The organism is Bordetella genomosp. 7, assembly GCF_002261415.1.
GTDB lineage: Bacteria > Pseudomonadota > Gammaproteobacteria > Burkholderiales > Burkholderiaceae_B > Bordetella_A.
The window spans coordinates 226,452-281,364 of sequence record NZ_NEVI01000023.1; the positions used below are offsets into that span (position 1 = coordinate 226,452).

Annotated in this window: 62 protein-coding genes and 4 tRNA genes (2 of these 66 only partly in view); 11 read left to right on the forward strand and 55 right to left on the reverse strand. The window is 63.0% G+C overall.

Annotated elements, in window-relative coordinates:
• Window positions 1-380 carry the 3' end of a penicillin-binding protein 1A gene (locus CAL18_RS17955; protein ID WP_094797603.1) on the forward strand. 2,077 nt of this gene lie to the left of the window's left edge, so 380 of the gene's 2,457 nt are visible here — the last part of the coding sequence; its start codon lies beyond the left edge, outside the window; its stop codon occupies window positions 378-380.
• Window positions 381-404: 24 nt separating this feature from the next.
• On the opposite strand, the gene cyaY is transcribed toward CAL18_RS17955, so the two are convergent.
• Window positions 405-734 (reverse strand): iron donor protein CyaY, encoded by a 330-nt coding sequence (gene cyaY, locus CAL18_RS17960; protein ID WP_026639660.1) that lies wholly within the window; start codon window positions 732-734, stop codon window positions 405-407.
• Between the two features lie 55 nt (window positions 735-789).
• On the opposite strand from cyaY, the gene lptM reads away from it, so the two are divergent.
• Complete coding sequence (gene lptM, locus CAL18_RS17965) at window positions 790-942, forward strand: LPS translocon maturation chaperone LptM (protein WP_231494570.1); 153 nt, start codon at window positions 790-792, stop codon at window positions 940-942.
• Window positions 939-2,231, forward strand: coding sequence for a diaminopimelate decarboxylase (lysA, locus tag CAL18_RS17970; protein WP_026639661.1), 1,293 nt, complete (start codon window positions 939-941; stop codon window positions 2,229-2,231). Before lptM ends, lysA begins: the two co-directional genes overlap by 4 nt.
• Before the next feature lie 383 nt (window positions 2,232-2,614).
• On the opposite strand, the gene ccsB is transcribed toward lysA, so the two are convergent.
• From ccsB to CAL18_RS17985, 3 genes are all read right to left on the reverse strand, one after another.
• The gene (gene ccsB / locus CAL18_RS17975; protein WP_038852331.1) at window positions 2,615-3,955 is read right to left on the reverse strand and encodes a c-type cytochrome biogenesis protein CcsB; all 1,341 of its coding nucleotides are present in this window, start codon (window positions 3,953-3,955) and stop codon (window positions 2,615-2,617) included.
• An 8-nt stretch (window positions 3,956-3,963) separates the two neighbouring features.
• Window positions 3,964-6,048 carry a cytochrome c biogenesis protein ResB gene (locus tag CAL18_RS17980; protein WP_026639663.1) on the reverse strand — a complete coding sequence of 695 codons (2,085 nt, stop codon included), beginning with the start codon at window positions 6,046-6,048 and terminating at the stop codon, window positions 3,964-3,966.
• Between the two features lie 114 nt (window positions 6,049-6,162).
• Window positions 6,163-6,864, reverse strand: a complete 702-nt coding sequence (locus tag CAL18_RS17985; protein WP_026639664.1) for a c-type cytochrome — start codon at window positions 6,862-6,864, stop codon at window positions 6,163-6,165.
• Window positions 6,865-7,079: 215 nt separating this feature from the next.
• Between CAL18_RS17985 and yihA the strand changes: the two genes are divergently transcribed.
• Window positions 7,080-7,703, forward strand: coding sequence for a ribosome biogenesis GTP-binding protein YihA/YsxC (gene yihA / locus CAL18_RS17990; RefSeq protein WP_026639665.1), 624 nt, complete (start codon window positions 7,080-7,082; stop codon window positions 7,701-7,703).
• A complete protein-coding gene (gene hemB / locus CAL18_RS17995) occupies window positions 7,700-8,713 on the forward strand; it encodes a porphobilinogen synthase (RefSeq protein ID WP_026639666.1) in 1,014 nt (337 codons plus the stop codon). The genes yihA and hemB overlap by 4 nt, the downstream gene beginning before the upstream one ends.
• Window positions 8,714-8,833: 120 nt before the next feature.
• Here hemB and dsbD read toward each other — a convergent pair whose 3' ends face one another.
• Complete coding sequence (gene dsbD / locus CAL18_RS18000) at window positions 8,834-10,723, reverse strand: protein-disulfide reductase DsbD (RefSeq protein ID WP_094818463.1); 1,890 nt, start codon at window positions 10,721-10,723, stop codon at window positions 8,834-8,836.
• Window positions 10,724-10,791: 68 nt separating this feature from the next.
• Complete coding sequence (gene cutA / locus CAL18_RS18005) at window positions 10,792-11,133, reverse strand: divalent-cation tolerance protein CutA (protein ID WP_094797605.1); 342 nt, start codon at window positions 11,131-11,133, stop codon at window positions 10,792-10,794.
• 87 nt (window positions 11,134-11,220) lie between these two features.
• On the opposite strand from cutA, the gene CAL18_RS18010 reads away from it, so the two are divergent.
• Entirely contained in the window at window positions 11,221-11,658 is a 438-nt protein-coding gene (locus CAL18_RS18010; RefSeq protein WP_094818464.1) for an HIT family protein, read from the forward strand.
• Window positions 11,659-11,769: 111 nt separating this feature from the next.
• Here CAL18_RS18010 and rplQ read toward each other — a convergent pair whose 3' ends face one another.
• The 18 genes from rplQ to rplN form a co-directional block, all read right to left on the reverse strand.
• The gene (gene rplQ / locus CAL18_RS18015) at window positions 11,770-12,165 is read right to left on the reverse strand and encodes a 50S ribosomal protein L17 (protein ID WP_026639670.1); all 396 of its coding nucleotides are present in this window, start codon (window positions 12,163-12,165) and stop codon (window positions 11,770-11,772) included.
• Between the two features lie 192 nt (window positions 12,166-12,357).
• Entirely contained in the window at window positions 12,358-13,344 is a 987-nt protein-coding gene (locus CAL18_RS18020; protein WP_026639671.1) for a DNA-directed RNA polymerase subunit alpha, read from the reverse strand.
• A 195-nt stretch (window positions 13,345-13,539) separates the two neighbouring features.
• A complete protein-coding gene (gene rpsD / locus CAL18_RS18025) occupies window positions 13,540-14,163 on the reverse strand; it encodes a 30S ribosomal protein S4 (protein WP_026639672.1) in 624 nt (207 codons plus the stop codon).
• 11 nt (window positions 14,164-14,174) lie between these two features.
• Window positions 14,175-14,576 (reverse strand): 30S ribosomal protein S11, encoded by a 402-nt coding sequence (gene rpsK / locus CAL18_RS18030; RefSeq protein ID WP_006216516.1) that lies wholly within the window; start codon window positions 14,574-14,576, stop codon window positions 14,175-14,177.
• Between the two features lie 15 nt (window positions 14,577-14,591).
• Complete coding sequence (gene rpsM / locus CAL18_RS18035; protein WP_012251748.1) at window positions 14,592-14,957, reverse strand: 30S ribosomal protein S13; 366 nt, start codon at window positions 14,955-14,957, stop codon at window positions 14,592-14,594.
• A gap of 42 nt (window positions 14,958-14,999) precedes the next feature.
• Window positions 15,000-15,113: a 50S ribosomal protein L36 gene (gene rpmJ, locus CAL18_RS18040; protein WP_003806928.1), complete on the reverse strand. Its 114-nt coding sequence runs from the start codon at window positions 15,111-15,113 to the stop codon at window positions 15,000-15,002.
• A 33-nt stretch (window positions 15,114-15,146) separates the two neighbouring features.
• Window positions 15,147-15,365, reverse strand: a complete 219-nt coding sequence (gene infA / locus CAL18_RS18045) for a translation initiation factor IF-1 (protein ID WP_003806927.1) — start codon at window positions 15,363-15,365, stop codon at window positions 15,147-15,149.
• Window positions 15,366-15,374: 9 nt separating this feature from the next.
• Window positions 15,375-16,703, reverse strand: a complete 1,329-nt coding sequence (secY, locus tag CAL18_RS18050; RefSeq protein ID WP_026639673.1) for a preprotein translocase subunit SecY — start codon at window positions 16,701-16,703, stop codon at window positions 15,375-15,377.
• A gap of 14 nt (window positions 16,704-16,717) precedes the next feature.
• Entirely contained in the window at window positions 16,718-17,158 is a 441-nt protein-coding gene (gene rplO / locus CAL18_RS18055) for a 50S ribosomal protein L15 (protein ID WP_026639674.1), read from the reverse strand.
• A 9-nt stretch (window positions 17,159-17,167) separates the two neighbouring features.
• Window positions 17,168-17,353 (reverse strand): 50S ribosomal protein L30, encoded by a 186-nt coding sequence (rpmD, locus tag CAL18_RS18060; RefSeq protein ID WP_026639675.1) that lies wholly within the window; start codon window positions 17,351-17,353, stop codon window positions 17,168-17,170.
• Between the two features lie 3 nt (window positions 17,354-17,356).
• Entirely contained in the window at window positions 17,357-17,878 is a 522-nt protein-coding gene (gene rpsE / locus CAL18_RS18065) for a 30S ribosomal protein S5 (RefSeq protein WP_026639676.1), read from the reverse strand.
• 15 nt (window positions 17,879-17,893) lie between these two features.
• A complete protein-coding gene (rplR, locus tag CAL18_RS18070) occupies window positions 17,894-18,259 on the reverse strand; it encodes a 50S ribosomal protein L18 (protein ID WP_026639677.1) in 366 nt (121 codons plus the stop codon).
• A 21-nt stretch (window positions 18,260-18,280) separates the two neighbouring features.
• Window positions 18,281-18,814 (reverse strand): 50S ribosomal protein L6, encoded by a 534-nt coding sequence (rplF, locus tag CAL18_RS18075; RefSeq protein ID WP_026639678.1) that lies wholly within the window; start codon window positions 18,812-18,814, stop codon window positions 18,281-18,283.
• Between the two features lie 11 nt (window positions 18,815-18,825).
• Entirely contained in the window at window positions 18,826-19,221 is a 396-nt protein-coding gene (rpsH, locus tag CAL18_RS18080; protein WP_026639679.1) for a 30S ribosomal protein S8, read from the reverse strand.
• An 11-nt stretch (window positions 19,222-19,232) separates the two neighbouring features.
• Window positions 19,233-19,538, reverse strand: a complete 306-nt coding sequence (rpsN, locus tag CAL18_RS18085; RefSeq protein WP_094797606.1) for a 30S ribosomal protein S14 — start codon at window positions 19,536-19,538, stop codon at window positions 19,233-19,235.
• Window positions 19,539-19,550: 12 nt separating this feature from the next.
• Window positions 19,551-20,090 carry a 50S ribosomal protein L5 gene (rplE, locus tag CAL18_RS18090; RefSeq protein WP_026639681.1) on the reverse strand — a complete coding sequence of 180 codons (540 nt, stop codon included), beginning with the start codon at window positions 20,088-20,090 and terminating at the stop codon, window positions 19,551-19,553.
• A gap of 12 nt (window positions 20,091-20,102) precedes the next feature.
• Window positions 20,103-20,423: a 50S ribosomal protein L24 gene (gene rplX, locus CAL18_RS18095; protein ID WP_026639682.1), complete on the reverse strand. Its 321-nt coding sequence runs from the start codon at window positions 20,421-20,423 to the stop codon at window positions 20,103-20,105.
• Between the two features lie 10 nt (window positions 20,424-20,433).
• Entirely contained in the window at window positions 20,434-20,802 is a 369-nt protein-coding gene (gene rplN, locus CAL18_RS18100) for a 50S ribosomal protein L14 (RefSeq protein ID WP_005017313.1), read from the reverse strand.
• A 536-nt stretch (window positions 20,803-21,338) separates the two neighbouring features.
• On the opposite strand from rplN, the gene CAL18_RS18105 reads away from it, so the two are divergent.
• Window positions 21,339-22,766 (forward strand): NAD-dependent succinate-semialdehyde dehydrogenase, encoded by a 1,428-nt coding sequence (locus CAL18_RS18105; protein WP_026639683.1) that lies wholly within the window; start codon window positions 21,339-21,341, stop codon window positions 22,764-22,766.
• Between the two features lie 139 nt (window positions 22,767-22,905).
• Here CAL18_RS18105 and rpsQ read toward each other — a convergent pair whose 3' ends face one another.
• From rpsQ to CAL18_RS18185, 16 genes are all read right to left on the reverse strand, one after another.
• Window positions 22,906-23,184, reverse strand: coding sequence for a 30S ribosomal protein S17 (rpsQ, locus tag CAL18_RS18110; RefSeq protein WP_026639684.1), 279 nt, complete (start codon window positions 23,182-23,184; stop codon window positions 22,906-22,908).
• Between the two features lie 2 nt (window positions 23,185-23,186).
• Window positions 23,187-23,378 carry a 50S ribosomal protein L29 gene (rpmC, locus tag CAL18_RS18115; protein ID WP_003806912.1) on the reverse strand — a complete coding sequence of 64 codons (192 nt, stop codon included), beginning with the start codon at window positions 23,376-23,378 and terminating at the stop codon, window positions 23,187-23,189.
• 10 nt (window positions 23,379-23,388) lie between these two features.
• Window positions 23,389-23,805 carry a 50S ribosomal protein L16 gene (gene rplP, locus CAL18_RS18120; protein WP_026639685.1) on the reverse strand — a complete coding sequence of 139 codons (417 nt, stop codon included), beginning with the start codon at window positions 23,803-23,805 and terminating at the stop codon, window positions 23,389-23,391.
• Window positions 23,806-23,807: 2 nt separating this feature from the next.
• Window positions 23,808-24,599, reverse strand: coding sequence for a 30S ribosomal protein S3 (rpsC, locus tag CAL18_RS18125; protein WP_026639686.1), 792 nt, complete (start codon window positions 24,597-24,599; stop codon window positions 23,808-23,810).
• Window positions 24,600-24,608: 9 nt separating this feature from the next.
• On the reverse strand, window positions 24,609-24,938 hold the full coding sequence (gene rplV / locus CAL18_RS18130) for a 50S ribosomal protein L22 (RefSeq protein ID WP_026639687.1): 330 nt from the start codon (window positions 24,936-24,938) through the stop codon (window positions 24,609-24,611).
• 3 nt (window positions 24,939-24,941) lie between these two features.
• The gene (gene rpsS / locus CAL18_RS18135; RefSeq protein ID WP_026639688.1) at window positions 24,942-25,217 is read right to left on the reverse strand and encodes a 30S ribosomal protein S19; all 276 of its coding nucleotides are present in this window, start codon (window positions 25,215-25,217) and stop codon (window positions 24,942-24,944) included.
• A gap of 12 nt (window positions 25,218-25,229) precedes the next feature.
• Window positions 25,230-26,057: a 50S ribosomal protein L2 gene (gene rplB, locus CAL18_RS18140; protein ID WP_026639689.1), complete on the reverse strand. Its 828-nt coding sequence runs from the start codon at window positions 26,055-26,057 to the stop codon at window positions 25,230-25,232.
• Window positions 26,058-26,354 (reverse strand): 50S ribosomal protein L23, encoded by a 297-nt coding sequence (gene rplW, locus CAL18_RS18145; RefSeq protein WP_026639690.1) that lies wholly within the window; start codon window positions 26,352-26,354, stop codon window positions 26,058-26,060.
• Window positions 26,351-26,968, reverse strand: a complete 618-nt coding sequence (gene rplD, locus CAL18_RS18150; RefSeq protein ID WP_026639691.1) for a 50S ribosomal protein L4 — start codon at window positions 26,966-26,968, stop codon at window positions 26,351-26,353. The genes rplW and rplD overlap by 4 nt, the downstream gene beginning before the upstream one ends.
• 5 nt (window positions 26,969-26,973) lie before the next feature.
• Window positions 26,974-27,663 (reverse strand): 50S ribosomal protein L3, encoded by a 690-nt coding sequence (gene rplC / locus CAL18_RS18155; RefSeq protein WP_026639692.1) that lies wholly within the window; start codon window positions 27,661-27,663, stop codon window positions 26,974-26,976.
• Between the two features lie 354 nt (window positions 27,664-28,017).
• Window positions 28,018-28,329 carry a 30S ribosomal protein S10 gene (rpsJ, locus tag CAL18_RS18160; RefSeq protein WP_012251770.1) on the reverse strand — a complete coding sequence of 104 codons (312 nt, stop codon included), beginning with the start codon at window positions 28,327-28,329 and terminating at the stop codon, window positions 28,018-28,020.
• A 71-nt stretch (window positions 28,330-28,400) separates the two neighbouring features.
• The gene (tuf, locus tag CAL18_RS18165; protein ID WP_094797607.1) at window positions 28,401-29,591 is read right to left on the reverse strand and encodes an elongation factor Tu; all 1,191 of its coding nucleotides are present in this window, start codon (window positions 29,589-29,591) and stop codon (window positions 28,401-28,403) included.
• A 77-nt stretch (window positions 29,592-29,668) separates the two neighbouring features.
• Window positions 29,669-31,771, reverse strand: coding sequence for an elongation factor G (gene fusA / locus CAL18_RS18170; RefSeq protein WP_026639790.1), 2,103 nt, complete (start codon window positions 31,769-31,771; stop codon window positions 29,669-29,671).
• Between the two features lie 24 nt (window positions 31,772-31,795).
• Window positions 31,796-32,266, reverse strand: coding sequence for a 30S ribosomal protein S7 (gene rpsG / locus CAL18_RS18175; protein WP_026639791.1), 471 nt, complete (start codon window positions 32,264-32,266; stop codon window positions 31,796-31,798).
• A gap of 171 nt (window positions 32,267-32,437) precedes the next feature.
• Window positions 32,438-32,815 carry a 30S ribosomal protein S12 gene (rpsL, locus tag CAL18_RS18180; RefSeq protein WP_005017264.1) on the reverse strand — a complete coding sequence of 126 codons (378 nt, stop codon included), beginning with the start codon at window positions 32,813-32,815 and terminating at the stop codon, window positions 32,438-32,440.
• Window positions 32,816-33,099: 284 nt separating this feature from the next.
• Complete coding sequence (locus tag CAL18_RS18185; protein WP_094818465.1) at window positions 33,100-33,813, reverse strand: response regulator transcription factor; 714 nt, start codon at window positions 33,811-33,813, stop codon at window positions 33,100-33,102.
• Between the two features lie 252 nt (window positions 33,814-34,065).
• Here CAL18_RS18185 and CAL18_RS18190 point away from each other — a divergent pair, with 252 nt between their 5' ends.
• From CAL18_RS18190 to CAL18_RS18200, 3 genes are all read left to right on the forward strand, one after another.
• On the forward strand, window positions 34,066-34,791 hold the full coding sequence (locus CAL18_RS18190) for a response regulator transcription factor (protein ID WP_170940389.1): 726 nt from the start codon (window positions 34,066-34,068) through the stop codon (window positions 34,789-34,791).
• Window positions 34,792-34,862: 71 nt separating this feature from the next.
• Window positions 34,863-35,924 carry a FecR family protein gene (locus CAL18_RS18195; protein WP_249278437.1) on the forward strand — a complete coding sequence of 354 codons (1,062 nt, stop codon included), beginning with the start codon at window positions 34,863-34,865 and terminating at the stop codon, window positions 35,922-35,924.
• Window positions 35,925-35,940: 16 nt separating this feature from the next.
• Window positions 35,941-38,271, forward strand: coding sequence for a CHASE2 domain-containing protein (locus tag CAL18_RS18200; RefSeq protein WP_094797610.1), 2,331 nt, complete (start codon window positions 35,941-35,943; stop codon window positions 38,269-38,271).
• Between the two features lie 22 nt (window positions 38,272-38,293).
• Here CAL18_RS18200 and CAL18_RS18205 read toward each other — a convergent pair whose 3' ends face one another.
• A complete protein-coding gene (locus tag CAL18_RS18205; protein ID WP_094797611.1) occupies window positions 38,294-39,535 on the reverse strand; it encodes a hypothetical protein in 1,242 nt (413 codons plus the stop codon).
• 256 nt (window positions 39,536-39,791) lie between these two features.
• Here CAL18_RS18205 and CAL18_RS18210 point away from each other — a divergent pair, with 256 nt between their 5' ends.
• Complete coding sequence (locus tag CAL18_RS18210; protein ID WP_026639795.1) at window positions 39,792-40,184, forward strand: TssQ family T6SS-associated lipoprotein; 393 nt, start codon at window positions 39,792-39,794, stop codon at window positions 40,182-40,184.
• 115 nt (window positions 40,185-40,299) lie between these two features.
• Here CAL18_RS18210 and rpoC read toward each other — a convergent pair whose 3' ends face one another.
• The 14 genes from rpoC to CAL18_RS18280 form a co-directional block, all read right to left on the reverse strand.
• The gene (gene rpoC / locus CAL18_RS18215) at window positions 40,300-44,538 is read right to left on the reverse strand and encodes a DNA-directed RNA polymerase subunit beta' (RefSeq protein WP_026639796.1); all 4,239 of its coding nucleotides are present in this window, start codon (window positions 44,536-44,538) and stop codon (window positions 40,300-40,302) included.
• Window positions 44,538-48,650 (reverse strand): DNA-directed RNA polymerase subunit beta, encoded by a 4,113-nt coding sequence (gene rpoB / locus CAL18_RS18220; protein ID WP_026639797.1) that lies wholly within the window; start codon window positions 48,648-48,650, stop codon window positions 44,538-44,540. Before rpoB ends, rpoC begins: the two co-directional genes overlap by 1 nt.
• Window positions 48,651-48,812: 162 nt before the next feature.
• Window positions 48,813-49,193 carry a 50S ribosomal protein L7/L12 gene (gene rplL / locus CAL18_RS18225; protein ID WP_026639798.1) on the reverse strand — a complete coding sequence of 127 codons (381 nt, stop codon included), beginning with the start codon at window positions 49,191-49,193 and terminating at the stop codon, window positions 48,813-48,815.
• Window positions 49,194-49,269: 76 nt separating this feature from the next.
• A complete protein-coding gene (rplJ, locus tag CAL18_RS18230) occupies window positions 49,270-49,794 on the reverse strand; it encodes a 50S ribosomal protein L10 (RefSeq protein ID WP_026639799.1) in 525 nt (174 codons plus the stop codon).
• Between the two features lie 252 nt (window positions 49,795-50,046).
• A complete protein-coding gene (rplA, locus tag CAL18_RS18235; RefSeq protein ID WP_026639800.1) occupies window positions 50,047-50,745 on the reverse strand; it encodes a 50S ribosomal protein L1 in 699 nt (232 codons plus the stop codon).
• 2 nt (window positions 50,746-50,747) lie between these two features.
• Window positions 50,748-51,179 (reverse strand): 50S ribosomal protein L11, encoded by a 432-nt coding sequence (rplK, locus tag CAL18_RS18240; protein ID WP_026639801.1) that lies wholly within the window; start codon window positions 51,177-51,179, stop codon window positions 50,748-50,750.
• Window positions 51,180-51,241: 62 nt separating this feature from the next.
• Window positions 51,242-51,775, reverse strand: coding sequence for a transcription termination/antitermination protein NusG (gene nusG, locus CAL18_RS18245; protein ID WP_026639802.1), 534 nt, complete (start codon window positions 51,773-51,775; stop codon window positions 51,242-51,244).
• A 9-nt stretch (window positions 51,776-51,784) separates the two neighbouring features.
• The gene (gene secE, locus CAL18_RS18250; RefSeq protein ID WP_026639803.1) at window positions 51,785-52,165 is read right to left on the reverse strand and encodes a preprotein translocase subunit SecE; all 381 of its coding nucleotides are present in this window, start codon (window positions 52,163-52,165) and stop codon (window positions 51,785-51,787) included.
• Window positions 52,166-52,279: 114 nt separating this feature from the next.
• A tRNA-Trp gene (locus CAL18_RS18255) sits at window positions 52,280-52,355 on the reverse strand.
• A 116-nt stretch (window positions 52,356-52,471) separates the two neighbouring features.
• Window positions 52,472-53,662, reverse strand: a complete 1,191-nt coding sequence (tuf, locus tag CAL18_RS18260; RefSeq protein WP_094797607.1) for an elongation factor Tu — start codon at window positions 53,660-53,662, stop codon at window positions 52,472-52,474.
• Window positions 53,663-53,716: 54 nt separating this feature from the next.
• Window positions 53,717-53,791 (reverse strand) — tRNA-Thr (locus CAL18_RS18265).
• Between the two features lie 6 nt (window positions 53,792-53,797).
• Window positions 53,798-53,871: transfer RNA gene (locus CAL18_RS18270), tRNA-Gly, on the reverse strand.
• A 123-nt stretch (window positions 53,872-53,994) separates the two neighbouring features.
• A tRNA-Tyr gene (locus tag CAL18_RS18275) sits at window positions 53,995-54,081 on the reverse strand.
• Between the two features lie 74 nt (window positions 54,082-54,155).
• Window positions 54,156-54,913 carry the 3' portion of an asparaginase gene (locus CAL18_RS18280; protein WP_094818468.1) on the reverse strand. 247 nt of this gene lie beyond the right edge of the window, so only the last 758 of its 1,005 coding nucleotides appear in the window; its start codon lies beyond the right edge, outside the window — the gene reads right to left on this strand; the stop codon is at window positions 54,156-54,158.

Genomic DNA, 54,913 nt, shown 5'->3' on the forward strand with positions numbered 1-54,913 from the left:
GTTACACGCCCACGCTGGTGGCCACGGCCTGGATGGGCTTTGACCAGCCCAGGTCGCTGGGTTCGCGTGAAACAGGCGGCGGCGTGGCCATGCCGATCTGGCTGGACTACATGGCCGAAATGCTCAAGGGCGTGCCCGAACAAAAGCAGCGGCCCCGTCCCGACGGCTTGCTGGTCGAGCGCGGCGAGTTTTATTTCTCGGAATTTCCCCCGGGCCAGGCGGTGGCGCGGCTGGGGCTGTCAGAACCCACGCCGGCCGAAACCGACCAGCTGGGCGAGTTCCTGAACGAACTGGTGGGCGGGGGCGACAGCAGCATACGCGTGTCGCCCAGCATGAACACTGAAAAGCAGACGCCCTGGTCGCAGAAGATCCCTTTCTAGGCCTCGCCGCGCCAGGCCCGGGCGTTACAGTTTCACGTTGACGGGCACGCCGGCCGCTGCGGAACAGATCTGCGACAACGCATCGGCCAGCTGCGGGCCGCCGCGGGTGTCGTTCCAGTGTTGTCCGTCGTAGCGATAATGAAACCCGCCGGTGCGGGCCGCGACCCAGATCTCTTGCATGGCAGTCTGGGCGTTCACCACAACGTGGGTGCCGTCTTCGAACACCAGCGTCAGCACATTGCCGCTGCGGCTGGCTTCGATATCGACGTCCTGCCCCGCCGCCCAATCGTCGGCCTGGCTTTCGATGCTGTCCAGAACTTGGTCGACCAACGCAAGGAATTCGGTTTCAGTCATAATCGAACCTGCAAGAATTACGGAGTTTCGAGTGTCCCACTTGGCACACGGCCGCATGGTCTTACGCATTGTAGCCACCCTTGCCGCGACCAGCCTGGTCGCGGCGTGCGGCTTCAAGGGCCCGCTGTACCTGCCGCCCGAATCCGGCCAGACCGGGCCCACCACGCCCCCGCCGCCCCAAATCCCCGCTCCCGCAACGCTTCCATGACACCCCACAGTTCCTCGCGGCCTATCCTGGCCGGCGATCCGCATTTTCATTACCAGAACGGCGTACTGCATGCCGAAGGCGTGGCGCTGGACACGCTGGCCGCGCAACTGGGCACGCCTCTTTATGTGTATTCGCGCGCCGCGCTGCGCCAGGCCTGGCAATCCTACAGCGACGCCATCGGCAGCCGTCCGGTGCTGGTCTGTTATGGCATGAAGGCCAATTCCAACCTGGCTGTGTTGAAAGAGTTCGCCCGGCTGGGGGCGGGCTTCGATATCGTCTCGGGCGGCGAACTCAAGCGCGTGCTGGCCGCCGGCGGCGATCCGTCCAAGGTCGTGTTCTCCGGGGTGGGCAAGCAGCCCTGGGAAATTCGCGATGCGCTGCTGGCCGGCGTGAAGTGCTTCAACGCCGAATCGCAGGCTGAACTGCACTGCCTGTCCGACGTAGCGCTGTCCATGGGCCGGCGCGCGCGGGTGTCCCTGCGCGTCAACCCCGACGTCGACGCCCACACCCATCCCTACATTTCCACCGGCCTGAAGGAAAACAAGTTCGGCATCGCGATCGAATCGGCGCTGGACGCCTATCGCCTGGCGGCTTCGTTGCCAGGGCTGGAAGTCGTAGGGGTCGACTGCCACATCGGCTCGCAGCTCACGGATATCAGCCCTTATTTCGACGCACTGGAAAAACTGCTCGACCTGATCGAACAGCTCGATGCCGCGGGCATCTCCATCCAGCACCTGGACCTGGGCGGCGGCCTGGGCATCCGCTATACCGACGAAATCCCGCCGTCGCCCAAGGCCCTGCTCGACCGCGTGTTCGATCGGCTGCAGGCGCGCGGCATGGCGCACCTGCACCTGATCCTCGAGCCGGGGCGTTCGCTAGTGGGCAACGCCGGCGTGCTGCTGACCACGGTGCAGTACCTGAAGCACGCCGAAGCGCGCAATTTCGCGATCGTGGATGCCGCCATGAACGACTTGCTGCGCCCGGCCCTGTACGACGCCTACCATGGCCTGCAACCGGTATCGCCGCGCGACGGCACGCCCACCGAATACGACGTGGTCGGCCCCATTTGCGAAAGCGCGGACTGGCTGGCCCGCCAGCGAAAACTCACCCTGCAGGCGGGCGATGTACTGGCCCTGGAATCAGCCGGCGCCTACGCCATGACCATGGCCAGCAACTACAACACGCGCACTCGAGCGGCCGAAGTCATGGTCGACGGCCAGCGGCATTACGTCGTGCGCGAGCGCGAAACGCTGGATGATCTGCTGCGGGGCGAATCGACACTGCCGTAATGGCCGGGCCATCCTGGCCAAAGCATTTTGGGGCGTCAGCAGGGCAGCTTGCGTGCGGTTTCCCGGCGTTGTCGAAGGCCGCCTTGGCTGGCTTGCTTCACGGTGCCGTCCGGGCGCCCCGCCGCGCGCCCGGGCCCGAACGGATCCGCGCCAAGCGCCTGACACCGAAAGCCGCCAAACAGGCGCCTGACTCCGGCCGCACAGGTGCCTGACACCGGCCGCACAGGTGTCTGACCCCGGCCGCACAGGCGCCTGACACCGGCCGCACAGGCGCCTGACACCGGCCGCACAGGCGCCTGACACCGGCCGCACAGGTGTCTGACCCCGGCCGCACAGGTGTCTGACTCCGAAGGTGTCAGACACCCTTCGTGTACACCAAGCCCTCAAAGCTCGCCATAAGAATGCAAGCCTGACAGGAACATGTTGACGCCCAAAAACGCGAATCCCGTCACCAGCAGCCCCACCAGCGCCCAGTAAGCCGCCAGTTGGCCCCGCAGGCCCTTCATCAGCCGCATGTGCAGCCAGGCCGCGTAGTTCAGCCACACGATCAGGGCCCAGGTTTCCTTCGGATCCCACTGCCAGTACGCGCCCCAGGCGTCGGCCGCCCACAGCGCCCCCAGGATGGTTGCCACCGTGAAGAACGCGAAGCCGATGGCGATGGCCCGGTACATGATGTCGTCGAGCACTTCCAGGGAAGGCAGCGCCCGTGCGATACGCGCGCGGCCCATCAAGATGCCGCCCACGATCAGTACGCCCACGCCAAAGTAGATGATCCAGGTGGCCGACACGCCCTCGGTACGGAACACGATGGGTTCCACGCACAGCAGGACGCCCAGCACGAACAACGGCGCCAGCTTGACCCACGAAGTCGTCGAGCCATGCTGCTTGACCAGGTACGCAAAGCCCACCATGGCGGCCAGCGAGAACGTGCCGTAGCCGATGAAATTGGCGGGCACGTGCAGCTTCATCCACCAGCTTTTGAGCGCCGGTACCAGCGGCTGGATCTGCGCCGCATCGCGCGTAAAGGCGTACCAGAGCAGGAAGATCGTCGCCGATGAAATCACCAGCAGCACAAAGCCGCCCAGCGCGCGCGTGGCGTACTTGCGCTCGTAGTACAGGTAGAACAATGCGGTGATCAGCGAAAACAGCACGAAAACTTCGTACAGGTTGCTGACCGGGATATGCCCCAGGTCCGGCCCCATCAGGTGCCCCTCGCGCCACCGCACCAGCATGCCGGTCACGCCCGAGAACACCGCGCCCCAGGTCAGGGCGGTGCCCAGCCACGCCGCCGTGGGGCTGAAGATGCCGATCCAGTAGCACAGCGTAGCCAGGATGAACAATGCGCTCATCCACAAAATGGCCGACTGCGACGAAAACAGGTACTTCAGGAAGAACACCTGCTCGGCGCGTCCCAGGTCGTTGCCGTACAGCAGCACGGCCAGGCCTGCGGCCAGTGCACACGCGATCATCAGCCGGCGCAGCGGGCGCCACAGCCAGCCCATCCAGGTCGCCAGCAACACCGTGCCGCACAGGATGATCTTCTCGTAGTAATCCATCGCGGTGCTGTAGCGCGTCAGCGCAAAACCCGCGCCCACCGCCAGCAATACGAAGAAAACCATATCGGTCCAGTCGGGGCGGCCGCGCACGGCGCGCGCGTCACCGGTGGCCGACAGCGGCGGCTGCCAGGCGGCATCGGACGATGATGAGGAAGTAATCACGGACATGGCAAACCTCAGGGCCTGTTGCGGCTCAGCAGCGCTTGCTTGAAGCGCTCGAATTCATGATTGAAGTCCAGTGTACGCTTCTGGGACGTCATGGCGGCCTGGACATCGCTGCCTGCGCCATCGGCGGCGGGCTTGACCCAGACCCACACGCGCCGGTCGCGAATGTAGAACATGGAAAACACCCCCAGCACCAGCAGCAGGCAACCGATATACACGGCGTTCTTGCCCGGCGTGCGGCTGACCTGGAATACGCTGGCCTGCTGGTGATTGAAGTCGCTCAGGGTCAGGAACACCGGCGCGGGATATACGTGCAGGTCAGAAAGCGCGGCGACCGCCAGGCGCGACCACTGTGCCGCGCGCTCGGCCTGCTCACCCTCGGTGGCCACCGGTGGCTGCCCGGCACGTTCCCGGGCCACGTCGCGCAGTTCGGCCATCGACACGCCAATAAGCCGGATGACGACATCGGCGGCACGCGCCAGGTCGTCGGGCGGCGTATTGGCCTGCAGGAAGTTCGCAATGGCCTGCAGCCCACCCTGGGAAAATGTCTGCAGCGCCCGTTCGGCGGCCGTCTGCAGCGCCGGGCGTTCCGCAGGCGACGGGCTGTTGCGCTCGGCAAAGCGCCGCGCGGCTTCGCGACGCGCGGCCGGATCGGCCAGCGCGGCCCGCAGGTTCATGAACTCGGCCAGCGAACTGTCGGCATCGGCCGGAATGCGCAGATACCGGTAGTTCTCGGAGGCATTGTTGCGCACCCCCGCCAGGAACACCGCGGCGCCATCGAGCTCCACGGGCAGCATATAGTTCATGAACTCATGCGCCTGCCCGGCCTGGTCCAGGAGCTTGTACTCGATGCTTGGCCCCACATTGCGCAGGTTCTCGTTCTTCTTGCCCGCCGCGCTGCCCGCCACCGATGCCACGTGTTCGCCCAGCGTCAGCGGGTTGCCGCTGGGCGTGCCGCCGGTCAGGTCCTCGACGTTGATGGGCCGCAGCGCCGTGATGTCGATGGCCATGCTGCGCGGGCTGCCATCGGCGCCATGCGCGGTAATCTCGGCAGGCTTGCCCACCGTGCCCGTCACATCGAAGGTGGCTCCGCTGGTGCCCACCAGCGGGTAGCCCTTGAGGGTGACGCTGCTTCCGCCATCGTCGAAGCTGGACTGATATACGGTGACGCCCTTGTAGCGCAGGGGCTCGTTCACCTCGATGGTGGATTCGAACGACTTGCCGGTTTCGGGGTCGACCACTTCCACCTCGCTGGCAAAGCGGCTGGGCATGCCGGTGGAGTAATAGTCGATCAGGAATTTCTTCAGCTTCAGGGTGAACGGCAGGGGTTGCACCAGCGCGCCGTCGCCCACCATGACCACCGCCGTGCTGGCCTGGCCGCCCTCGGGCACCAGCACGCTGGCCCGGAAACTGGGGTTCGCGGGCGACAGCCTGCCGCTGGGCGGCACCTCGGAAATCAGCATGTTCTCGACGATAGGCTGCTTGCCGGCCAGCAAGACCTGCAGGCGCACGGCCAGTTCGCTGTCGAGCAATCCGCCCAGGCAGATGATCACCAGCGCCGCGTGGGCGCAGATATAGCCCAGCCGGTTGGCGCTGCCCTTCTTGGCTGCCAGCATGATGCCGTCGCCGTCGCGGCGTTCGCGCACCGCATAACCCTGGCCGACGAGCACGCCCTTGATATCGCCGGCCGCCTGCTCGGCCGGCGCCGCATCGCGCATCTCGACCCGATGGGGAAACGCCCGCAGGCTGCTGGCGCGCACATGCTCGCGGAACGAGCGCGCATCGCGCAGCATCTTGGGCGTGTTGCGGATCAGGCACAGGGTGGTCGACACGACCAGAAAGCCCATGATCGCCAGGAACCACCAGCTGTTGTAAACGTGCCAGATCGAGAACTTGTCGAACACCTCGAACCAGAAGGGCCCGAACTGGTCGATATAGGTGCTGGACGACCGGTTCTGCACCAGCACGGTGCCCACGACGCTGGCCACGCAGATGAACATCAGCAGGCTTACCGCGAAACGCATCGAGCCCAGCAACTCGAACAGGTCAGTCGGCAGGCTGCGCAAGGGGCGGGAAGGAGGCAATGTCTTGCTCATAAAAAAAGGGGGGCCGCGCACCGGCTTCCCCCCTTATGACAGCGCGCCCGGAATCCGGTTCCGGGTGGCGCGAGTAATGCAGCGCGGGCCGGCCGCGCGTGACCAGACAGGCGCTTAGCGCAGGCCTGCGGCGTAGTCGGAAACGGCCTTGATATCGGCGTCCGACATGCGATCGGCGATTTCCTGCATCACGGCGTTATTGCCGCGATCGCCGCTGCGGAACAGCTTGAGCTGTTCTTCGATGTACGAGGGGAACTGGCCCGCCAGGCGCGGATACTGGGCGGGAATGCCGGCGCCATTGGCCCCGTGGCAGGCTGCGCAGGCCGGCACGTTGCGCTCGGGCAGGCCGCCGCGCCAGATCTTGCGGCCGAGTTCGACCAGATCTTCGTGGCCGGCCGTGGCGGGCTGCTGCAGCGACTGCTGAGTCAGGTAGAAAGCCACATTCTGCATGTCTTCGGGCGTCAGGTTCTGCGCCATGGGCGTCATGGGCGACGGATTGCCGTCGGGGCCATTGCGCAGGGGCTTGTCGGCGCCTTCCTTGGTCTGGAAGTCGGCCAACTGCTTGACCAGATATTCGTGCGGCTGGGCAGCCAGGTTGGGGTTGGCGGGAATGCTGCTATTGCCCGCCGGGCCATGACAGGAAGCACAGGCGACAATGCCGCGCGAGGCATCGCCTTGGTCGTACAGTTGGGCACCCTTGGCCGCATCCGGCTTGGCCGGGCCCGCGGCGCCGTCGGCGGCGAAACTGGGTGAAATTACGGACGCACCGAGCATCAGCCCGCTTGCTACCAACATCCGGGACAGCACACGCTTCATTGAAAACCTCGACGATCGGATCTCGATCAAGGCGCCAAGGCGCCCCATGCCTGCCCCATGCCATGCCGATGCGAACACATGTTCGCTCCGGGCCCTTGATACCGCCGGTTCGTTGCTTTCAACGGGCGGAATAAGCCTATGCAATGCAGGGGGACCACTGTTGCAAACGCACGATTATACAATAGGGTTCGCAACCAACCGTATCGGCCCAATCCGTGTCCCTCCTGCACCGCGCCACTTTCGTCATCTCGGCAGCCCGCCTGGACCAGCTGCCCGCCCCCGGCGCGCCCGAAGTCTGCTTCGTCGGCCGCTCCAACGCCGGCAAATCGTCGGCCATCAATGTGCTGTGCAACCAGCGCCGGCTGGCGTTTTCCAGCAAGACGCCCGGCCGCACCCGCCTGATCAACATGTTCGGGCTGCCTGACCCCCTGGCTCCCGACCAGCACCTGGGGTTTCTTGTCGACCTGCCTGGCTATGGCTATGCATCGGTCGCGCACAAAGAAAAGGAAAAGTGGGCCGACATCCTCGGCGGCTATCTGCGCGACCGCCAGTCGCTGGCCGGCGTCGTGCTCATCATCGACATTCGCCGCGGCGTCACCGAGCTCGACCGCCGGCTGGCCGATTTCATCGCCCCCACGGGCCGGCCGGTGCTGGCCCTGCTGTCCAAGGCCGACAAGCTGCCGTACGGGCAACGCCAACGCACCGTGTTCGCCGTGCGCAAAGACCTGGCCGACATCGGCGCGCTGCATACCGTACCGTTTTCCGCCACCGAGCGCATCGGTCTGCCCGAAGCCACCCAATACATCGAAAACTGGATTTCTCCGAAGGTCGTGCCATGAAGCCGCACATCATTACACCCGCTTTCCCGATTTCGCGGCCGCGCCGCCTGCGCCGCGATGATTTCACCCGTCGCCTGGTGCGCGAACACGCCCTGACGGTCAACGATCTCATCTACCCGGTATTCGTGGCAGACGGCACGGGCCTGCGCCAGCCGGTGCCTTCCTTGCCCGGCATCGTGCGCTACTCGCCCGACACCTTGCTGGAAGCCGCCGAAGAATGCGTCGCCCTGGGCATCCCCGTCATGGCGCTGTTTCCCGTCATCGACCCCGCGCTCAAGACCCCCGACGGCATCGAGGCCACCAACCCCGACGGCCTGGTCCCGCGCGTCGTGGCGGCGCTCAAGCAGCGCTTCCCGCAATTGGGAGTGCTGACCGACGTGGCGCTCGACCCTTACACCAGCCACGGGCAGGACGGCGTCATCGACGAAGAAGGCTACGTGCAGAACGAGCCCACGGTGCAGATCCTGATCCGGCAGGCGCTGGTGCAGGCGGCCGCCGGCGTCGACATCGTGGCGCCCAGCGACATGATGGACGGGCGCATCGGCGCCATCCGCCAGGCGCTCGAAGCCGAACAACACATCCACACCCGCATCATGGCTTACTCGGCCAAGTACGCCAGCGCTTTCTACGGCCCGTTCCGCGACGCCGTGGGTTCGGCCTCCAACCTGGGCAAGTCCAACAAAATGGCCTACCAGATGGACCCGGGCAACATCGACGAAGCGCTGCGCGAAGTCGCGGCCGACCTGCAGGAAGGCGCCGACATGGTCATGGTCAAGCCCGGCATGCCGTATCTGGATGTGGTGCGGCGAGTCAAGGACACCTTCCGCGCGCCGACCTTCGCGTACCAGGTCAGCGGCGAATACGCCATGATCAAGGCGGCCGCCGCCAACGGCTGGCTCGACCACGACAAGGTCATGATGGAAGCCCTGCTGGGCTTCAAGCGCGCTGGCGCCGACGGCATCCTGACCTACTTCGCCGTCGAGGCCGCCAGGCTGCTCAAGCAGCAGTAAGGCGTTCGCAGGTGTTGCCCTGTGTCGGGCTCCCGCAGGGTGCCTGACACCGCCGTGCACGAGACACATGATCAAGGCGGCCGGGGGGCCGCCTTCCGGGTATCGGGCTGCGGCCCGCTGCTAGCGCGCCAGCACGCGATCCAGCACCGCCGCAAAACGCGGGGCATCCTGAAAGCCGATCACGCGCGCATCGGCAATCGGGGCGCCGCCGGGCGCAAAGAACAGTATCCCCGGCGGGCCGAACAGACGGAACCGCTTCAACAGCGCACGGTCGTCGGCATTGTTCTCGGTAACATCGGCCTGCACCAGCAGCAGTTGCGACATACGGCTTGCCACGCCCGGATCCGAAAACGTAAAGCGCTCCATTTCGCGGCACGACACGCACCAGTCGGCGTAGAAATCAAGCATCACGGGCCGGCTGCTTTGCGCCAGCAGGGCGTCGAGTTCCGCATTGCTGCGAACCCGCACAAATTCCACCGGGCCCGTGGCGGCTGCGGCCACCTGCGTGCCTGCGGTGCGCTGGGCCAGATGAGACAGCGGCTGCAGCACATCGCGGCCGCCGCTGGCCGCGCCCGCCAGCCACACCACCGCCGCCAGCGCCAGCAACACCCCCAGGCCCTTGGCGAACATGCGCGGCGCTCCCGCGCCGGGGGGCAGGGCGTCGAACGCGCGCAGCATCACCGCGGCCACAACGGCCAGGAACGCCCATCCCACCATTTGCAACCACGTTGGCACCACGGGGATCAGCATCCACCACGCAGTGGCCAGCAGCAGCATCCCGAACGCGCGCTTGACGCCGTCCATCCAGGGGCCGGCCTTCGGCAACAACGCGCCGGACGACGCTCCTACAACCAGCAGGGGCACGCCCATCCCCCAGGCCATCGCAAACAGGGCCGCGCCGCCCAGAACCACGTCGCCGGTCTGCGAGATATAAAGCAGCGCACCGGCCAGCGGCGCGGCAACGCAAGGCCCCAGGATCAGCGCAGAAATCGCGCCCATGGCAAGCGCGCCGGCCGCCCGGCCGCCCGGAATCCGTGCCGCGCGCGCCGACAGCCAACCTTGCATCGCGCCCGGCACCTGGAAGTCGAACGCGCCGAACGTAGCCAATGCCAGCAAAACCAGTACAAGGGCGAACGCGGTCAGTATCCAGGGCGTCTGCAGCCATGCGGCCAGGCCGGCGCCGCTCAGGCCTGCGGCCACGCCCAGCAGCGTATAGACCACCGACATACCCAGCACATACGCTGCGGCCAGACCGAGCCCACGCGCGCGGCCCGGGCGTTCCTGCCCCTGGCCGCCCACCAGAATGGACGACAGAATGGGAATCATGGGCAACACACAGGGCGTAAATGCCAGCAGCAGCCCCAACACAAAGAATACGCCGGCCGTTTTCAGCCAGCCCAAGCCGCCGATCGCATCGGCCAGGCCCAGGTCGCCCGCCGTAAGCAACGCGCCCAGGCCTGTTGGCGACCCGGTCTGGCCTGACGGGGCGGCCGCCACGCCCCCCGCCGCGCCCGCCGTCTGCAACGAATAACCGCCGGCCACGGGGGCCAGCGTCACCTGGTGGTCGGCAGGCGGGTAACACAACCCTGCATCGGCGCACCCCTGGCTGGTGATCGTCACCGTAAACGGTTGCTCTGCGGAAACAGGCACGGCGACGCGGACTTGGTCGTAGTAAACCTCCATGTCTTTCTCGAAGGTGGGGTCATACTTGACCTTGCCGGATGGATACGTGGGTTCGCCCAGCGTTGCCGCGCCCGGGGGGCTTACTGAAAGCGCAAAACGCTCGCGATACATGTAGTAGCCCGGCGCAATGCGATAACGCAGCTCGAGCTGGTCGGGCGCGGCCATGGCGGCGCTGAAGACGAAGGCCTGTTCGGGAGGCAGGAAATCCGACTCGGTCAGCGCCGCGGCAGGGCGGCTTGCCAACCCGGCACACACCGCCAGCAGGGCCAGGCAGCCCAGCAACCAACCTCGCCACGCCGGGCGCGCACGAACCAGAAACTGATGCATCGGAATCTCTTTATTGCTTGCATGAGGCCGGCCATGCCGGCTCCACATTCCGGGCCACGGCCCGGGCGCTATTGCGGCTGCTGGCCGCCGGCCTGTTCGCGCACCCAGCCCAGGTAGGCTGGGCTGCCGCCGATAACAGGCACGACAATGATCTCGGGCACGTCATAGGGATGCAGCCGGGACAGCGCGTCGATCAGCGCCTGCTGCCGGCCCGCGGTGGTCTTGATCCACATGGGTATCTCGTCCGCCCCTTCGATTTCGCCTTTCCAGCTATAGATGGACAGCACAGGCGCGCCAAGGTTCACGCAGGCGGCCAGCCCGTCTTCGACCAGCACGTGGGCAATGCGCTTGGCCAGCAGAAGGTCCGGCGCATTGCTGATCACCATCACGATATCGTCGTCGCGCGACATGATAGCTCCTGGAAGTGGCCGGCCAAGCCGCCAATACGGTATTTTATCGGCACCGCGCATCGCGCCATCGCCGCCGAGGCCAGCCCCATGTCGGAAAACTGCCTGTTCTGCCGTATCGCCCGGCAGCAAATTCCCGCCCACGTTGTTCACCAGGATGACGACATCCTGGCGTTCCTGGATATCCAGCCGGTGCGGCGCGGCCACGTGCTGATCATACCCAGGCAGCATTATGCCTATTTCGAAGACATGCCCGACGCGCTGGCCGGCCGCATCATGGCCCTGGGTCAACAACTGGCGCGCGCCATGAAGCGGCTATACCAGGTCGAGCGCGTGGGTTTTGTCTATACCGGCATCCACGTCGCCCACGCCCATGCCCACTTGATTCCCATGCACCACCCGCAAGACATCACATCCACGCAGTACATCGCGCAGCAAGACCTGCAGTTCATCATGCCGGCCCAATGCCCGGCCGACCAACTGACTGATACGGCGGCGCAGCTGCGCCGGGAACTCGCGAGCGGCTGATCCGGCCGGCCAGGCGGCGGCCCCAGCGGTCAACGCCCGGCCGCCTTCGGGTCGCACAAAAAACAAGGGCGGGCCCGAAAGCCCGCCCTTGCGCTTATTCACCGGCCGGATTTACTCGGCAGCGTTGTCAGCCTCGGTTTCCGAAACTTCAGGGCGATCAACCAGTTCCATGTAGGCCATGGGAGCGTTGTCGCCTTGACGGAAGCCCATCTTCAGCACGCGGGTGTAGCCACCGTTACGGTTCGCGTAGCGCGGACCGATTTCGGCAAACAGCTTGACCACGGCAGCGCGATCACGCAGACGGGCAAATGCCAGACGCTTGTTCGCCAGGGTGGGTTCCTTGCCCAGGGTAATCAGAGGTTCAACGACGCGGCGCAGCTCTTTCGCCTTGGGCAGCGTGGTCTTGATCGCTTCGTGGGTGATCAACGAAACGGCCATGTTGCGAAACATGGCAAGACGGTGACTGCTGGTGCGGTTGAGCTTACGCAAGCCATTACCGTGACGCATGATAAGTTCCTTTTGAATCTAAAGACGGTGCATGCACCGTCGGGTTGCCCGGCTCTTCTATCGGCCTGTTGCCAGCCCGCGGTCCGGTGAAAAAAGCTTCTGTGACGATCTGAATTCAGCGTGTTTTGGTTTCGGCAGGCCCTCTCGGGCCTTAACTTCGCTACGCGAAGTCTGCCTTCACCGAAACTGGCCTCAGGGCCTTTCCAGGCCCAGCGGAGGCCAGTTTTCCAGCTTCATGCCCAGGGTCAGGCCGCGTGCGGCCAGGACTTCCTTGATCTCGTTGAGCGACTTGCGGCCCAGGTTCGGGGTCTTGAGCAGCTCGTTCTCGGTACGTTGGATCAGATCGCCAATGTAGTAGATGTTTTCGGCCTTCAGGCAGTTGGCCGAACGCACCGTCAGCTCCAGGTCGTCGACCGGGCGCAGCAGCACGGGGTCGATCTGCGGGGTGCCGCGCACCGGCGCTTCGTACGAATCGCCCGCGCCTTCCAGGGCGGCAAACACCGAAATCTGATCCATCAGAATGCGGGCCGACTGGCGCACTGCTTCTTCAGGCGAGATCACGCCGTTGGTTTCGATGTCCAGCACCAGCTTATCCAGGTCGGTACGCTGTTCGACACGAGCGCTTTCAACGGCATAGCTCACGCGGCGCACGGGGCTGTACGAAGCGTCCAGGACGATACGGCCAATGGTATGGGTGCGGTCTTCGGACAACGCACGCACGTTGCCCGGCACATAGCCGCGGCCCTTCTCGACCTTGATCTGCATTTCAACCTTGCCGGCTTCGGTCAGGTTGCAGATGACGTGGTCGGGGTTGATGATCTCGACGTCGTGGGGCAATTCGATATCGCTGGCCACCACGGTGCCGGCGCCATTCTTGCGCAGCACCAGGGTCACTTCGTCGCGGTTGTGCAGCTTGAAGACGACGCCCTTCAGGTTCAGCAGGATGTCCACGACATCTTCGCGCACGCCCGGGATGGTCGAGTATTCGTGCACCACGCCGGTCATTTGCACTTCGGTCGGGGCATACCCCGTCATCGAAGACAGCAGGATGCGGCGCAGGGCGTTGCCCAGCGTGTGGCCGTAGCCGCGTTCGAAGGGCTCCATCACGATCTTGGCATGATGGGTGCCGATCGGTTCGACTTCGATGGAACGCGGCTTCAGAAAACCTTGAGTGGACATTTACAGTATTCCTTTTCAATACCCTCGGCTCGTTACACCGATAAGGCTGATGGAAACAAGAAAAAGCGCGGCAGATTGCCGCCTGCTACTTACCGCAAAGCCCGCCCCGCAAAAATTGGCGGAAGCGGGCTCGCGAGACCTGCAATCGGATACGCGGCACACGTCGCACGGCCACCGGGGCCGCGCGTGTGTCGATTAACGCGAGTACAGTTCGACGACCATCGATTCGTTGATGTCGCGAGCGACGTCAGCGCGATCGGGCACCGACTTGAAGGTGCCGGCCATCTTGTTGGTGTCGACTTCCACCCATTGGGGGATGCCGATGCTGGAAGCCAGGTCAAGCGCTTCGCGGATACGGCCTTGCTTCTTGGCCTTCTCGCGCACCGTGATCACATCGCCGGCCTTGATCAGCATCGACGCGATGTCGGCGGTCTGGCCATTGACTTCGATGGCGCGGTGGCTGACCAGCTGGCGAGCTTCGGCGCGCGTCGAGCCAAAGCCCATGCGGTACACCACGTTGTCCAGACGCGATTCCAGCAGCTGGATCAGGGTTTCGCCGGTGTTGCCACGACGGCGCTCGGCTTCGGCAAAGTACTTGCGGAACTGCTTTTCCAGCACGCCGTACATGCGCTTGAGCTTCTGCTTTTCGCGCAGCTGCAGGCCGTAGTCGGAAGTGCGGGCGCCCGAAGTGCGGCCATGCTGGCCAGGCTTGGAATCCAGCTTGCACTTGGAATCCAGCGAGCGGCGGGCGCTCTTCAGGAACAGATCAGTACCCTCGCGGCGCGAGAGTTTGCATTTGGGTCCAGTATAACGAGCCATTTGGATTCCCTTTAGATACGACGACGCTTCGGCGGACGGCAGCCGTTGTGCGGCACAGGCGTGATATCGGCAATGCTCGAGATCTTGATGCCCAGGGCATTCAGAGCACGCACCGACGACTCACGGCCGGGGCCGGGGCCTTTGATACGGACTTCGAGCGTCTTGATGCCGTATTCCAGCGCAACCCGGCCGGCGGTCTCGGCGGCCACCTGCGCGGCGAACGGCGTCGATTTGCGCGAGCCCTTGAAGCCAGCGCCACCCGATGTCGCCCACGACAGGGCGTTGCCCTGCCGGTCGGTGATGGTGATGATGGTGTTGTTGAAGGACGCGTGAACGTGCGCGATGCCGTCCGAGACGTTCTTCTTGACCTTTTTGCGCACGCGCGAAGCGCCGCTGGTGGAAGCTTTCGCCATTATCCTGTTCCTCGATTATTTCTTCAGGGACGCAGCAGCACGACGCGGTCCCTTGCGGGTGCGGGCGTTGGTGCGAGTGCGCTGGCCGCGCACGGGCAAACCGCGCTTGTGACGCATGCCACGATAGGTGCCCAGATCGATCAAGCGCTTGATCGACAGTTGCACTTCGCGGCGCAGGTCACCTTCGACCGTGAACACGCCCACGTGTTCGCGGATGCGTTCCAGTTCAGCGTCGGTCAGGTCCTTGACCTTTTTGGAAAGGGGTACATTTGCTGCTTCGCAGATTTTGCGAGCGCGCGTACGACCGATGCCAAAAATGGCGGTCAGGCCGATCTCGGCGTGCTGTTGCGGCGGAATGTTAATGCCAGCAATACGGGCCATGACTGTTCCTTGAATATATCCGTTGCGTGTCGCTAACCAGGGTTAGCCTTGACGCTGCTTGTGACGCGGGTCGGTGCAGATGACGCGCACCACGCCGTGACGTTTGATAACTTTGCAGTTGCGGCAGATCCGCTTAACCGATGCCATTACTTTCATGGTTGACTCCTAATTTTCCGTAATCCGGTCCGTTTACTTCGAGCGGAACACAATTCTTGCCCGCGTCAGGTCATAGGGCGTGAGCTCCACAGTGACCTTGTCGCCCGGCAAGATCCGGATGTAATGCATACGCATCTTGCCGGAAATATGGCCTAGCACCACGTGGCCGTTTTCGAGCTTGACGCGAAAAGTCGCGTTGGGGAGGTTCTCGAGAACCTCACCTTGCATCTGGATGACGTCGTCCTTAGACATTCTCTTCTGCTATCGCATCGGCAAACCCGAGGAGCCCTTGAAGTTCGCCTTCTTCAGCAAGGAATCGTACTGGTGCGACATCATGTAGGCCTGAACCTGCGCCATGAAGTCCATCGTCACCACCACGATAATCAACAAGGACGTGCCACCAAAATAAAACGGTACGTTCCAGCGCATTACCAGGAACTCAGGCAGCAGGCACACCAACGTGATGTACAGCGCACCGACCAGCGTCAGGCGCATCAGGATCTTGTCGATGTAGCGCGCCGTCTGCTCACCCGGACGGATGCCAGGAACGAAAGCACCGCTCTTTTTCAGGTTGTCTGCAGTTTCGCGGCTGTTGAACACCAGGGCCGTGTAGAAAAAGCAGAAGAAAATGATCGCGGCGGAATACAGCGTGATGTACAGCGGCTGGCGCGGCTCGAGTGCCGCGGCCAGGTCGCGCAGCCACAGCATGCTGTCGCCCGTCGAGAACCAGCTCGTGATCGTAGCGGGAAACAGGATGATCGACGACGCGAAGATCGGCGGAATCACCCCGGCCATGTTCAGCTTCAACGGCAGGTGCGAACTCTGGCCGCCGTAGATCTTGTTGCCCACCTGCCGCTTGGCATAGTTGACAGTGATCTTGCGCTGCCCGCGTTCGACGAACACCACGAACGCAGTCACCAGAACCACCAGCGCCACGATGAACAGCGCCGAAGGCACGGCCATCGCGTTGGTGCGCACCAGGTCCAGCAGCCCGGCCAGAGCCGAAGGCAAACCGGCTACGATACCCGCGAAAATCAGGATCGAGATGCCGTTGCCCAGGCCGCGCTCGGTGATCTGCTCGCCCAGCCACATGATGAACATGGTGCCGGTCAGCAGCGTCACGACCGTCGTGAAGCGGAACAACATGCCCGGATCGATCACCAGGCCCGGCTGGGATTCCAGCGCCACCGAAATACCCACCGCCTGCACCAGCGCCAGCACGACCGTGCCATAGCGGGTGTACTGGGTGATCTTGCGGCGGCCGGCCTCGCCCTCTTTCTTGAGGGCTTCCAGCGAAGGAACCACGACGGCCATCAGCTGCATGATGATCGATGCAGAGATGTACGGCATGATCCCCAGGGCGAAGATCGAAAAGCGCGACAGCGCGCCGCCCGAGAACATGTTGAACAGGCCCAGGATTCCACCCTGGTTCTGGCGGAACAGATCCGCCAGCGCTTCCGGATTGATACCCGGAACAGGGATGTGCGTACCCAGACGGTAAACCATCAGGGCGAGCACCAGGAACGCGAGCCGGCGCTTCAAATCGCCGTACCGCGATCCGGTCTTGCCTAGTGCCTGTGCATTAGCCACGTGTTACCTCGCAATCAAGCAAGCGAGCCGCCCGCGCCTTCGATGGCGGCGCGCGCGCCGGCCGTCGCGGTGATGCCCTTGAGCGTCACCTTGCGCGAGAGTTCACCAGACTTGATGACCTTGGCGTAGCGCACAGCCTGGCCCACGACACCGGCGGCCTTCAGCACTTGCACGTCGACCTCGTCGGCGGACAAGGCCTGCAAGTCCGACAGGCGGACTTCGGCGTAAAGGTGCTGACCCAGGGGCTTGAAGCCACGCTTGGGCAGGCGGCGCTGCAGCGGCATCTGGCCGCCTTCGAAGCCGACCTTGTGGAAACCGCCCGAGCGCGACTTCTGGCCCTTGTGGCCACGGCCGGCGGTTTTGCCCAGACCCGAGCCGATGCCACGGCCGACGCGGCGCTTGGCGTGCTTGGCGCCCTCGGCGGGCTTCAGCGTATTGAGTTGGATTTCCGACATCGTAATTCCTTAGGCTTCCGAGACGGTCACGAGATAATCCACCTTGCGGATCATCCCGCGCACCTCGGGCGTGTCGACCAGGACGCGGCTGCTGTTGATGCGGCGCAGACCCAGGCCGCGCACGGTGTCGCGGTGGGATTGCTTGGTGCCGATCACCGAGCGCACGAGGGTAACTTTGATCTGCTTCTGAGCCATGATTTACCCCAGGATCTCTTCAACAGTCTTGCCGCGCTTGGCAGCGACTTCCGACGGAGTCAGGGAAGCGCGCAGGCCGTTGAGCGTGGCACGGACCATGTTGTAGGGGTTGCTGGAGCCGAGGCTCTTGGCAACCACGTTACGCACGCCCATCACTTCGAAGATGGCGCGCATCGGGCCGCCGGCAATCACGCCGGTACCTTCGGCAGCGGGCGAAATCAGCACGGTGGAAGCGCCATGCTTGCCAACCACCGAGTGATACAGCGTGCCGTTCTTCAGGGCAACCTTGAACATGCCGCGACGGGCCTGTTCCATTGCCTTCTGAACCGACACCGGCACTTCGCGAGCCTTGCCCTTGCCCATGCCGATACGGCCATCGCCGTCGCCCACCACGGTCAGCGCGGCGAAGCTCATGGTGCGACCACCCTTCACCACCTTGCTGACACGGTTGACTGCGATCATTTTCTCGCGCAGGCCGTCGTCGTTCTCTTTTTCCGCGGCGCCTTTGCCTTGTACTTTAGCCATTTGACAGATCCTCGCTTAGAACTTCAGGCCGGCTTCACGCGCGGCATCGGCCAGCGCCTTCACGCGGCCATGGTAACGAAAGCCCGAGCGATCGAAAGCCACCAGCTCGATGCCGGCCGCCTTGGCCTTTTCGGCAACGCGCTTGCCCACCAGCGTCGCAGCGGCAGTGTTGCCGCCCTGGCCGGTTTGACCGGCCAGCTGCGCACGCACTTCGGGTTCCAGCGTGGAAGCGCTGACCAGCACGCGATCGCCTTCCGGCGAAATAATGTTGGCGTAGATGTGCAGGTTCGAGCGGAAGATCGAGAGGCGATGAACGCGCAGCTCGGAAATCTTCCGACGGGTCGCAACCGCACGACGCAAACGGGAAACTTTTTTGTCCATGATTCGTCCTTGCGTGCGCCGTTATTTCTTCTTGGTTTCTTTGATGATGACGCGCTCGTCCGCATAACGCACGCCCTTGCCCTTGTAGGGTTCGGGTTCGCGATAGGCGCGGATTTCAGCGGCCACCTGACCGACGACTTGCTTGTTGGGGCCTTTGATGATGATTTCCGTCTGGCTCGGGCATTCAGCCTTCACGCCAGCGGGCAGCTTGTGCACGATGTCGTGCGAGAAGCCGAGCTGCAGCTTGACGGCATCACCCTGGGCCTGGGCGCGGAAACCCACGCCAACCAGGTTCAGCTTGCGTTCGAAGCCCTTGCTCACGCCGGTGACCATGTTGGCCACCAGGGCGCGCACGGTACCCGACATGGCGCCGGCATGGCGCGAGTCGTTGGCGGCAACAAACGTCAGCTTGCCGTCGTCCAGGGTGATGTTGACGTCACCGGTCAACGCCTGGGTCAACGTGCCCAGCGGGCCCTTGACGGTAATCTGATCCTGCTGGATGTTGGCTTCAACACCCTTGGGCAGCTCGACCGGATACTTAGCGATACGTGACATTCAAGATCTCCTTAGGCCACGTAGCACAGCACTTCGCCGCCGACGCCGTTTGCACGGGCCTTGCGGTCGGTCATGACGCCGCGCGAGGTCGAAACGATGGCCACGCCCAGGCCGTTCATGACCTGAGGAATGTTGCTGCGGCCCTTGTAGATACGCAGGCCGGGGCGCGAGACGCGTTCGATGCGCTCGATGACCGGACGGCCGGCGTAGTATTTCAGGGTGATTTCCAGCTCCGGCTTGGCCGGGGTGCCCTTGACTTCAAAGCCGTCGATGTAGCCTTCGTCCCGCAGCACGGCGGCGATAGCCGCCTTCAGCTTCGAGGAGGGCATGCTCACCGTAACTTTGTCAACTTGCTGCGCATTGCGAATGCGAGTCAGCATATCGGCGATGGGATCGCTCATGCTCATGTTTTATTCTCCTACCAGCTGGCCTTGGTGATGCCGGGAATTTCACCCTTCATCGCCATTTCACGCAGTTTGTGGCGGGTCAGGCCAAACTTGCGGAAGACGCCGCGCGGACGGCCGGTAACGGCGCAGCGGTTACGCTGGCGCGTCGGGTTGGCATTGCGCGGCAGTTGTTGCAGCTTCAGCCGAGCTTGGTAACGCTCTTCGTCGGTCTTCGACTGGTCGTCGATGATCGCCTTCAGTTCGGCGCGCTTGGCGGCGTACTTGTCGGCCAGCTTGGCGCGCTTGATGTCGCGATTGATGAGGGAAAGTTTAGCCACGTCATCAGCCTCTTAGTTACGGAACGGGAAGCTGAAGGCGGTCAACAGCGCCTTGGCTTCTTCGTCGGTCTTGGCGGTAGTGGTGATGCTGATGTTCAGCCCACGCAACGCGTCGATCTTGTCGTACTCGATCTCGGGGAAAATGATCTGCTCTTTCACACCGATGTTGTAGTTGCCACGACCATCGAAGGCACGGCCCGAGATGCCGCGGAAGTCGCGCACGCGAGGCAGCGCCACCGCCACCAGGCGATCCAGGAATTCGTACATGCGCTGGCCGCGCAGCGTGACCATGCAGCCGATCGGGTAGTTTTCGCGGATCTTGAAGCCGGCAATAGCCTTGCGGGTCTTCGTCACCACGGGCTTCTGGCCGGCGATCTTGGCCAGGTCGGCCACGGCATGCTCGATAACCTTCTTGTCGGCAACCGCTTCCGAGACACCCATGTTCAGGGTGACCTTGGTGATGCGCGGCACTTCCATCAGGCTCTTGTAGCCAAACTTGCCCTGCAGCTCAGGAGCAACCTTGCTTTTGTAAAGATCTTGCAAACGAGACATGTGTGTCGCCCCTTACGCCTTGGCGCCAACAACGGCGCCATTGGAACGGAACACGCGGACCTTGCGACCGTCGATCACTTGGACACCGACGCGATCGCCCTTGCCCGTGGCCGGGTTGAACAGCGCCACATTGGAAATATGGATCGGCAGGGTCTTTTCGACGATACCGCCCGGATTGTTGGCCATGGGATTGGCCTTGACGTGCTTCTTGACGACGTTGACGCCCTCGACCAGAACGTGGTCGGCATCGACGCGAGCCAGCACGGTACCGCGCCGCTTCTTGTCGCGGCCGGTCAGGACGATGACTTCGTCGCCTTTACGGATTTTGTTCATCGAGGGCTCCTTACAGCACTTCGGGGGCCAGCGACACGATCTTCATGAACTTCTCGGTACGCAGTTCGCGCGTAACGGGTCCGAAGATGCGGGTGCCGATAGGCTCCAGCTTGGCGTTGAGCAATACGGCGGCATTGCCACCGAAGCGGATCAGCGAACCGTCTTTGCGGCGCACGCCCTTGGCGGTGCGAACCACCACGGCGTTGTAGATTTCGCCTTTCTTGACGCGGCCGCGGGGGGCTGCATCTTTGACGCTCACCTTGATGATGTCGCCGATACCGGCATAACGGCGCTTGGAGCCACCGAGCACCTTGATGCACATGACAGCGCGCGCACCGGTGTTGTCGGCCACGTCCAGCGTGGTCTGCATTTGGATCATGATTTTTCCTGTTCCAACTTAACCGGAAACATGGTTTTCCACCCTGGAAACCCCGCATTTCCCGCCAGTTTTGGTCCCGTCAGGTCCGCCGCCCGCTTTAAAGACAATCTTCAAAGGCAATGCCGCGACCCTGGGTTGAAATCCTGCGGATGCTTCTCCCGCCACCGCTAATTGCCCTGACGGCCCGCAGGACCAGCCTGCAAATACCGTGCAAATCAATAACGATAAGTCGGGAAAGCTGTCAATTCTACCCCGGCCGAGGGCAACATGCAAGTCCTGGCGCCCAATCATTTGGTGTGCCGCCGGGCAGGTGTTGCGTCCGCGCGGCAAGGCAGGGCGGCCCCGGTGCGTCCCTGAAATTTGCGGGCGCGCGCAGGCGGCGCGCGCAGGCCGCGCCCGGCGGGCCGGTCCGGGCCAGCGCCACCTGCCGCAATTGGCCCCCGGCTGGGGTGGCACAGTGGACCAAGCACAGCCGGCCAAGCTGGTTTAGACTGAGAGGCACTTTACTGCCCCTTTCTTTCGCAAGGAACTCTGGAATGTACGAACAATTGGCGCTGTATATCGACGGCGAATTCCTGGCCGGCGAAGGCCGCCGCACGCAAGATGTCATCAATCCGGCCACGCTTGAGGTGCTGGGCCAATTGCCGCATGCCACCGAAGCCGACCTGGATCGTGCGCTCGCCTCTGCCCAACGCGCCTTCGAATCTTGGAAGCACAGTTCGCCCATGGAGCGCTCGGCTATTTTGCGCAAGGTGGCGTCGCTGTCGCGCGAGCGCGCCCAGGAAATCGGCCGCAACATGACGCTGGATCAGGGCAAGCCGCTGGCCGAGTCGGTGGGCGAGATCACCTCCTGCGCCGAACATGCCGACTGGCACGCGGAAGAATGCCGACGCATCTACGGGCGGGTCGTTCCGCCGCGCAACCCGAACGTGCGCCAGTTTGTCGTACGCGAACCCATCGGCGTATGCGCCGCGTTTACCCCCTGGAACTTCCCTTACAACCAGGCTATTCGCAAGATCGCCGCCGCCCTGGGCGCCGGTTGCACGGTTATCCTGAAAGGCCCCGAAGACTCGCCCAGCGCGGTCATGGCAATCGCCCGCATGTTCCACGAAGCCGGCCTGCCCAAGGGGTGCCTGAACGTTGTCTGGGGCGAGCCCGCCAAGATATCCGACTACCTGATCCGTTCGCCCATCGTGCGCAAGGTCTCGTTCACCGGCTCGGTGCCGGTGGGCAAGCAGCTGGCCGCGCTGGCAGGCGCGCACATGAAGCGCGTAACGATGGAACTGGGCGGCCATTCCCCGGTGCTGGTGTTCGATGACGCCGACGTCGGCCGGGCTGCCGAGATGCTGGCGAAGTTCAAGATCCGCAATGCCGGCCAGGTTTGCGTGTCGCCGACCCGCTTCTATGTACAGGAAAAGGCCTACGAAGAGTTCCTTGCCCGTTTTACCGAAGTGCTCAAAGGCGTAAAGGTGGGCGACGGGCTGCAGGAAGGCACCCAGATGGGGCCCCTGGCGCACGAACGCCGCGTGCCCGCCATGAGCAAATTCGTGGAAGACGCCCGCCAGCGTGGCGGCAAGATTGCGCTGGGCGGCGAGCCGATGGACCGCAAGGGCTACTTCTTCTCGCCCACGGTGGTTACCGAGGTGCCTGATGATTCGATGTTGATGACCGAAGAACCGTTCGGCCCCTTGGCGCCGGTGGTTCGCTTCAAAGACACCGACGAAGTCCTGCGGCGCGCCAATAGCCTGCCTTTCGGCCTGTCGTCGTACGTGTTCACGAACTCGTTGCAGACCGCGACCAAGGTCAGCAATGGGCTCGAGGCGGGTATGGTCAATATCAACCACTTCGGCAGTGCGCTGGCCGAGACGCCTTTCGGCGGCATCAAAGACAGCGGCATCGGCAGCGAAGGTGGCCTGGAAACCTTTGACGGATACCTGGTCACCAAGTTCATCACGCACGTGTAGGCCCAGCTTGGTGCAAGGGGGCCTGCGCCAGGCGTCAGGCTCCCGCACGGTGCCTGACCGCCTGGAAGGGCAAAAAAAAACGGCAAGGAGCAATCCTTGCCGTTCTCATGTCAGGGCGGCGTACCGCCCTGCTGCACCATTAGATGATGCGCACCGCTTCGACCAGACGCACCACGCTCCACGACTTGGAACGCGAGATGGGACGGCCTTCCGCGATTTCGACAGTGTCGCCTTCGTTGTACTGGTTCGACTCGTCGTGCGCCTTGTACTTTGCGGAACGCATGACGATCTTGCCATAGATGGGGTGCTTGACGCGGCGTTCGACCAGAACGACCACAGTCTTGTCCATCTTGTTGCTGACGACCTTGCCAACCAGCGTACGCTGGCGCTTGGGTTGAGTAGTTTGAGTTTCGCTCATGATTATTTCCCTGCCTTCTCGGTCAGCAAGGTACGCACGCGCGCGATGTCGCGCCGCACGTTGCGCAGCTGGCTGGTGTTGGCAAGCTGCTGCGTGGCCTTCTGCATGCGCAGACCGAATTGCGCCTTCAGCAGGCTTTCGAGTTCTTTACCGAGCTCGGCGGCGTCTTTCGAACGGAGTTCGCTGGCTTTCATTGTGTACTCCTTAAGCACCGATATGACGCGCGACGAACGTGGTCGAGATCGGCAGCTTGGCCGCAGCCAGGCGGAACGCCTCGCGCGCCAGCTCTTCGCTCACGCCTTCCATTTCGTAGAGCACCTTGCCGGGTTGGATTTCGGCGACCCAGAATTCCGGGTTGCCTTTACCGTTACCCATCCGGACTTCGGCAGGCTTTTGCGAGATCGGCTTATCCGGGAAAATGCGAATCCAGATACGGCCGCCACGCTTGATGTGACGGTTGATGGCACGACGAGCGGCTTCGATCTGGCGAGCGGTCAGACGGCCGCGGCCAGTGGCCTTCAGGCCGAACTCACCAAACGAAACGTTGGTACCGCGCGAGGCCAGGCCAGTGTTGCGGCCCTTGTGCTCTTTGCGATATTTTCTGCGAGAGGGTTGCAGCATGGTTATTCTCCTTCAGGCGCCGGAGCAGCGTCCGCCTTGCGGGGACCACGGCCACGGCCACCCGGACGACCGGGACGGCCGCCATCAGGGCGGTCGCCACGCGGCGCGCGACGCGGACGGCGTTCTTCTTCACGCGGGGTAGCGGCTTCGGGCGGCAATTCGCCGTTGGCCAGCATGTCGCCCTTATAGACCCAGACCTTGATGCCGATCACACCATAGGTGGTGTGGGCTTCCGAGGTGCCGTAATCGATATTGGCCTTCAGCGTGTGAAGCGGCACACGACCTTCGCGATACCACTCGGTACGTGCGATTTCGATACCGTTCAAACGGCCCGAGCTCATGATCTTGATGCCCTGGGCGCCCAGGCGCATGGCGTTCTGCATGGCGCGTTTCATGGCGCGGCGGAACATGATGCGCTTTTCGAGCTGTTGGGCGATCGAATCGGCGACCAGCTGGGCATCGGTTTCCGGCTTGCGGATTTCCTCGATGTTGACGTGCACGGGCACGCCCATCAGGCGCTGCAGGTCGACCTTCAGGCTTTCGATGTCTTCGCCGCGCTTGCCGATCACCACGCCCGGACGAGCCGAGTAGACGGTGATGCGGGCATTCTTGGCGGGGCGCTCGATGATGACGCGGCCAACCGAGGCGCTCTTGAGTTTTTTCTTCAGGTACTCGCGAACGCGGATGTCTTCGGCCAGCATGCCGCCGAAAGCTTTGTCATCAGCGAACCAGCGCGAGGACCAATTACGGGTGACCGCGAGACGGAACCCAGTGGGGTGAATTTTCTGACCCATCGTGACTCCTTAGGCTCCGACCTTGACCGTGATGTGGCAGGTCTGCTTCTCGATGCGGTTACCACGGCCCTTGGCGCGAGCCGAGAAACGCTTCATCGATTGCGCCTTGTCGACGTAGATCGTGGTGACCTTCAGTTCGTCGATATCGGCGCCGTCGTTGTGTTCGGCATTGGCGATGGCGGACTCGACAGCCTTTTTCAGGATGCCGGCGGCCTTCTTGGGGGAAAAGGTGAGGATGTTCAGCGCCTGAGCGACCGACTTGCCACGGATCAGATCCGCGACCAGACGGGTCTTCTGCGCCGAAATGTGTACCCCACGGATAACGGCAGTAGTTTCCATCGCTTACCTCTTCGCCTTCTTGTCCGCAGCGTGGCCCTTGAACGTACGGGTCAGCGCGAACTCGCCGAGCTTGTGACCGACCATGTTCTCGTTGATGTAAACGGGAACGTGCTGGCGGCCGTTGTGCACCGCGATCGTCAGGCCGATGAACTCGGGCAGGATCGTGGAACGGCGCGACCAGGTCTTGATCGGCTTCTTGTCTTTGCCCGCAACGGCCGAGTCCACCTTCTTGATGAGATGGGCGTCGACAAACGGGCCTTTCTTGATCGAACGTGACATAGTGTTCGCCTCTTACTTGCGCTTGCGCCGTTGGACGATCATATTGTTCGTCCGCTTGTTGCGACGGGTCTTGTAACCCTTCGAGGGCGTGCCCCACGGGCTGACCGGTTCGCGTGCTTCGCCGGTGCGGCCTTCGCCACCGCCGTGCGGGTGATCCACCGGGTTCATGGCCACGCCACGAACGGTCGGACGCACACCGCGCCAACGCATTGCACCGGCCTTGCCGATCTGGCGCAGGCTGTGTTCTTCGTTACCGACTTCACCGATGGTGGCACGGCACTCGATATGCACGCGACGGACTTCGCCCGAACGCAGACGCACTTGAGCGTAGGTGCCTTCACGGGCCAGCAGCACCGCCGACGCGCCAGCCGAACGCGCCATCTGGGCGCCCTTGCCGGGGATCATTTCGATGCAGTGGATCGTGGTACCCACCGGGATGTTGCGGATCGGCAGGGTATTGCCGGCGCGGATGGGGGCTTCGATGCCCGACACCAGCGTGGCGCCCACTTCCAGGCCGCGCGGCGCGATGATGTAGCGACGCTCGCCGTCGGCGTAGCACAGCAGAGCGATGTGCGCCGTACGGTTGGGGTCGTACTCAAGGCGTTCCACCTTGGCCGGAATGCCATCCTTGTTGCGACGGAAGTCGACAACGCGGTAGTGCTGCTTGTGGCCACCGCCACGATGACGCACGGTGATATGGCCGTTGTTGTTACGGCCCGAACCGCGGGTCTTCTTTTCGAGCAGGCCGGCGTAGGGCGCGCCTTTGTGCAGGCTGGCGTTAACCACCTTCACCATGCCGCGGCGGCCAGCCGAGGTCGGTTTTACTTTGACGAGGGCCATTTACTTCACCTCCGCAAAGTCGATTTCCTGGCCTTCCTTGAGCGCGACATAGGCCTTGCGCTCGTTGCGACGGCGACCCACGAAGCGGCCAAAGCGCTTGACTTTGCCCTTACGGTTGAGGACCTGCACGGACTCGACCTGCACCTTGAACAGCAGTTCGACGGCAGCCTTGATTTCCGGCTTGGTGGCATCGGCCACGACACGGAAAGCGAATTGCTGATTCTTTTCGGCAACCATGGTGGCCTTTTCGGTCACCACAGGAGCCAGAATGACTTGCATCAGGCGTTCGGCGTTCATCCCAGCATCTCCTCGAGTTGAGCGATGGCCGGCTTGGTGATCAGCACCTTCTTGTAGTGGATCAGCGACAATGGATCGGCGTAACGCGGTTCGACCACGGCAACGTGCGGCAGGTTGCGCGTGGCGAGGTAGATATTTTCGTCAACGTTGTCGGTGATGATCAGCACCGAATCCAGACCCAGGGTCTTCAGCTTGGCCACGGCCAGCTTGGTCTTGGGCGATTCGAGGTCGAACGTCTCGACAACAGCGATGCGGTCTTCGCGGGCCAACTGAGACAGAATCGAACGGATGCCCGCGCGATACATCTTCTTGTTGACCTTCTGGCTGAAGTTTTCTTCAGGCGAGTTGGGGAACGTGCGACCACCCCCACGCCACAGCGGCGACGAGGTCATACCGGCGCGCGCGCGGCCGGTACCCTTTTGGCGCCAGGGCTTCTTGGTGCTGTGCTTGACTTCGGCGCGGTCTTTCTGGGCGCGGTTGCCACTGCGTGCGTTGGCCTGGTAGGCCACGACGATCTGGTGAACCAGCGCTTCGTTGAAGTCGCGACCGAAGATGGTGTCCGGCGCGCTGAAAGTAGCGGCCTCACCTTGGTCGTTCAGGAGCTTGAGATCCATGTTGCTTACGCCCCCTTCTTGGCCGGCGCCTTGATGGCCGGACGCACGACGACATCGCCACCCGCGTGGCCCGGGACTGCGCCCTTGACCAACAGCAGGCCACGTTCGGCGTCGACGCGCACGATGTCGAGGTTTTGAACAGTACGGGTCACGTCGCCCAAGTGGCCAGCCATGCGCTTGCCGGGGAAGATGCGGCCCGGGTCTTGCGCCTGGCCGATCGAGCCGGGCACGCGGTGCGAACGCGAGTTACCGTGCGAAGCGCGTTGCGAACCGAAGTTGTGGCGCTTGATGGTGCCGGCGAAGCCCTTACCGATGGTGGTGCCGGTGACGTCGACCTGCTGGCCGGCCTCGAAGACGGATTCCACGGCAATGACGGCGCCCGGGGTGAATTCGGCCAGACGGGCCGGATCCAGGCGGAATTCTTTCAGGATGCTGCCGGCTTCGGCGCCGGCCTTGGCATAGTGACCGGTTTGCGGCTTGGTCACGCGCGAGGCACGACGAGTGCCATAAGCCACCTGGATCGCGGCATAGCCGTCGGCTTCCAGGGACTTGATCTGGGTCACGCGGTTGTTCGACACGTCCAGCACGGTTACCGGAATGGATTCACCATCTTCGGTAAAAATGCGGGTCATGCCGACCTTGCGACCCACCAGACCCAGCCGGTGCGCGGCGGGCGTGGACGTCGTATTCGACATTGTTTTCTCCATTCCCGACTGCGATTGGTCGGGGCTAATCGGACCGGAAAACAGCTCCGGGCCTACAAATTCAGGTAACCAGCGGCAAGCAACTACAAATAACCGGCCACGGCTTCTGCTGCCAAAACGGCAAGCTGGGCATCATACCATGCTTCAAACCAAGATCGCAAGGCTCTCTTTGCGTGCGCGCCTGGCCGGGCATGTGGGCGTGGGGCCGCGCGTGCCTGGCGCAACCCGGCATGCACAATGCATGCGGCATCCGGCAAAACAAAATGGCCGTACCCGCGAGGGACGGCCATTTACTGTGCGGTATCGACGCGAGACGCAGGTGCGGACGCGTCGCGACCCACCTTATTACTGCAACGCGATTTCCACGTCGACGCCGGCCGGCAGATCGAGACGCATCAGGGCGTCCACGGTCTTGTCGGTGGGATCCACGATGTCCATCAGGCGCTGGTGCGTGCGAATCTCGAACTGGTCGCGCGACGACTTGTTCACGTGGGGCGAACGCAGCACGTCGTAGCGACGGATGCGCGTGGGCAGCGGCACGGGGCCACGAACCACGGCGCCAGTACGCTTGGCGGTATCGACGATTTCTGCCGCCGACTGATCGATCAGCTTGTAGTCGAAAGCTTTCAAGCGGATGCGGATCTTCTGGTTTTTCATGGTGATTCCTAAAGAACGAAAGACGAAGGCGGTAGAAGAGGACCCGCCGCCTTCGCTGGTGAGGGATCGCCTTAGGCGATGATCTTGGCGACGACGCCGGCGCCGACGGTACGGCCGCCTTCACGGATGGCGAAGCGCAGACCTTCTTCCATGGCGATGGGCGCCAGCAGCTTGACCGTCATCGACACGTTGTCGCCCGGCAGCACCATTTCCTTGTCCTTGGGCAGTTCGATCGAGCCGGTCACGTCCGTCGTGCGGAAGTAGAACTGCGGACGATACCCGTTGAAGAACGGCGTGTGACGGCCGCCTTCTTCCTTGGACAGGATGTACACCTCGGCGGTGAATTCCGTGTGCGGCGTGATCGAACCCGGCTTGGCCAGCACCTGGCCACGCTCGACGTCTTCACGCTTGGTGCCGCGCAGCAGAATACCCACGTTGTCGCCGGCCTGGCCTTGATCCAGCAGCTTGCGGAACATTTCCACGCCCGTGCACGTCGTCTTGACCGTCGGCTTGATGCCCACGATTTCGATTTCTTCGCCAACCTTGACCACGCCGCGCTCGACGCGGCCCGTGACCACCGTGCCCCGACCCGAGATCGAGAACACGTCTTCCACAGGCATCAGGAACGTGCCGTCAACCGCGCGCTCCGGCGTCGGAATGTACGTGTCCAGCGCCTCGGCCAGCTTCAGAATCGCCTGCTCGCCCAGCTCGCCCTTGTCGCCTTCGAGCGCCAGCTTGGCCGAACCCTTGATGATCGGCGTGTCGTCGCCAGGAAAATCGTACTTCGACAGCAGCTCGCGCACTTCCATTTCCACCAGCTCGAGCAGCTCGGCGTCATCAACCATGTCGGCCTTGTTCAGGAACACGATGATGTACGGCACGCCAACCTGGCGGCTCAGCAGAATGTGCTCACGCGTCTGCGGCATCGGGCCGTCTGCGGCCGAACACACCAGGATCGCGCCGTCCATCTGCGCCGCGCCCGTGATCATGTTCTTGACGTAGTCAGCGTGGCCCGGGCAGTCAACGTGCGCGTAGTGACGCGTATCCGTCTCGTATTCAACGTGCGACGTGTTGATCGTGATGCCACGCGCCTTCTCTTCCGGCGCCGCGTCGATCTGGTCGTAGCCGCGGGCTTCCCCGCCGAACTTCGTCGACAGCACCGTCGTGATCGCCGCCGTCAACGTCGTTTTGCCGTGGTCAACGTGACCAATCGTACCCACGTTCACGTGCGGCTTGGTACGTTCAAACTTGCCTTTTGCCATGATCTTGTCCTTTGACTTTCAAGGAAACTGGGATGATTTGCCACGCTTCCGGATCACGGAAGCGTGGCGACGGTTATTTACTTGGCCCGAGCGGCGATGACTTCGTCAGCGACGTTCTTCGGAGCTTCAGCGTAATGCTTGAATTCCATCGTGTAGGTAGCACGACCCTGCGTCAGCGAACGCAGGTTGGTGGCGTAGCCAAACATCTCGGCCAGGGGAACCTCGGCCTTGATCGCCTTGCCGCCGCCGACCATGTCTTCCATACCCTGCACCATGCCGCGCCGCGAGGACAGGTCGCCCATCACGGTGCCGGCGTAGTCTTCGGGGGTTTCGACTTCAACGGCCATCATGGGCTCGAGCAGCACGGGGCTGGCCTTGCGCATGCCGTCCTTGAAAGCCATGGAAGCGGCCATCTTGAACGCGTTTTCGTTGGAGTCGACGTCGTGGTACGAACCGAAGAACAGCGTGACCTTGACGTCCACCACCGGGTAGCCGGCCAGCACGCCGGCCGGCAGGGTTTCCTGGATGCCCTTGTCGACTGCCGGGATGTACTCGCGAGGCACCACGCCGCCCTTGATGGCGTCGACGAACTCGTAGCCGCCGCCCGGGGGCAGAGGTTCGAGCTTGAGCACCACGTGGCCGTACTGGCCGCGGCCGCCCGACTGCTTGACGAACTTCCCTTCGATTTCGTCGCAGGTCTTGCGGATGGTTTCGCGGTAGGCCACTTGAGGCTTGCCGACGTTGGCTTCAACGCCGAACTCGCGCTTCATGCGGTCAACCAGGATTTCCAGGTGCAGTTCGCCCATGCCCGAGATGATGGTCTGGCCGGATTCTTCGTCGGTACGCACGCGGAACGACGGGTCTTCCTGGGCCAGGCGCGACAGGGCCAGGCCCATCTTTTCCTGGTCGGCCTTCGACTTGGGCTCGACGGCCTGCGAAATCACGGGCTCGGGGAACTCCATGCGCTCGAGCAGGATGTGCGAATCGATGTCGCACAGCGTTTCGCCGGTGGTGACGTCTTTCAGGCCCACCACGGCGGCGATGTCGCCCGCCAGAACTTCCTTGATTTCTTCGCGGTTGTTCGCATGCATCTGCAGCAGACGGCCGACGCGTTCTTTCTTGCCCTTGATGGGGTTGAAGACGGTGTCGCCCGAACGCAGCACGCCCGAATACACGCGCACGAAAGTCAGCTGGCCCACGAACGGGTCGCTCATCAACTTGAACGCCAGCGCAGACATTTTTTCGCTGTCGTCGGCCTTGCGCGAGACTTCGTTGCCGTCGTCGTCCTGGCCACCGACCGGCGGAATGTCGATCGGCGAGGGCAGGTAGTCGATGACCGCGTCGAGCATGCGCTGCACGCCCTTGTTCTTGAAGGCGGTGCCACACAGCATGGGCTGGATTTCGCCAGCGATGGTGCGCTGGCGAATGGCAGCGTTGATCTCGGCTTCTTCGAGCGAACCGGTTTCGAGGTACTTGTTCATCAGTTCCTCGGTGGACTCGGCGGCAGCTTCGACCAGCTTTTCACGCCATTCGCTGGCGGTGTCTTGCAGTTCGGCCGGGATGTCGTGGTATTCGAACTTGGTGCCCTGGCTGGCGTCGTCCCAGATGATGGCTTTCATCTTGACCAGGTCGATGACGCCCTTGAAGGAATCTTCGGCGCCGATGGGGATCACGACGGGCACGGGATTGGCGCGCAGGCGGGTCTTGAGCTGGTCGTAGACCTTGAAAAAGTTCGCGCCGGTGCGGTCCATCTTGTTGACGAAGGCCAGGCGGGGCACGCCATACTTGTTGGCCTGGCGCCACACGGTTTCGGACTGGGGCTGAACGCCACCCACCGCGCAATACACCATGCAGGCGCCATCGAGCACGCGCATGGAACGTTCGACTTCGATGGTGAAGTCAACGTGTCCCGGGGTGTCGATGATGTTGATGCGATGCTCGGGGTAGTTACCAGCCATGCCGCGCCAAAACGCCGTCGTAGCTGCCGACGTAATCGTGATGCCGCGCTCTTGCTCTTGCTCCATCCAGTCCATGGTGGCTGCGCCATCATGCACTTCGCCAAGCTTGTGGTTGACGCCGGTATAGAACAGGATGCGTTCGGTCGTGGTGGTTTTCCCTGCATCGATGTGCGCAGAGATGCCAATGTTGCGATAGCGCTCGATCGGGGTTTTGCGGGCCATGGTAGGGGTGTCCTTAACCTTAAATTACCAGCGGAAATGGCTGAAGGCCTTGTTGGCCTCGGCCATCTTGTGCGTGTCTTCGCGCTTCTTCATCGCGGCGCCACGACCTTCGGAGGCATCGACGAGTTCGCCTGCCAAGCGCAGGACCATCGACTTTTCGCCGCGCTTCTTCGCGGCTTCGCGCAACCAACGCATAGCCAGTGCCAGGCGGCGCACGGGGCGCACTTCAACCGGCACTTGGTAGTTGGCGCCGCCCACGCGGCGGCTTTTCACTTCGACGATCGGCTTGATGTTGTTGATCGCCAGGCTGAAGACTTCGATCGGCTCTTTGCCGGTCTTGGCCTGCACTTGCTCGAGCGCGCCATAGACGATGCGCTCGGCGACGGCCTTCTTGCCGTCCAGCATGACGACGTTCATGAACTTGGCGAGCTCGACGCTGCCGAACTTGGGATCGGGCAGAATCTCGCGCTTGGGTACTTCGCGACGACGGGGCATATTGCTTCCTTGTGTCAGTTCAGTTGAACCATGTCTTTTGACATGGCCACGGCCGCCCATCGGGACGGCCCCTTACGTGCCGCGCACCGTCCCGGCAAGGGGTTGGCGCGGTTGCACAGTGTTGGCGACGCTTGCGCGCAGCCGGGTACAGCAAAAAACGGGTAAGGCGTATCAGGCCTTTTTCGGGCGCTTGGCGCCGTATTTGGAGCGAGCCTGCTTGCGATCCTTGACGCCTTGCAGGTCGAGCGAGCCGCGCACGATGTGATAACGCACACCCGGCAGGTCCTTTACACGACCGCCGCGCACCAGCACAACCGAGTGCTCTTGCAGGTTGTGGCCTTCGCCGCCGATGTACGAAATGACTTCGTAGCCGTTGGTGAGGCGCACCTTCGCAACCTTACGGAGAGCGGAGTTCGGCTTCTTGGGGGTGGTGGTGTACACACGGGTGCACACGCCGCGACGCTGCGGGCAGTTTTCGAGCGCGGGGCTCTTGCTCTTGATGATGCTGACTTCGCGCGGCTTGCGCACGAGCTGGCTAATGGTAGGCATGACCTTTTAAATCCCTTTTACGTACCACTGGTAAGTACTTTGTGTACTCTTGTCGCTATTGGGCTGCCCTGGGCTGGGCCGACACCGCCAGCGAGAGGCAGTTCACGCAAAACCGCCTCAAACGTTCCGTACGTAAAAGAGCGGGTCTTGCAAACAAAACACATAAAGCCGGCTGCCACAGGCTGGCCCGATTTTATGCGCAAATAATGCAGTAAGCCCTTCAGCTTAACCCAGATCGCAGTTCGTGTCAAAGCACCCTGCGCCCGCCCGGCCAGGGCGGCGCGTCAAGGGTTGGCGAACAGGTAGCCGCTGCCGTATACCGTGCGGATGGGCAGCGTGGCGCCGGCCAGTTCGGCCTTGCGCCGCAGGCGGCTGATGATCACATCGATGCTGCGCGCACCGCCGGTGCGGCCGACATGGGCATCGGATTCGAGTTTTTGATTGAGTTCGGCGCGCCCGACCGCGTGTCCGGCGACCTCGAGCAGCGCCTGCACCACCAGGCGTTCGTTGGCAGACAGCGAAATGCTGACGCCCGTGGGCGATACCAGCGTCCAGTTCTGGTCGCGCATTTCCCACCGGCCGGCGAACTTCGTATCAAGGTCCGAAAAAGGGGCCGGTTCGATCGAACTCCCCGGCAGGCGGCGCGCCAGCGCCAATAGCACACAGGTCAGCTCCCGGCTGTCGGCCGGGTGCTGCAGGCAGATGTCGGCACCGCTTTGCAGGCAGCGCAGCCGGCCTTCGACGCCCGCCGTGCAACCCGTCACGACGATGCCCAGTGCCGGCGAGGCCCGAAGACGCGACACCAGCGCATAACCGATTTCCCCAAGCTGGTTGATATCGAGAACCGTTGCATCGTAGTGCTCGGACTCGAGCTGCCTGAAGAGCTCGAGCGGGGTGGCGCACCCTTCGGCCGCGATGCCTGCCTGAGAGAAAACCGACACGGTCTGCTCGCGGATTGTTGCGTCGGGCGCCATGATGAGTACGTTGAGTTGCTTCATACCGTTGTCCCTAAAGATCGCCGGCCCTTATTTGCGCTGCGGCATGTCGGGGCAGATGCGATATTTCTGAGACAGTGTGACGCTAAGTTGCGCGACAACGTAGTCAATCTTTGTCAACTTGACGTTGCTTGACGATCACAATGTTGCAAGAGTCTATTAAGAGCAACGGCGCGTTATCATTGCACTGCGGTATCGAGTTACGAAGCCCGTCAGCTTGAAAAGGCCCTTATGCTCTCTACAGCGCCAAAGCCTATGCGCGTCGCCTCGCTTGAAGACGACCTTGATCAAGCGCGATATATCCAGCAAGTTCTTACCAATGCGGGATATTCCTGCCAGAGTTTCCCGCGCAGCCGGGATCTGCTGGCAGCCGCGCGCAGCCAGCAGCCCTTCGACCTGATCATCCTGGACTGGCAGGTTCCGGACATGGCCGGCGACGAAGTGTTGCGGCAATTGCGCGCCACCCTGGGAATGCAGACGCCCATTATCTTCCTGACCAGTCGCGACCAGGAAGCCGACCTGGTCCAGGGGCTGCAGGCCGGCGCCGACGACTACGTCACCAAGCCGTTGCGTCCGGCGGAGTTGCTGGCCCGCATCGGGGCCCTGCTGCGGCGCAGTCGCGCCGCGCAGCCGGATCACACGCCGTTCTCCGTGGGAACGTACCGCATCGACCCGCTCAATCGTGTCATTTCGCTCAATGGCACGGATGTCTTGCTTGCCCCCAAAGAATTCGAGCTGGCGCAGCTTTTCTTTCGAAACGTGGGCCGCCTGCTTTCGCGCGAGGTGCTGGCCGAAAGTGTCTGGAACCGCGAAATTCCCGCCACATCCCGGACATTGGACACACATTTGTCCAATATTCGCCAGAAGCTCCAGTTGCGGCCGGAAAACGGGGTGCGCCTGGCGTCGTCATATGCGCTGGGATATCGGCTTGAACTATTGAGCGAAGGTGCAGGCGCACCACACACGCCAGGCCCCCGCTGAGCCTGCGCTATCCGGAGACTTTTTACATGATCTCGCGTCCGACGCGTATATTTGTATGGGCGTGGCTGACAATGACCTGCAGCCTCGCCGCGGCCCAGCCCCTGGGCGCGCTGGGAGACGACTTCGTCTATCGGGTCCGCGCGGGAGACACCCTGATCGGCCTGGCAGGCGCCTATACCCGCAATGAAGCAAACTGGAGCGTCCTGCAGCGGCTGAACTCGGTGACCGACCCCCACCGCTTGATGGTGGGCCGCGAGTTGCGCATTCCATTTTCAATGATCCCCGAGCGGCCGGCGGCGTCCCAGGTCGTGCACGTCAGCGGGGCAGCCAGCGTCGACGGCGCGCCATTGCGCGTGGGCATGACAGTCGCCGAAGGCGCGGTTATTACCACGGCGCCCAACGGCTTTGTCACGTTGCAACTGGCCGACGGCAGCAAGGTCACCCTGCCGCAGCAGGGCACCACGGAGCTGCAACGCTTGCGCCAGTTCGACGGATCCGAGCTTACGGACTCCATCCTGCGGGTGGAAAGCGGCGTCGTGGAGTCGCATGTGGCGCCATCGGGACAGGGGGTAGGCCGCTTCGAAGTGCGTACCCCGGTCGCCGTGACCGGCGTGCGCGGCACTCGCTTTCGTGTGCGCGCCGACACGCAAGGCGTGCGCAGCGAAGTCATCGACGGCAGCGTGCGCCTGCATTCCCATGCGTCCGGCCACAGTCCGGGCGCCGCCGTGGCAGTCAACCGGGGCCACGGTGCGGCGGTGGGCGCCGATGGCGTCTTGAAGGGCGTGCATACGCTGCTGCCGGCGCCGACGGTCGGCGAGCCCCAGAAGGCCGGCTCCGGCCAATGGACAGCCGCGGTGTCGCCGGTGCCCGGAGCGGTAGCGTACCGGGTCCAGGTATCGCGCGATGCCGAAGGCCTGGAGCTCACTTCGTCGCAACGCTTTGCCGGCACCGACATTCGGTTTTCCGCGCCCGGCAGCGGTGTCTATTTCGTGGCGGTGCGGGCCATCGACGCAGCCGGAATCGAAGGCAGTGACGCGAAACTGCAGTTCGAAGCCACCAATGTGCTGACCACTGCATGGGGTTTCCCAGTGTCGCTGGAACATGGCGGCGTAGTCACCCTGGCAGACTACTGATACGCGCGACCCTGCCATGCCGTCCCGGGCGCCCCACCTCAAGTGCAGCCAGTATTCCCGGCCGCTACTGACCTTGCTGCTGGTTGCCCTGACCGCGTTGGCCGGGGCGCTCAACGGGCTCGGACGCACCGACCAGTTGGCATACGACCGCGCCCTGTCGCTGGCTGGCCGGCCCGCGCCTGCGGACGTCGTGCTGATCATGATCGACGATGAAAGCCTGGCCGCGCTGGGGCGCTGGCCGTGGCCTCGTGCGGTACATGCGGCGTTGCTGGATCGCCTGCACGATGCGCGCGCGGTCGGGCTGGACATCGTCTTTGCAGACGCCGACGAGGCGCGCCCGGAAAGCGATCGGGCCTTGGCTGAGGCCATCGCGCGGCACGGCCGTGTCGTATTGCCGGTGGTGCTGGACAATCTGGAAAGCGCCAGGCGCGTCGAGTTCCCGCTCGCGCCGCTTGCGGACGCCGCTGCGAGCCTGGGTTTTATCAACATCGTTCCCGATGCCGACGGGGTGGTCCGCCATGCGACCTGGAACCATGGCGCAGAAGGCCGGCCGTGGCGGCACTTCGCCCTGGCAATGCTGCAAGCCGGCGGCCAGGATCGGCTGGTTCAGGATTTCCTGCGCCACTTGCCAGGCGAGCCGACCTTTATTCCGTATATCGGCGCCCCCGGCCATTTCTCGATGGTGTCATATTTGTCGGTATTGCGTGGCGATTTGCCGCCGGACTATTTCCGCGACAAGTATGTATTGGTCGGCACATGGGCCACGGGCATGGGCGACATCTTCCCCTCGCCGGTGTCACATCGCGCCAGCGGCATCTCGGGCGTCGAAATCATGGGCACGCTGCTGCAGAGCGTGCGCGAAGGTCGGATATTGCGCACGGCGCCGCCGTGGCTGAGCGCCGCCGCCAGCGCTGTCCCGGTGCTGCTGCTGTGCCTTGCGCTGCCCTGGCTGTCACCACGGCTGAGCGTGCTGTCGGTGGCGGTGTTGCTTGCGTTGGTATTGATCGCGGCAGCGGCTGCCTTGAGCCTGGCTAATCTATGGATCCCGCCGACGGCCGCCCTGCTGGGGGTGGCCGTGTGCTACCCGGTGTGGAGCTGGCGCAGCCAGGAAGCCGCCCTGCGCTACATGGCCGGCGAGCTCAGGCGCCTGCGGCTCGAGTATCCGCCGATCATGCAGGAGGCCGGCACACAGGACATCCGGGTGAGCCGCTCGCTTGACCAGCATGTGGCAGAGCTCGACCAGGCACTGAGCCGGGTGCGCAACCTGCGCCGCTTCTTGATAGACGGCCTGGACGGCCTGCCCGACGCCACCCTGGTAATCGACCAGGCGGGCCGCCTGCAGTTTCGCAACCGGCCTGCCGTCATGTACTTTTTGAACCTGAGCATCCGGCCGCCGCGTATCGGCGGCGAACTCGCGCCGGCGCTGCAACAGGCATTCGACGACCCGTCCACGCGGCAGATGGTCGGCCAGGCCTTGCACGCCCCGCGCCACGACGCACAAACGTCTCACGCAGCGCATTCCCGCATCGAAGTCCGCGACCGCGCCGGCAATGATCTTTTGCTGCGGTGCGCGCCCATCCATACGGCCCGGGGCGACTACGCCGGGCTGGTGGTGTCCTTGAGCGACATTACCGCCATACGCCAGGCCGAGCGGCAACGCGAAGAGACACTGCGCTTCATTTCGCACGATATGCGGGCGCCGCAAAACTCTATCCTGGCATTGGTGGCGCTGAAGCAGTCCGGACAGGGCGACGAACCGGCCGGTGTCACGCTCTCACGCATTGCGCAGCTCGCGCATCGCACCTTGGGGTTGGTGGATGACTTCATCCATCTGACCCGCGCCGAATCCATGGACATCACCCGGGCGCCGCTGGATCTTGCCGACATGGCGCGCGACGTCGCCGACGAGTTCTGGGCCGCCGCCCAGGGGCGCAGGGTTGGCGTGCACGTACAGGCGCCACCAGCCCCCGCGCTTGCTTACGGCGACCACGCGCTGGTCCGCCGCGCCATCTGCAACCTCGTGGATAACGCCATAAAGTACAGTCCGCCCGGCGGCCAGGTTCAGTTGAGCGTGTCCGCCGGAAACGAAGACACCTGGGATCTGGTGGTCCAGGACGCAGGCCCGGGCATTGCGCCGGACGAACAGCGGCGCCTGTTCCAGCCATTTTTCCGTACGGGACAGGCCCATCGATCCGATGTACAGGGCGCCGGCCTGGGACTGGCGTTCGTGAAAACCGTGGCGCAGCGGCACGGCGGCCGCGTTTCCGTGCACAGTGAGACGGGCGCCGGCGCTCGATTCACGTTGACGCTGCCCAAAGCGTTGGACGACGCCATTTACAACGATTGAACGGCCCGAACGGTCCTGGGTGCTAGCGAAACACGTGCGTGATCACGGTGGGTTTGCCTGGCTTGACCTCCAGCGTCGTCCGGTAGGCGGGCTGGGCCGAATTGCGTATCGTCACCTTGTAGCGCCCGGGAGCCAGGCGCAGTGTCTTCAAGGGGGGAGTCACGCCCCTGGAGACACCATTGATCAGGATTTCACCCCAAGGCCGCACGTTGATGCTGACTCGAACGGGCGTAGCCGCCGGCGCTGCGGGCTGGTCAGCCGTGACCGGCTTCGTATCACCGGTGGCGGCCGGGGCCTGCGCCTCCGGTTCGGCAGACGCGGACGCCACCCCCGGGGCTGCGGTGTCCGTCACTCCGTCGGCCAAGGGGCCGGCTGACACCGGGGAGTCAGTCGGCGCGGGAAGGCTGTTGGCTGGCGGCGGCTCGACGGGGGACGGGGCCTCTAGCGAAGGCGACAACGCTCCCGAGCGCACGACGGCAGGCTCGGAGTGAGTGATCACCTTGTTCGGCTTTTCGGTCAGCCGCGTCCACCAATAGACGGCAACGGCAATGGTGGCAAGGCCTAGCAGCGCGGCCTTGCATATCGAGCGCAACTGAAGGCCGCGGCGCGAGGCGTAGACATCGTCGGTCTGGTAAGACGGCTCGGCAGGTTCGGCCGGCTCGGACACTGGCTGCGCCGCGCGTGGCGTCGCAGGCAATGCCAGCAATTCGGCGTACTCGCGCAGCGCCTGCGGCCGGCTGGCAGGCCGCATGGCCAAGCCGGCGTCTATCGCCGCCAGGAACCCGGCGTCGTAGTTGGGCAATTCCTGCGCCGCCAGGGGCCGATATGTGTCATTGACGCGCCGCTCCGGCGCAGCAGGCGGGCGTCGCCCCGTAACCAGCGAGTGCGCCACAGCGCTCAAGGCGTAAATGTCGGTCCAGGGGCCGCGCGGCCATTCGGATGCCTCGGTATACAGTTCGAACGGCGCATATCCCGGCGTAAGGGGTGGAGCATCGGGCGTGCGCGCCGCTGCGGCAAGCGCCATCAAATGCGCTTTGCCGTCTTCGTCCATGCCCACGGAATGCACCGAGATGTCGCCGCACAACCGGCCGTGCTGGTGCAGATCTTCGAGCACCGGGATGAGTTCGGCAATGATGCGTTGAATGCGCTTTTGCGGGACCCCTCCGGCAGTCGTGGCCGCGATCGCACTCAGCGGGCGATGGGCCAGAGGCGCGGCGCCAGCGAAGGGCCCGCGCGGCGATGAAAAACCGGCAGAGGAATACATAACCGAATTAGCGGGATTGATGCTTTCTCGTTGTGCGCCCGTGGCGGCGCCCGATTCCGACGCTAGCAGCGAAGTTTACCGGAGTTACTTTTTATAACGTAAGCTCGCAGTAAGACGCATTATTATCGCGCCGCAACACGCGTTATTGACTCGTACAACGGATATTATCCGAGCATCCCTGGGTGGTTCATTTCACAATGGCTACTCAAGGAACAGGATGTGACTATGTTCCCGACCACCCGTCCCGCAATTGCATATGAATAACCGCGTTGTTTTGCCTGCTTTGCTTTGCGTAGTAGCCCTGCTCGCCGGTTGCGCCGGCATGGGCGCATCAGAGGGCCCCGCCTCGCCCGCTGCCGAAAGCGCCATGAACCACGTCCGCGAGCAATACGCTGCGGGACAGTATGGCGGCGTCATTCGCACGGTCGCCGTATCGGGCGACATCGCCACCGCACCCAAATCGCTGCGCATCGAGGCTTACAAGCTGCAGGCCTTCAGCTACTGCGTGCGTGACTTTGCACAATTGTGCGAAGACACCTTTGTCCGGATCCTGCAGCTGGATCCGGGCTTCACGCTGGCGCCCAATGAAGCGGGCCATCCTCAGTGGGGACCTGTATTCCAGGCCGCCCAGGCGCGCGCGGGCAAGTAGGTCCCCAGGCCCAGAAGCAATCAGCTACAAAAGTAAAAAGGCCGCTGAGTATTCAGCGGCCTTTTATTTGGTGCCGGCCGACTTGCGCCGGCACCGATGGAGGTCAGCCCGAAACTTACTCGGCCGGGCTGTCCTGGCCGTCTTCGGAGTGCGGCGGTTCGACATCCACGGTTACCGGTGCATCTTCGAAGGGGTTGGCCAATTGGCGGGCGGCTTCGCGCTCGGCAGCCTCGATGGCTTCCTTCTCCTTGCGGGCAATGTGATACGCCAAGCCGGTGCCCGCGGGAATCAGGCGGCCGACAATGACGTTTTCCTTCAGCCCGCGCAGATCGTCGCGCTTGCCCATGATGGCGGCTTCGGTCAGGACGCGCGTGGTTTCCTGGAACGAGGCCGCCGAGATGAACGAGTCGGTCGACAGCGAGGCCTTGGTGATGCCGAGCAGTACGTTGTCGTACGAAGCCGGGCGGCCACCATTTGCCGTGACGCGGTCGTTCTCGTTCAAGAGCTCGGAACGTTCGACCTGTTCGCCGGGGATGAAGTCGGTATCGCCCGCATCAACGATGTTCACACGGCGCAGCATCTGGCGAACGATCACCTCGATGTGCTTGTCGTTGATCTTCACGCCCTGCAGACGGTAGACGTCCTGGACTTCGTCGACGATGTAGGTTGCCAGCTTCTCGATGCCTTGCAGGCGCAGGATGTCGTGCGGATCGGCGGGGCCGTCCACAATCATTTCGCCCTTGTTCACCACCTGGCCATCGTGCACGAGCACCTGCTTTTCCTTGGGAATCAGGAATTCGTGGCTGACGCCTTCCAGGTCGGTGATGACCAGGCGCTGCTTGCCCTTGGTGTCCTTGCCGAACGAAACCGTGCCGGTAACGTCGGCCAGCATGCCGGCGTCCTTGGGCGAGCGCGCTTCGAACAACTCGGCCACGCGAGGCAGACCGCCGGTAATGTCGCGGGTCTTCTGCGATTCCTGGGGAATACGCGCCAAGACCTCGCCGACCGACACCTGCTGGCCGTCGCGCACCGTGATCAGGGCGCCCACCGGGAACGAGATGTTCACCGAGTGATCCGTGCCGGCGATCTTGACGTCTTCGCCGTTGTCGTTGACCAGCTTGATCTGCGGACGCATGACGGCCTTGCCGCCGCGCGTCTTGGGCGTAATGACCACGAGCGTCGACAGGCCGGTGATCTCGTCGAGCTGCTTGGCGACAGTGACGCCTTCTTCGATGTTCTCGAAGCGCACCGCGCCGGCGTACTCGGACACGATGGGACGGGTCAGCGGATCCCAGGCCGCCAGACGCGTGCCTGCCTTGACGGCTTCGCCGTCGCCCACCAGCACGGTAGCGCCGTAAGGAATCTTGTGGCGTTCGCGCTCGCGACCGTTGTCGTCGAAGATGGCCAGTTCGCCCGATCGCGAGATAGCCACGCGTTCGCCTCGGGCGTTGGTGACATACCGCATCGTGCTGGCAAAACCCACCTTGCCGTTGGACTTGGTTTCCACCGCGCTGGCCAGGGCCGAACGCGACGCCGCACCACCGATGTGGAACGTACGCATGGTCAGCTGCGTGCCCGGTTCGCCGATCGACTGAGCGGCGATGACACCGACGGCCTCACCCACGTTGACGTGGCTGCCACGGCCCAGGTCGCGGCCATAGCAATGTGCGCACAGGCCGTGGCGGGTTTCGCAAGTCAGCGGCGTGCGCACCTTCACTTCGTCGACGCCAAGCCGGTCGATCAGGTCGACCAGGTCTTCGTCGAGCAGCACACCGGCCGTGATCGCCGTTTCCTGCGTGTCGGGATTGACCACGTCGATCGCGGTCACGCGGCCCAGAATGCGATCGCGCAACGGTTCGATGACCTCACCGCCTTCGACCAGCGCCTTCATGGCGTAGCCTTGGCTGGTGCCGCAATCGTCTTCGGTGATGACCAGGTCTTGCGTCACGTCGACCAGGCGGCGGGTCAGGTAGCCCGAGTTCGCCGTCTTCAGCGCGGTATCGGCCAGGCCCTTACGCGCACCGTGAGTCGAGATGAAGTACTGCAGTACGTTCAGGCCTTCGCGGAAGTTCGCGGTAATCGGCGTCTCGATAATGGAACCGTCGGGCTTGGCCATCAGGCCGCGCATACCGGCCAGCTGGCGAATCTGCGCGGCGGAACCGCGAGCGCCCGAGTCGGCCATCATGTAGATCGAGTTGAACGATTCCTGGCGCACTTCTTCGCCATGGCGGTTGACCACCGGCTCGGTCGCCAGTTGCTCCATCATCGCCTTGCCGACCTTGTCGCTGGCCTTGCCCCAGATATCGACCACGTTGTTGTAGCGCTCTTGCGACGTGACCAGACCCGACGAGTACTGCTTGTCGATTTCCTTCACTTCGCGGCTGGCCTCGGCCAGGATGGTTTCCTTGGCCTTCGGAATCAGCATGTCGCCCATGGCGATGGAGATACCGCCGCGCGTGGCCAGACGGAAGCCCGACTGCATGAGCTTGTCGGCGAAAATCACCGTGTCGCGCAGGCCGCAACGGCGGAACGACTGGTTGATCAGGCGCGAGATTTCTTTCTTCTTCAGCGCCTTGTTCAATACGCTGAAGGGCAGCCCCTTGGGCAGGATCTCGGACAGCAGCGCGCGCCCAACGGTGGTCTCATAGCGACGCACCACGGGCTGTTGCTCGCCATTCTCGTCGCGGTCGTACTCGGTCAGGCGCACGGTGATGCGCGACTGCAGCTCGACCTGGCCGTTGTCGTATGCACGTTGAACTTCGGCAACGTCGGTAAAGAAGATGCCTTCGCCCTGGCCATTGATGCGCTCGCGCGTAGCGTAGTACAGCCCCAGCACGATGTCTTGCGACGGCACGATCGAGGGTTCGCCGTTGGCGGGGAAGAGCACGTTGTTCGACGCCAGCATGAGCGTACGCGCTTCCAGCTGGGCTTCGAGCGAAAGCGGCACGTGCACGGCCATCTGGTCGCCGTCGAAGTCGGCGTTGAACGCCGCGCAAACCAGCGGGTGCAGCTGGATGGCCTTGCCTTCGATCAGCACCGGCTCGAACGCCTGGATACCCAGGCGGTGCAGCGTGGGCGCGCGGTTGAGCATGACGGGGTGTTCGCGAATGACTTCTTCGAGAATGTCCCACACCACCGGCTCTTGGCTTTCCACCAGCTTCTTGGCGGCCTTGATCGTGGTGGCCAGGCCCATCATTTCAAGGCGGTTGAAGATGAAGGGCTTGAACAGTTCCAGCGCCATCAGCTTGGGCAGGCCGCACTGGTGCAGCTTGAGCTGCGGGCCCACCACGATGACGGAACGGCCGGAGTAGTCGACGCGCTTGCCCAGCAGGTTCTGCCGGAAGCGGCCGCTCTTGCCCTTGATCATGTCGGCCAGCGACTTCAGCTGGCGCTTGTTGGCGCCCGTCATGGCCTTGCCGCGGCGACCGTTGTCGAGCAGCGAATCCACCGCTTCCTGCAGCATGCGCTTTTCGTTGCGCAGGATGATTTCGGGCGCCTTCAGTTCCAGCAACCGCTTGAGGCGGTTGTTGCGGTTGATGACGCGCCGGTACAGGTCGTTCAGGTCGGAGGTGGCGAAACGGCCGCCATCCAGCGGCACCAGCGGACGCAGGTCGGGCGGCAGCACGGGCAGCACTTCCATGACCATCCATTCGGCCTTGATGCCCGACTTCTGGAAGCCTTCCAGCACCTTCAGGCGCTTGGAGATCTTCTTGATCTTGGCTTCCGAGCTGGTGGCCTTGAGCTCGCCACGCAGCGTTTCGACTTCGCGGTCGATGTCGATCGTGCGCAGCAATTCGCGCACGGCTTCGGCGCCCATCAGGGCACGGAAGTCGTCGCCATACTCTTCGGTCTTGGCCAGGAAGTCGTCGTCAGACATGATCTGGCCGCGCTTGAGCGGCGTCATGCCGGGCTCGATGACGCACCAGGCCTCGAAGTAAAGCACGCGCTCGATGTCGCGCAGCGTCATGTCGAGCACCATGCCCAGGCGGGACGGCAGGCTCTTGAGGAACCAGATGTGCGCAACGGGGCTGGCCAGTTCGATATGGCCCATGCGCTCGCGGCGCACCTTGGCCACCGTGACTTCCACGCCGCACTTCTCGCAGATGACGCCACGATGCTTCAGGCGCTTGTACTTGCCGCACAAGCATTCATAGTCTTTGATCGGCCCGAAGATCTTCGAGCAGAACAAACCGTCACGCTCGGGCTTGAACGTACGATAGTTGATGGTTTCGGGCTTGCGGACTTCGCCGTAAGACCACGAACGGATTTTCTCGGGCGACGCGATGCCGATCTTGATGGCATCGAACTGCTCGTCTTGCGAGACTTGCTTGAAGAGGTCGAGTAGCGCTTTCATCAGTTACGCTCCAAATCCATGTCCAGGGCGAGCGAGCGGATTTCCTTGACCAGCACGTTGAACGATTCCGGCATGCCGGCATCGATGACGTGGTCGCCCTTGACGATGTTTTCGTATACCTTGGTACGGCCGGTGATGTCGTCGGACTTCACCGTCAGCATTTCCTGCAGGGTGTAGGCGGCGCCATAGGCTTCCAGCGCCCACACTTCCATTTCGCCGAAACGCTGGCCGCCAAACTGCGCCTTGCCGCCCAACGGCTGCTGGGTAACCAGCGAGTACGGGCCGGTGGAACGGGCGTGCATCTTGTCGTCGACCAAGTGGTGCAGCTTCAGGTAGTGCATGTAGCCCACCGTGACGGGACGTTCGAATTTCTCGCCGGTACGTCCGTCGTACAGCCAGGCCTGAGTGCGCGATTCGGTCAGCTGCATGCGCTTGGCGACGTCATCGGGATAGGCCAGTTCGAGCATCTTGCCGATTTCTTCCTCGGTGGCGCCGTCGAACACCGGCGTGGCAAACGGCACCCCGCCCTTGAGGTTGTGCGCCAGCTCGACGACTTCGTCGTCGCTCAGGGTTTCGACATGCGCGCCGGTACCCGTGGTGTTGTACACCTTCTCGAGATAGGAGCGAATGTCCTTGGCCTGCGCCGCGCGCTCGTCACGCATCATGTCGGCGATGCGATGGCCCAGGCCCTTTGCGGCCCAGCCCAGGTGCACTTCGAGCACCTGCCCGACGTTCATCCGCGACGGTACGCCCAGCGGGTTCAGCACGATGTCGGCGGGGGTGCCGTCGGCCATGTGCGGCATGTCCTCGACCGGCGTGATGCGCGACACGACACCCTTGTTGCCGTGACGGCCGGCCATCTTGTCGCCAGGCTGCAGGCGGCGCTTGACGGCAAGGTAAACCTTGATCATCTTGAGCACGCCAGGAGGCAGCTCGTCGCCTTGCGTCAGCTTCTTGCGCTTTTCCTCGAAGGCCAGGTCGAACTGGTGACGCTTCTGTTCGAGCGATTCCTTGGCCTGCTCCAGCACCACGGCATGGGCTTCGTCGGCCAGGCGGATGTCGAACCACTGCCAGCGGTCCAGGTCAGCCAGGTACGCCTTGGTAATGGTGGCGCCCTTGGCCAGCTTGCGCGGGCCGCCATTGACGGTCTTGCCGATCAGCAGCTTTTCGATACGATCGAACTGGTCGTTTTCGACGATGCGCAGCTGGTCGTTGAGGTCCTGGCGATAGCGGCGCAGTTCATCGTCGATGATGGACTGGGCACGCTTGTCGCGCACGATGCCTTCGCGGGTGAACACCTGGACGTCGATGACGGTGCCCACCATGCCCGAGGGCACGCGCAACGACGTGTCTTTCACGTCGGAGGCTTTTTCGCCAAAGATCGCGCGCAGCAGTTTTTCTTCCGGCGTCAGCTGGGTTTCGCCCTTGGGCGTGACCTTGCCGACCAGCACGTCGTCGGCCTGCACTTCGGCGCCGATGTAGACGATGCCCGAGTCATCCAGCCGGTTGAGCTGGGTCTCGGCCAGGTTGCTGATGTCGCGCGTGATTTCCTCGGGTCCGAGCTTCGTGTCGCGAGCCACGACGGTCAGTTCCTCGATGTGGATCGAGGTATAGCGATCGTCGGCCACGACTTTTTCGGAGATCAGGATCGAGTCTTCGAAGTTGTAGCCGTTCCAGGGCATGAACGCGATCAGCATGTTCTGCCCCAGGGCCAGTTCGCCCAGGTCGGTAGACGCGCCGTCGGCCAGCACATCGCCCTTGGCGACCTTGTCGCCACGCTTGACGATGGGCCGCTGGTTGATGTTGGTGTTCTGGTTGGAACGCGTGTACTTGATCAGGTTGTAGATGTCGACACCGACTTCGCCGGCGACGTTTTCGTCGTCGTTGACGCGAATGACGACACGCTCGGCGTCGACGTGGTCAACCACGCCGCCACGCAGCGCCTGCACCGTGGTGCCCGAGTCGACCGCCACCGTGCGCTCGATACCCGTGCCCACCAGGGGCTTCTCGGGACGCAGGCAGGGCACGGCCTGGCGCTGCATGTTGGCGCCCATCAGTGCACGGTTGGCGTCGTCGTGTTCCAGGAACGGAATCAGCGATGCCGCCACCGACACGATCTGCGACGGCGCCACGTCCATGTAGTGCACGTTGGCCGGCGACGTCAGCATGGTTTCGCCCGCTTCGCGGCAAGCCACCAAGTCGTCGACAAAACGGCCTTCATCGTCGAGCGCGGCGTTGGCCTGCGCGATGACGTAGTTGCTTTCTTCGATGGCCGACAGGTAGTCGATCTGGTCGCTGACCTTGCCGTCGATGATGCGGCGATAAGGCGTTTCCAGGAAGCCGTACTCGTTCAGGCGAGCGTACAGCGCCATGGAGTTGATCAGGCCGATGTTCGGGCCTTCCGGCGTTTCGATCGGGCACACGCGGCCATAGTGCGTGGGATGCACGTCACGCACTTCGAAGCCGGCGCGTTCGCGGGTCAGACCACCCGGGCCCAAAGCAGAAACACGACGCTTGTGCGTGATTTCCGAAAGGGGGTTGGTCTGGTCCATGAACTGCGACAGCTGGCTCGAACCGAAGAACTCCTTGATGGCCGCGGAAATCGGCTTGGAGTTGATCAGATCGTGCGGCATCAGGTTTTCGGTCTCGGCCTGGCCAAGACGTTCCTTGACGGCGCGTTCGACACGCACGAGGCCGGCGCGGAACTGGTTCTCGGCCAGTTCGCCCACGCAGCGCACGCGACGGTTGCCCAGGTGATCGATATCGTCGATCTGGCCACGGCCGTTACGCAGCTCGACCAGCACCTTGATGGTTTCAAGGATATCTTCGTTGGTCAGCGTCATGGGGCCGGTGATATCTTCACCGCGACCCAGGCGGCTGTTGACCTTCATGCGGCCAACGCGCGACAGGTCGTACGTTTCTTCGCTGTAGAACAGGCGTTGGAACAGCGCTTCAACGGCGTCTTCGGTAGGCGGCTCGCCGGGGCGCATCATGCGATAGATGGCCACGCGCGCGGCCATCTGGTCGGCCGTTTCATCGGTGCGCAGGGTCTGCGAGATGTACGGGCCACGATCCAGGTCGTTGGTGTACAACGTCTGGATGTTGCGCACGTTGGCCGCGCGCAGGGCGCTGAGCACGCTTTCGGTGATCTCGTCGTTGGCGTGCGCCACGACTTCGCCGGTGTCGGGATCGACGATGTTCTTGGCCAGCACGCGGCCGTACAGGAACTCTTCGGGCACCGAGATGCGCTGGATATTGGCGTTGGCCATATCGCGCAGGTGCTTGGCGTTGATACGCTTGTCTTTCTCGACGATGACGTTGCCGTCGCGATCGGAGATGTCGAAGCGGGCCATTTCGCCTTTCCAGCGCTCGGGCACGAACTCGATCATGCCGCCTTCGCTCTTGATTTCGAAATTGTCGAAATCAAAGAAATGCGCCAGGATGGATTCCGGCGTCATGCCGATGGCTTTGAGCAGGATCGTCACGGGCATCTTGCGACGACGGTCGACACGGAAGAACAGGATGTCCTTCGGGTCGAATTCGAAATCAAGCCACGAACCACGGTAGGGAATCACGCGGGCCGAGAACAGCAGCTTGCCCGAGCTGTGCGTTTTGCCGCGGTCGTGTTCGAAGAACACGCCGGGCGAACGGTGCAGCTGCGAGACGATGACGCGCTCGGTGCCGTTGATGACAAAGGACCCGGTGCCTGTCATGAGCGGAATTTCGCCCATGTAGACTTCCTGTTCCTTGACCTCTTTGATGGTGGGCTTGCTGACTTCGCGGTCGAGCAGCACCAGGCGCACCTTGGCGCGCAGCGGCGACGCGTAGGTAAGGCCACGTTGTTGGCATTCTTTGACATCGAACACCGGCTCGCCCAGCACGTAGCTGACGAACTCCAAGCGCGCCATTCCGTTATGGCTGACAATCGGGAAAATCGACGAAAACGCCGCCTGCAGGCCTTCGCTTGCGCGTTCGGACGGGGGAGTATCCGCCTGCAGGAAAGTTAGGTAGGATTGAAGCTGTGTCGCCAGCAGGAAGGGGACGTTCTGCACGTCTTCACGCTTGGCGAAGCTTTTGCGGATGCGCTTTTTTTCGGTGTACGAGTAAGGCATGAGCACTCCGACTCGAGGTTGCATGGGCCGTCAACCACGGCCCCAGGTGATACGACTCCAGAAAACCCCTCTGTAAAGGTCACCCTGTCAGCAGGGGTTTCCTGGAAACGCAAAAGCCCGGGGACGGCAAACTGCGCTGTCCCCGGGCAGTTGACGCAAGGCTTATTTGACTTCGACCTTGGCGCCAGCTTCTTCCAGCTTCTTCTTGGCGGCTTCGGCGTCAGCCTTGGCAACGCCTTCCTTGACGGGCTTCGGCGCGCCGTCGACCAGATCCTTGGCTTCCTTCAGACCCAGGCCGGTCAGTTCACGCACGGCCTTGATGACGCTCACCTTGTTGGCGCCGGCTTCAGCCAGAACCACGGTGAATTCGGTCTGCTCTTCAGCAGCGGCAGCACCGCCACCCGCAGCGGGGGCAGCCACGGCCACGGCGGCGGCAGCAGCCGACACGCCAAACTTCTCTTCCATTTCCTTGATCAGCTCGGACAGCTCGAGCACGGTCATGCCAGCGATGGCGTCAAGGATTTCAGCTTTGTTCAGTGCCATTTTTCAGAACTCCAGAATTGGATAAATGCCAGGTTGGGTGTCGCTCGGTCGTTCAGCGAGTTCCACGGAGCAGGGCTTACGCCGCTGCCTTCTGATCGCGCACGGCGGCAAGGCCACGGGCGAACTTGGTGGGAACTTCGTTGAGCGTACGCACGAATTGCGCGATGGGGGCTTGCATGGTGCCCAGCAGTTTCGAGAGCAGCTCTTCGCGCGAGGGCATGGTGGCCAGGGCCTTCACACCTTCTTGGCTCAGCAAGTTGTTGGGCAGTGCGCCCGCCTTGATGACCAGCTTGTCGTTGCTTTTCGCGAAACCAGCGAGGACCTTGGCCGCCGACACCGGGTCTTGGCTGATGCTATAGATCAGCGGACCGGTCAGTTGCTCGGACAGCGGCTCGAAAGCCGTGCCGGCAACCGCACGACGGGCCAGCGAGTTCTTCAGAACACGCAGATACACGCCCGATTCACGCGCAGTTTTGCGCAGTACGGTGACAGAGGCGACGTCCAGACCACGGTACTCGGCGATAACGATCGACTGGGCCTTGGCAACGACTGCCGAGACTTCTTCGATCACCACCGCTTTCTCTTGACGATTGAGACTCACGGTTTGAACACTCCATCAAAAGACGCCTGGGGCCCGGAGGCCTTGCGCGTCAACCGAATGCGGCGCCTGGTTGAGTTCTTCGGGTAAAGAAATCTTCCTGGGGACGCCGTCTACGCTGGATCCGGACTGGATAAGCTCCGGTATTAAGCGGGGCAAGAACGTTACGGCTGCCCGTGCCCTGCTCCAGCGGTCTTTGACAGCAACATCCGGAAATCCGGATGCAGCCCAAAGTTCGTTTTTGCCTTCAGCCGATTAGCTGGCCGAAAGCGAAGCTACTTCTACGCGCGCACCGCCGCCCATGGTGGACGACACGGCAAGCTTGCGCAGGTAAATACCCTTGGCGGCAGCGGGACGGGCCTTTTGCAAGGCGTCAACCAGCGCAGCCAGGTTGGTTTGCAGTTGTTCCACGCCAAACGAGGCGCGGCCGATGGTGGCGTGAATGATGCCGGCCTTGTCGGTACGGTACTGGACCTGACCGGCCTTGGCGTTTTTCACGGCCGTGGCGACGTCGGGGGTCACGGTGCCGACCTTGGGGTTCGGCATCAGGCCGCGCGGGCCCAGGATCTGGCCCAGGGTGCCGACCACACGCATGGTGTCGGGCGAGGCAATGACCACGTCGAAATCGATCTGGCCGCCCTTGATGCTTTCGGCCAGGTCATCCATGCCGACGATGTCGGCGCCAGCCGCACGCGCGGCTTCGGCCTTGTCGCCCTGGGCGAACACGGCCACGCGAACCGACTTGCCGGTGCCGGCGGGCAGCACTACCGAACCACGCACGAGCTGATCGGATTTCTTGGGGTCGATGCCCAGCTGCACGGCCACGTCGATGGATTCATCGAACTTGGCGGTGGCGGTTTCCTTGACCAGCGCCAGCGCTTCCGAAACGGGATACAGCTTGGTGCGGTCGATTTTCTTGGCGATGGCGGCGGCGCGCTTGGAAAGTTTTGCCATGATCAGACTCCCTCAACCGTGATGCCCATGCTGCGGGCGCTGCCAGCGATCGTGCGAACGGCGGCGTCCAGGTCGGCGGCCGTCAGATCGGGTTCCTTGGTCTTGGCGATTTCTTCGACTTGGGCGCGCGTCAGCGTGCCGACCTTGTCGGTGTGCGGCTTGGCCGAACCCTTTTGCACGCCGGCGGCCTTCTTGATGAGGACCGTCGCGGGCGGGGTCTTCATGATGAAGGTGAAGCTCTTGTCGGCGAAAGCGGTGATCACCACCGGAATCGGCAGACCGGGCTCCATGCCCTGGGTCTTGGCGTTGAACGCCTTGCAGAATTCCATGATGTTCAGGCCACGCTGACCCAGCGCCGGGCCAATCGGGGGAGAGGGGTTTGCCTTACCAGCTGGTACTTGCAGCTTGATAAAGCCGACGATCTTCTTCGCCATGCTTTGCTCCTTGCGGGTTCAAGCGCCCATCGCGAACGCGGCGGGCTCCCCGGGGTTGAGAATCAGGTCTTTTCGACCTGGCTGAAATCGAGTTCGACGGGCGTGGCGCGACCAAAAATGGTGACAGACACGCGCACCTTGCTCTTTTCGTAGTTGACTTCCTCGACGTTGCCGTTGAAGTCTGCAAACGGACCTTCTTTCACGCGAACCATCTCGCCCACTTCGAAGAGGATCTTGGGGCGGGGTTTCTCGACGCCCTCTTCCATCTGGGAGAGGATCTTCTCGACTTCTTTTTCGGAAATCGGCGTGGGACGATTGCCCGAGCCACCCAAAAAGCCGGTGACACGGTTGGTGTTCTTGACCAGGTGCCAGGTTTCGTCCGTGAGATCCATTTCGACCAGGACGTAGCCCGGGAAAATGCGACGCTCGCTGATGGACTTCTGGCCACCCTTCATTTCGACGACTTCTTCCGACGGCACCAGGATGCGGCCGAACGACGTCTGCAGGGCCGCACGCTCGATGCGCTCGAGCAGGGCCTTGTGGACGCTTTTTTCCATGCCCGAATAGACATGGACGACATACCAACGTTTACTCATGCGGCGTCCTTATTTCCAGCCCAGCAACAGGCCGTAGAGTATCCATTCGATGCCCTTGTCGAACACCCACATCAACAGGCCCGTTATCGCCACGAAAGCGAATACGATGCCCGTCATCTGGGTGGTTTCTTTGCGGGTGGGCCACGAAACCCGCTTGGTTTCGTTGTAGGCCTCGCCGGCAAAGGCGACGGTACGACGCCCCGGCTCGCTGAGCCAGACGATGATGGCAGCCAACACGAGGCCACCCACGAACACGCCGATACGCAGAGCCATGGGCTGCGCGCTGAGCACCGAAAAACCCACGATGCCAGCAATAACGACAAGTACCGCCAGGCCGAGCTTGACCCGGTCGGAGGTGCTGGTTACGGTTTCTACGCTGGTATTAGACATTTTGCGACGCGAGCCAGCCAAGATTGCGGGGCTTGCGGTGATCTCCCGGCGGTTTGATAGCGAGCGGGGTTGACAACGAACAGGGCCTTGTTGGCCACGGCTTGGGCCAAAGTGTGGCAGGGGCAGTAGGAATCGAACCTACAACCTTCGGTTTTGGAGACCGACGCTCTGCCAATTGAGCTATACCCCTAAAACGCTTGCAACGCGTGATGCATGGCACCTTGCGGAACCATACATAGTACTACTTTTTTCACAAATATGGGAAGCGGCCCCAAAAGGGCCAGCTTCCCGGGCAGATCGCACCAATCAGGCGATGATCTTGGCGACGACGCCGGCGCCGACGGTACGGCCGCCTTCACGGATGGCGAAGCGCAGACCTTCTTCCATGGCGATGGGCGCCAGCAGCTTGACCGTCATCGACACGTTGTCGCCCGGCAGCACCATTTCCTTGTCCTTGGGCAGTTCGATCGAGCCGGTCACGTCCGTCGTGCGGAAGTAGAACTGCGGACGATACCCGTTGAAGAACGGCGTGTGACGGCCGCCTTCTTCCTTGGACAGGATGTACACCTCGGCGGTGAATTCCGTGTGCGGCGTGATCGAACCCGGCTTGGCCAGCACCTGGCCACGCTCGACGTCTTCACGCTTGGTGCCGCGCAGCAGAATACCCACGTTGTCGCCGGCCTGGCCTTGATCCAGCAGCTTGCGGAACATTTCCACGCCCGTGCACGTCGTCTTGACCGTCGGCTTGATGCCCACGATTTCGATTTCTTCGCCAACCTTGACCACGCCGCGCTCGACGCGGCCCGTGACCACCGTGCCCCGACCCGAGATCGAGAACACGTCTTCCACAGGCATCAGGAACGTGCCGTCAACCGCGCGCTCCGGCGTCGGAATGTACGTGTCCAGCGCCTCGGCCAGCTTCAGAATCGCCTGCTCGCCCAGCTCGCCCTTGTCGCCTTCGAGCGCCAGCTTGGCCGAACCCTTGATGATCGGCGTGTCGTCGCCAGGAAAATCGTACTTCGACAGCAGCTCGCGCACTTCCATTTCCACCAGCTCGAGCAGCTCGGCGTCATCAACCATGTCGGCCTTGTTCAGGAACACGATGATGTACGGCACGCCAACCTGGCGGCTCAGCAGAATGTGCTCACGCGTCTGCGGCATCGGGCCGTCTGCGGCCGAACACACCAGGATCGCGCCGTCCATCTGCGCCGCGCCCGTGATCATGTTCTTGACGTAGTCAGCGTGGCCCGGGCAGTCAACGTGCGCGTAGTGACGCGTATCCGTCTCGTATTCAACGTGCGACGTGTTGATCGTGATGCCACGCGCCTTCTCTTCCGGCGCCGCGTCGATCTGGTCGTAGCCGCGGGCTTCCCCGCCGAACTTCGTCGACAGCACCGTCGTGATCGCCGCCGTCAACGTCGTTTTGCCGTGGTCAACGTGACCAATCGTACCCACGTTCACGTGCGGCTTGGTACGTTCAAACTTGCCTTTTGCCATGGCTGACTCCTGACCTGGATTGAAGCTTCTGACTAAGAAGAGAACAAAAAGTTGTGGTGCCCATGACGCGGATCGAACGCGTGACCTCTCCCTTACCAAGGGAGTGCTCTACCACTGAGCCACATGGGCAAATTCTGGAGCGGGTGAAGGGAATCGAACCCTCGTCGTAAGCTTGGAAGGCTTCTGCTCTACCATTGAGCTACACCCGCGGGCTATCCTTTCACCTCTCGCCCGTATTCCGCAGTACCCGCCGCACAGCGAACCGAGCGGAAAAACCTGGGGCCTTACATTGAGAATCCAGGCATGGCGCCTGGATTCGGAATATGGGTCTCTGGTGGAGAGGGTTGGATTCGAACCAACGTAGGCGCAAGGCCAACAGATTTACAGTCTGCCCCCTTTAACCACTCGGGCACCCCTCCAGCGGAGAACTAGGGATTATGGGCACTTTTAAATTGAATGTCAAATCGTGCGGCGCCCATTTGTGGGTGAACCGCTAATAGCGATCGAAATAAGCCTGGAGTTTGCCCACATCGCGGGTCTGCGACAGCCCCAGCGTCAGCAGGACGCGCGCTTTTTGGGGGCTGAGTTCGCCCGCGGCGATGAACCCGGCAGCGTCATCGTCGACTTCGCCGTTTCGGCCCACGCGACCGCTGCCCGTGCGGCTGGCACGCACCACCGCGACGCCCGACGCGGCGGCGCGCTGCAAGGCCTGCATCGCGGCATCCGTGGCGTTGCCGTCGCCCACGCCCGCCAGCACGATGCCTTGGCAGCGGCCTGCCAGGAACTCGATCACGTCGCCGCCCAGGTCGACCCCGGCATGCACCACTTCCACCCTGGGCCACCCCCCGGTTTCCAGCGTTTCGAGCGAGAATTCGCTGGCCACTGAATGCACGGTAGTGTTGCCGGAGTAAAAAAACGCCTGCGAACCGCGCATGACGCCGGCCCTGCCCCGGTTCGGCGATGCAAAAGCGTTGACACCGGCGCAGGATACTTTTTGCACTTCGCGCGCGTAGTGGATGTCTTCGTTCATGACGACCAGCGCGCCGCGCCCGCGCGCCTGTGGACAGGCCGCCAGCGCCGCGGCATAGAACAGATTGGCCGGCCCGTCTGCGCCGGGCGCGGTGGCCGGGCGCATGGCTCCTACCAGCACGACGGGTTTGTCGTGGCGGATGACCAGGCTGAGAAAGTACGCGGTTTCTTCCAGCGTATCGGTGCCGTGGGTGATCACGATGCCGTCCACGGCGGGATCCT

Bases quoted from the DNA above. Each gene is read 5' to 3' on its own strand.
- rpmC (WP_003806912.1), bottom strand. From the start codon at position 23,378: ATGAAAGCCAGCGAACTCCGTTCGAAAGACGCCGCCGAGCTCGGTAAA.
- CAL18_RS18210 (WP_026639795.1), top strand. From the start codon at position 39,792: ATGAATAACCGCGTTGTTTTGCCTGCTTTGCTTTGCGTAGTAGCCCTG.
- rplE (WP_026639681.1), bottom strand. From the start codon at position 20,090: ATGTCTCGTTTGCAAGATCTTTACAAAAGCAAGGTTGCTCCTGAGCTG.
- rplR (WP_026639677.1), bottom strand. From the start codon at position 18,259: ATGGACAAAAAAGTTTCCCGTTTGCGTCGTGCGGTTGCGACCCGTCGG.
- rpsL (WP_005017264.1), bottom strand. From the start codon at position 32,815: ATGCCTACCATTAGCCAGCTCGTGCGCAAGCCGCGCGAAGTCAGCATC.
- cutA (WP_094797605.1), bottom strand. From the start codon at position 11,133: ATGTCGCGCGACGACGATATCGTGATGGTGATCAGCAATGCGCCGGAC.
- CAL18_RS18185 (WP_094818465.1), bottom strand. From the start codon at position 33,813: ATGAAGCAACTCAACGTACTCATCATGGCGCCCGACGCAACAATCCGC.
- rpoB (WP_026639797.1), bottom strand. From the start codon at position 48,650: ATGCCTTACTCGTACACCGAAAAAAAGCGCATCCGCAAAAGCTTCGCC.
- rplC (WP_026639692.1), bottom strand. From the start codon at position 27,663: ATGTCGAATACGACGTCCACGCCCGCCGCGCACCGGCTGGGTCTGGTG.
- rpsJ (WP_012251770.1), bottom strand. From the start codon at position 28,329: ATGAAAAACCAGAAGATCCGCATCCGCTTGAAAGCTTTCGACTACAAG.
- fusA (WP_026639790.1), bottom strand. From the start codon at position 31,771: ATGGCCCGCAAAACCCCGATCGAGCGCTATCGCAACATTGGCATCTCT.
- rplD (WP_026639691.1), bottom strand. From the start codon at position 26,968: ATGGATCTCAAGCTCCTGAACGACCAAGGTGAGGCCGCTACTTTCAGC.
- rpsC (WP_026639686.1), bottom strand. From the start codon at position 24,599: ATGGGTCAGAAAATTCACCCCACTGGGTTCCGTCTCGCGGTCACCCGT.
- rplX (WP_026639682.1), bottom strand. From the start codon at position 20,423: ATGAACAAAATCCGTAAAGGCGACGAAGTCATCGTCCTGACCGGCCGC.
- rpsM (WP_012251748.1), bottom strand. From the start codon at position 14,957: ATGGCCCGTATTGCTGGCATTAACATTCCGCCGCAACAGCACGCCGAG.
- rplQ (WP_026639670.1), bottom strand. From the start codon at position 12,165: ATGCGTCACGGTAATGGCTTGCGTAAGCTCAACCGCACCAGCAGTCAC.
- rpmD (WP_026639675.1), bottom strand. From the start codon at position 17,353: ATGGCTCAGAAGCAGATCAAAGTTACCCTCGTGCGCTCGGTGATCGGC.
- CAL18_RS18200 (WP_094797610.1), top strand. From the start codon at position 35,941: ATGCCGTCCCGGGCGCCCCACCTCAAGTGCAGCCAGTATTCCCGGCCG.
- rplF (WP_026639678.1), bottom strand. From the start codon at position 18,814: ATGTCACGTATCGCTAAGTATCCGGTCGAGCTGCCCAAGGGTGTTGAA.
- rplA (WP_026639800.1), bottom strand. From the start codon at position 50,745: ATGGCAAAACTTTCCAAGCGCGCCGCCGCCATCGCCAAGAAAATCGAC.
- lysA (WP_026639661.1), top strand. From the start codon at position 939: ATGACACCCCACAGTTCCTCGCGGCCTATCCTGGCCGGCGATCCGCAT.
- rpsS (WP_026639688.1), bottom strand. From the start codon at position 25,217: ATGTCACGTTCGATCAAGAAAGGCCCGTTTGTCGACGCCCATCTCATC.
- rpsH (WP_026639679.1), bottom strand. From the start codon at position 19,221: ATGAGCATGAGCGATCCCATCGCCGATATGCTGACTCGCATTCGCAAT.
- hemB (WP_026639666.1), top strand. From the start codon at position 7,700: ATGAAGCCGCACATCATTACACCCGCTTTCCCGATTTCGCGGCCGCGC.
- rplK (WP_026639801.1), bottom strand. From the start codon at position 51,179: ATGGCGAAGAAGATCGTCGGCTTTATCAAGCTGCAAGTACCAGCTGGT.
- rpsQ (WP_026639684.1), bottom strand. From the start codon at position 23,184: ATGAGCGAAACTCAAACTACTCAACCCAAGCGCCAGCGTACGCTGGTT.
- tuf (WP_094797607.1), bottom strand. From the start codon at position 29,591: ATGGCAAAAGGCAAGTTTGAACGTACCAAGCCGCACGTGAACGTGGGT.
- tuf (WP_094797607.1), bottom strand. From the start codon at position 53,662: ATGGCAAAAGGCAAGTTTGAACGTACCAAGCCGCACGTGAACGTGGGT.
- CAL18_RS18020 (WP_026639671.1), bottom strand. From the start codon at position 13,344: ATGTCCACTCAAGGTTTTCTGAAGCCGCGTTCCATCGAAGTCGAACCG.
- secE (WP_026639803.1), bottom strand. From the start codon at position 52,165: ATGTCTAATACCAGCGTAGAAACCGTAACCAGCACCTCCGACCGGGTC.
- CAL18_RS18105 (WP_026639683.1), top strand. From the start codon at position 21,339: ATGTACGAACAATTGGCGCTGTATATCGACGGCGAATTCCTGGCCGGC.
- rplW (WP_026639690.1), bottom strand. From the start codon at position 26,354: ATGAACGCCGAACGCCTGATGCAAGTCATTCTGGCTCCTGTGGTGACC.
- rplL (WP_026639798.1), bottom strand. From the start codon at position 49,193: ATGGCACTGAACAAAGCTGAAATCCTTGACGCCATCGCTGGCATGACC.
- rplO (WP_026639674.1), bottom strand. From the start codon at position 17,158: ATGTCGGAAATCCAACTCAATACGCTGAAGCCCGCCGAGGGCGCCAAG.
- rpsD (WP_026639672.1), bottom strand. From the start codon at position 14,163: ATGGCTCGTTATACTGGACCCAAATGCAAACTCTCGCGCCGCGAGGGT.
- rplV (WP_026639687.1), bottom strand. From the start codon at position 24,938: ATGGAAACTACTGCCGTTATCCGTGGGGTACACATTTCGGCGCAGAAG.
- rplB (WP_026639689.1), bottom strand. From the start codon at position 26,057: ATGGCCCTCGTCAAAGTAAAACCGACCTCGGCTGGCCGCCGCGGCATG.
- CAL18_RS18195 (WP_249278437.1), top strand. From the start codon at position 34,863: ATGACCTGCAGCCTCGCCGCGGCCCAGCCCCTGGGCGCGCTGGGAGAC.
- rpsG (WP_026639791.1), bottom strand. From the start codon at position 32,266: ATGCCCCGTCGTCGCGAAGTACCCAAGCGCGAGATTCTGCCCGATCCC.
- cyaY (WP_026639660.1), bottom strand. From the start codon at position 734: ATGACTGAAACCGAATTCCTTGCGTTGGTCGACCAAGTTCTGGACAGC.
- CAL18_RS18205 (WP_094797611.1), bottom strand. From the start codon at position 39,535: ATGTATTCCTCTGCCGGTTTTTCATCGCCGCGCGGGCCCTTCGCTGGC.
- rpoC (WP_026639796.1), bottom strand. From the start codon at position 44,538: ATGAAAGCGCTACTCGACCTCTTCAAGCAAGTCTCGCAAGACGAGCAG.
- rpsK (WP_006216516.1), bottom strand. From the start codon at position 14,576: ATGGCGAAAGCTTCCACCAGCGGCGCTTCGCGCGTGCGCAAAAAGGTC.
- ccsB (WP_038852331.1), bottom strand. From the start codon at position 3,955: ATGTCCGTGATTACTTCCTCATCATCGTCCGATGCCGCCTGGCAGCCG.
- nusG (WP_026639802.1), bottom strand. From the start codon at position 51,775: ATGAGTAAACGTTGGTATGTCGTCCATGTCTATTCGGGCATGGAAAAA.
- lptM (WP_231494570.1), top strand. From the start codon at position 790: ATGGTCTTACGCATTGTAGCCACCCTTGCCGCGACCAGCCTGGTCGCG.
- CAL18_RS17980 (WP_026639663.1), bottom strand. From the start codon at position 6,048: ATGAGCAAGACATTGCCTCCTTCCCGCCCCTTGCGCAGCCTGCCGACT.
- rpsE (WP_026639676.1), bottom strand. From the start codon at position 17,878: ATGGCTAAAGTACAAGGCAAAGGCGCCGCGGAAAAAGAGAACGACGAC.
- rplN (WP_005017313.1), bottom strand. From the start codon at position 20,802: ATGATCCAAATGCAGACCACGCTGGACGTGGCCGACAACACCGGTGCG.
- dsbD (WP_094818463.1), bottom strand. From the start codon at position 10,723: ATGCATCAGTTTCTGGTTCGTGCGCGCCCGGCGTGGCGAGGTTGGTTG.
- CAL18_RS18190 (WP_170940389.1), top strand. From the start codon at position 34,066: ATGCGCGTCGCCTCGCTTGAAGACGACCTTGATCAAGCGCGATATATC.
- CAL18_RS17985 (WP_026639664.1), bottom strand. From the start codon at position 6,864: ATGAAGCGTGTGCTGTCCCGGATGTTGGTAGCAAGCGGGCTGATGCTC.
- rplP (WP_026639685.1), bottom strand. From the start codon at position 23,805: ATGCTGCAACCCTCTCGCAGAAAATATCGCAAAGAGCACAAGGGCCGC.
- CAL18_RS18010 (WP_094818464.1), top strand. From the start codon at position 11,221: ATGTCGGAAAACTGCCTGTTCTGCCGTATCGCCCGGCAGCAAATTCCC.
- rpmJ (WP_003806928.1), bottom strand. From the start codon at position 15,113: ATGAAAGTAATGGCATCGGTTAAGCGGATCTGCCGCAACTGCAAAGTT.
- infA (WP_003806927.1), bottom strand. From the start codon at position 15,365: ATGTCTAAGGACGACGTCATCCAGATGCAAGGTGAGGTTCTCGAGAAC.